This is a genomic window from Burkholderia sp. AW49-1 (assembly GCF_053427845.1).
In genome coordinates, this window is sequence record NZ_JBSAXF010000011.1 from 1 (window position 1) to 57,671 (window position 57,671).

The window sequence follows — 57,671 nt, forward strand, 5'->3', positions numbered from 1 at the left end:
ACCCTTTGCGGGGCGCCGCGCTTTTTCTTTGGATGCCGTGTTGCCGAAGGTCAGCGGTGCCGGTTCTTCCGGTACGCGGCCCAGTCGTCCCACTTCATTTCAATACCGCATCGAGCGCACCGCGCAGTGCATTGGTCAGCAGCAGCGCCTCGGCGCGCGCCAGATCGTCGAGCGTGACGACGCGTTCCTCGGCGCCGAACGTGCGTTCGTCGAGCAGCACGCCGCGCATCACGCCCGGCAGCACACCGCTCGACAGCGGCGGGGTCACCCACCGGCCGTCGAGCTTCACGAACAGGTTCGAGCGCCCGCCTTCCGTCACCTCGCCGCGCTCGTTGACGAACAACATGTCGAAGCCGCCAAGCGCCTCCGCCGCCTGCCAAGCGCGGTCGTATTCGGCACGGCGCGTCGTCTTGTGCAGCAGCAGCGCGTCGTACGTGCGGGTCGGTGCGAAGCCGTGCGCGGACGCGAGCATCACGCCGACCGGCCCGGCGGGCAGCGATTTCAACGTCGCGGCCGTGATGTCGACCGTGCCATCCTTCGCGAGCGCGAGCTTCATCCGGTACGGACCGTCGCCGTCGAGCGCCGCGCAGCGCGCGTCGATCTCGCGGCGCAACGCATCGGCGTCGAGGCGAAAGCCGAATGCATCCGCGCTGCGCCGCAGCCGTGCTAGATGGCGCTCGAGATGCCGGATGCCGTCCGCACGCGTCGCGGCGGTGGTTTCGAATAACTGGAAGCCGGGATCGGCGTCGGTCAGGAATCGCGCTTTCAATTCGCACTCCGCATATTCGTCGGCGGCGACGCTGTCGAGCACGATGCCCGCACCGACACCCATCGTGCCGCGCCGCCTGCCGGCTGCGGCCGTTGCCGCGTCACGCGTGTCGATCGTTGCGGCGGCATCGACATCGACTGCCTCGAGCGTCAGCGTCCGGATCGCGACCGACAGGCAGAAATCGCCGCAGCCGGCCGCATCGTCGGGCGACGCATCGCCTGCCGATGCGCGTTCCGGCGGTGCGTCGAGCCAGCCGATCGCGCCCGTATAGAGCCCGCGCGGCGTCGACTCGATCGCGTCGATCAGTTCCATCGTCTTGTGCTTCGGCGCACCGGTGATCGATCCGCACGGAAACAGCGCGCGCAGCATCTGCGCGAACGTGGTGCCGTCACGCCAGCCGGCCTCGACCGTCGACGTCATCTGCCATACAGACGCGTACGGCTCGACCGAGAACAGCGCCGGCACCCTGACCGTGCCCGTGCGCGCGATCCGCGACACGTCGTTGCGCAGCAGGTCGACGATCATCACGTTTTCCGCACGGTTCTTCGGATCGTTCGCGAGGAACGCGGCGGCCGCCGCGTCGTCGCGCGGATCGGCCGAGCGCGGCGCGGTGCCTTTCATCGGCCGCGCGCGCAGCACATCGCCGTGCTTCTCGACGAACAGCTCCGGCGAGCACGACACGACCGACGCACCGTCGGGCAGCGCGATCAGCGCGCCATAACGCACCGGCTGACGCGCGCGCAGCCGCCGGTACAGCGCGAGCGGCGTGCCGAACATGTCGAAATTCAGCCGGTACGTGTAGTTGATCTGGTACGAATCGCCCGCGCGCAGCGCGTCGTGGACTGCGGCGATCGCCGCGTCGAACGCGTCGCGCGACACGCTCTTCGCGACATGCGCGACGCCCGCGATCGACGGCGGGCCGCCGCCGTCCTGCTGCGCGAGCCACGCGTCGACTTCGTCGCGCGACAGGCGCTCGCAGCGCGCATACAGCAAAAAGCGCAGCGGGGCATGGCCCGGCTGCGCTCTTTCAAGATTGCGTCCGAATTCGTAATCGCCGACGACGACCGCATGCAGCCCGTCGCGCAGATCCTGCGCCACCGCCGCATCGAGCTCGTCGAGCCGTGCCGGATCCGTGCACACGCGTTCGCGCACGAAACCGGAATACAAACGACTCGACCGCGCGGACGCGGTCGAGTCGCAATCGTCCAAGAGCGCGAACGACGCGCTCTCGTTGCCTTCAGTCATGCCGTTACTCGAAGAAGCTCTTCACCCGGTCGAACCAGCTCTTGCTCTGCGGGCTGTGACGTGCACCGCCCTCAGCCAGCGACTTCTCGAACTGCTTGAGCAGGTCGCGCTGCTGGTCGGTCAGCTTCACGGGCGTCTCGACCTGCACGTGTACGTACAGATCGCCCGCGATGCTCGAACGCAGACCCTTGATCCCCTTGCCGCGCAGGCGGAACGTCTTGCCCGACTGCGTGCCTTCCGGCACCGGGAACGTCGCACGGCCGGCCAGCGTCGGCACCTCGATCTCGCCGCCGAGCGCGGCGGTCGTGAACGGAATCGGCATCTGGCAGTGGAGATCGTCGCCGTCGCGCTCGAACACCGAGTGCGGCTTGATGTGGATCTCGACGTACAGGTCGCCCGGCGGCCCGCCGTTGATGCCCGGCTCGCCGTTGCCGGCCGAGCGGATCCGCATCCCGTCGTCGATGCCGGCCGGGATCTTCACTTCGAGCGTCTTGGTTTCCTTCACCTTGCCCGACCCGTGGCAGTGCGCGCACGGTTCGGGAATGTAGGTGCCGGTGCCGTGACACTTCGGGCAGGTCTGCTGGATGCTGAAGAAGCCCTGCGACATGCGCACCGTGCCCTGGCCGTGGCAAGTCGGGCAGGTTTCCGGCTTCGTGCCGGGCTTCGCGCCCGAACCGTGACAGACTTCGCACGACACCCAGCTCGGCACGCGGATCTGCGTGTCGTAGCCGTGCGCGGCCTGCTCGAGCGTGATTTCCATGCTGTAGCGCAGGTCGGCACCGCGATACACCTGCGGACCGCCACGGCCGCCACGCGCGGCACCGCCCGCGGCCTGACCGAAGATGTCGCCGAAGATGTCGCCGAACGCATCCGCGAAGCCGCCGAAACCCTGTCCGCCCGCACCGCCCATGTTCGGATCGACGCCCGCGTGGCCGTACTGGTCGTACGCCGCGCGCTTCTGGTCGTCCGACAGCATTTCATAGGCTTCCTTCGCTTCCTTGAAATGCTCTTCCGCATCCTTGCTGTCCGGATTGCGGTCAGGGTGATACTTCATCGCAAGCTTGCGATACGCCTTCTTGATTTCGTCGTCGCTCGCATTCTTCGCGACGCCCAGAACCTCGTAGTAATCCCGTTTCGCCATATCGATTCGCTGTGCCGACGCGCGTCACGCACGCGGCGGCTCCTTTCGCCCGCAGTAAAGTCTCTCGACTCGTCTGGCGCTGCGCCGTCCGCGGACGGCTCGCGCAGCACCCGCCAAAAAACAAATGTGCCCGGAGGGCCGCGAAGCCCGCCAGGCGTGGAGTCGATCCGGCCATCCGGAAGGAAAGACAGACCGCTGTTCAGCCGCGCCGCGCGCGTGTCGCGCGCGGCGTGCGGTGCCATGGCAACCCGGCTTAGTCCTTCTTCACTTCCTTGAACTCGGCGTCGACGACGTCGTCCGCAGCCTGCTGCGCACCGCCCGCGTGGGCCGCGCCTTCTGCTGCACCCGCCGCGCCGGCCGCACCGGCCTGCTGCGCCTGCATGTCGGCGTACATCTTTTCGCCGAGCTTCTGCGAAGCCTGACCGAGTTCCTCGACCTTCGCGTCGATCCCCGCCTTGTCGGCCGACGTATCCTTCAGCACGTCCTCGAGCGACTTCAGCGCCGCTTCGATCTTTTCCTTCTCGCCCGCGTCCAGCTTGTCGCCGTACTCGGTGAGCGCCTTCTTCGTGCTGTGGACCAGCGCGTCGCCCTGGTTGCGCGAATCGGCCAGCTCGCGCAGCTTGTGGTCTTCCGCTGCGTTCGCTTCCGCGTCCTTGATCATCTGGTCGATTTCAGCGTCGGACAAGCCCGAGTTCGCCTTGATCGTGATCTTGTTTTCCTTGCCGGTCGCCTTGTCCTTCGCGCCGACGTGCAGGATGCCGTTCGCGTCGATGTCGAAGGTCACTTCGATCTGCGGCACGCCGCGCGGCGACGGCGGGATGCCTTCGAGGTTGAACTCGCCGAGCAGCTTGTTGCCTGCCGCCATCTCGCGTTCGCCCTGGAACACCTTGATCGTCACGGCCGACTGGTTGTCGTCCGCCGTCGAATACACCTGTGCGTGCTTCGTCGGGATCGTCGTGTTCTTGTTGATCATCTTCGTCATCACGCCGCCGAGCGTCTCGATGCCGAGCGACAGCGGGGTCACGTCGAGCAGCAGGACGTCCTTGCGGTCGCCCGACAGGACCTGGCCCTGGATCGCCGCGCCGACTGCGACGGCTTCGTCCGGGTTCACGTCACGGCGCGGATCCTTGCCAAAGAACTCCTTCACCTTCTCCTGCACCTTCGGCATGCGGGTCTGGCCGCCGACCAGGATCACGTCGTCGATGTCCGACACCTTGACACCGGCGTCCTTGATCGCGATGCGGCACGGTTCGATCGTGCGCTCGACCAGATCCTCGACCAGCGCTTCCAGCTTCGCGCGGGTGATCTTCAGGTTCAAGTGCTTCGGACCCGATGCGTCGGCCGTGATGTACGGCAGGTTGATTTCGGTCTGCTGGCTCGACGACAACTCGATCTTCGCCTTTTCAGCGGCTTCCTTCAGGCGCTGCAGCGCGAGCACGTCCTTCGACAGGTCGACGCCCTGCTCCTTCTTGAACTCGCCGATGATGTAATCGATGATGCGCTGGTCGAAGTCTTCGCCACCGAGGAACGTGTCGCCGTTGGTCGACAGCACTTCGAACTGCATTTCGCCGTCGACGTCCGCGATCTCGATGATCGACACGTCGAACGTGCCGCCGCCGAGGTCATACACGGCGATCTTGCGGTCACCCTTCTCGGCCTTGTCGAGGCCGAACGCGAGCGCGGCCGCGGTCGGCTCGTTGATGATCCGCTTGACTTCGAGGCCCGCGATGCGGCCGGCGTCCTTGGTTGCCTGACGCTGGCTGTCGTTGAAGTACGCCGGCACCGTGATCACGGCTTCCGTGACCGGCTCGCCGAGGTAGTCTTCGGCCGTCTTCTTCATCTTGCGCAGCACTTCCGCCGAAACCTGCGGCGGCGCCAGCTTCTCGCCGTGCGCTTCGACCCATGCGTCGCCGTTGTCGGCCTTGATGATCGCGTACGGCATCAGGCCGATGTCCTTCTGGACTTCCTTCTCTTCGAAGCGGCGGCCGATCAGGCGCTTCACCGCGAACAGCGTGTTCTTCGGGTTGGTCACGGACTGACGCTTGGCCGGGGCGCCGACGAGCACTTCGTTATCGTCCATGTAGGCGATGATCGACGGCGTCGTGCGCGTGCCTTCCGAGTTCTCGATGACCTTGACCTGGTTGCCTTCCATGATGGCGACGCACGAGTTCGTGGTGCCGAGGTCAATACCGATGATCTTTCCCATTTTTCCTAATCTCCAGAAATGCCTGTTTGCTGCGCGAAACCCCGCTTTTTTGGGCAGTTTCGCGCGCCAGAATTCAACTCTGTTCCCGAAATGCGTCCGGCCGATCCGTTTTCAAGACCCGCCAGGCGATGCGGATATTAAATTTTTTCAATCGCCGCCGGTAGCCGGATCGTGCGGACCGTCGTCGCGGTCCGACGGCGCCCCTGCCGCCGCGGCGATCTTCGCGCGCGCCGCCGACACCGCCGCCTGGAACTGCGCAAGGCCATGCCAACCGGTCGCGCGGCCGAGCCGCTTGCCGCGGTGGAAAAAGAACCACGTCGGCACGCCGTGCAGGCCGAAGCGGCGCCCCAGCTCATGATGTTCGTACACGTTGCAATGGAACCACTTCAGGTCCAGCGCGCGGATCGCGTCCGGCTGGGCGAGCATCGCCTTCTTCGCGATCTCGCAGTTGAAGCAGTCGACGCCCCAGAAGAACACCACGGCGAGCGCGTCGCCGACGCCGGCGATCCCGGCGTCGAACGTGTCGGCCGCCAGCGCCTGCATGTCGAACGCTTCGAACGCGGCCGGATCGACGCCGGTGGGGGCCATCGCGGCCGCCTTACTTCGGCTGGGCGACCGTGACGAGCGCCGGGCGCAGCACGCGGTCCGCGATCGTGTAGCCTTTTTGGAGGACGGTCACGACGGTATTCGGCTCCTGATCGGCCGGCACCATCGAAATCGCCTGGTGCTGGTGCGGATCGAACTTCTCGCCGACCGGGTTGATCGCGACGACGCGGCCCTTCTCGAGCGCGCTCGTCAGCTGGCGCAGCGTCAACTCGACACCTTCGCGCACCTTCGTGATGTCGCCGGACGTGTCGCTGACGGCGGCCTCGAGGCTGTCCAGCACGGGCAGCAGGTGCTCAGCGAAGCCCTCGATCGCAAACTTGTGCGCCTTCGAGACGTCTTCCTGCGCACGGCGGCGGACGTTCTCGGTCTCGGCCTTCGCCCGGAGGAAGCTCTCCTGCAGCTCGGCGACCTTGGCTTGAGCCTCCGCGAGCGCCGCGTCGGCTGCTTCGGCGGCGGGAGCAGCGCCTTGCGCCGCCTGCTTCTCGCTGCCGATGTCTTCGGCCGATTGGGTAGCCGGGTTCTCTTGCGTGTTTTCCATGTCGCTGAAAGTCGATTAGAGGTTGAAGCCAAATCGGCAACCGCCGGACCGTATGCCGGCGGCACCGCACATTGTTGGTGCAAATAAGGGCGAAAACTGCGATTTCAAGAGGGTTATTCGCCGGCATTCGCCAATACCGCGAAACAACCGCGCTGCGCGTCGCCCGATTGCGCGCATTTGTCGCCAGATTGGACGAAACGGCCTGTAACAACGCTTACCAGGCAAGTACTAGCTCGCCACAGGGGGCTGCACTACACTCCACTCAAGCGTCGAGAAAGCGCGTTTACCCTAGCTTACCGTCGCCTGACATCCACCTGGCGCTGCATTCACCGTCCCATCGAGGCGAGTACCGTGAAACTGACCTTTGCCATATCGGTGGTCGCGCTGGTACTGATTGCCGGCACCACCACCATCTGCCTGTCCGGGGCCGTGACCGACCGCACGACCGAATACGGAAGCGCGCGGGCGACGTTCGATCAGATGTTCAGCTCCCACCAGAAAATCTGTCGATGATGCGCCGGTCGCGCTTGGTCGGCCGGCCGTGCAGTTCCGCCGCCGGCTCGCGATACGTGCGGCGCCGCTCCAGTTCGGCGAGCCGCGCGACGCGCCCCGCTTCCGTTTCCTCGTAAAGCGTTTGCGCGATGCTCGCGGGCCCGCGCACGTCGCAAATACCCAGCACGGCAATGTGCCAGACGACACCGTCGATCGCAATCTCGACCTCGTCGCCGACGCGCACGTCCTTCGCCGGCTTGACCGCCGCGCCACCGATCTTCACGTGGCCCTTGTCGACCGCGTCGGACGCGAGCGAGCGCGTCTTGAAGAAGCGCGCTGCCCACAGCCATTTGTCGATGCGCAGCTTCGCGCTGGGTTCCGTCGAAATCTTGTAATTCATCGCGTTCAACTCACCGTTTCGGGCTGTGCGGCCTTCACCGGCCAGCCCTGCAGATTCTCGGCGACGATTTCGCCCACCGCGCCGATCCACGCGGGCGCGCCGTTCAGGCACGGAATCCGGTGGAAGGCCTGGCCGCCGCCCGCGATGAACTCGTCACGCACCTCCATCCCGATCTCCTCGATCGTCTCCAGACAATCGGCCGTAAAACCAGGACAGAACACGTCGGCCCGCCGCACGCCGGCCTCACCGAGTTCGCGCAGCGTCGGCGCCGTATACGGCTGCAGCCACTCCGCCTTGCCGAAGCGCGACTGGAACGTCACGCGGCACTCGAGTGTCGACAGCCCGAGCGCGGCCATCAGCAGCGCGCCCGTCTGCTGGCACTGGTCATGATAGGGGTCGCCCAGGTCGAGCGTGCGTTTCGGCACCCCGTGAAAGCTCAGCACGAGCTTGTCGCCGGCCGCGAAGTCGGGCCGGCCGTGCTGCGCCCAGTATTGGCGCACCTGCTCGGCAAGCGCGTGGATGTAGGCCGGGTGGTCGGCATATTGCCGCACCGTGCGCACTTCCGGCTGGTTACGCATCCGCGCGAGCGCGGCGAACGCGGCATCGAACGCGGTCGCGGTGGTGGACGCCGAATATTGCGGATACATGGGCATCAGGAGCACTCGCTCGACGCCCGCGCGCTTGAACTGCGCGAGTGCCTGCGCAATGCCCGGACTGCCGTAGCGCATCGCGTAGTCGACCGTCACCTGGTAGTCGTTCGATGCGAGCAGGTGGCGCACGCCTTCGGTCTGGCGCTCGGTGTACACGCGCAGCGGCGAGCCCTCGGGCATCCAGACGGCCGCGTATTTCTTCGCGGACGCGCGGCCGCGCAGCGGCAGGATCAGCGTGCGCAGCAGCACCTGCCAGACGACCTGCGGGATTTCGACGACGCGGGGATCCGACAGGAATTCGGCCAGATAGCGCCGCACCGCGCGTGGCGTCGGGGCGTCGGGCGTGCCGAGATTGATCAGCAGCACGCCGATGCGATGGGCGGCCGCAATGCTCGAAGGCGGCTCAAGATCGAAACGCATGGGCAGGAACGTGCTCGGGGCACGCAGTCGAACGGCCTTCAATTATAGCGGGCCGCCTCGCTCCGGTCGGCTGGCCGTTCGGCCGACTGGCGACGCACGGAGCGTCGCGGCACGATGGCGGAACGGTAACAGCTCGGGTTACTGCTGGCTCAGCGTGAGCGACAGCAGCCGCGCGGTGATGTCGACGATCGGGATCACGCGGTTGTACGCCATGCGGGTCGGGCCGATCACGCCGAGCGTGCCGACGATCTGGCCGTTCACCTCGTAGGGCGCGGTCACGACGCTCATTTCCTCGATCGGCACCAGCGTCGATTCGCCGCCGATGAAGATCTGCACGCCCTGGGCGTGGCTCGACACGTCGAGCAATTGCAGGAGGCCCGTTTTTTGATCGAACACGTCGAACAGCTTGCGCAGCCGCGCCATGTCGGACGACAGATCCGCCACTTCGAGCAGGTTGCGCTCGCCGGAAATGAGCACGGTGTCCTCGGTGTCGGGCACCTCGGTGCTGGCCGTCACGGCCGCATGCATCAGCGTGGTCATGTCGCCGCGCAGCTGGTCGATCTCGTCACGCAGGCGGCGGCGCACCTCGTCGAACGACAGCCCGGCGAAATGCGCATTGATGTAGTTGGACGCCTCGGTGAGCTGCGACGGCGAATAGTCGCGCGGCGTCGCGAGCATCCGGTTCTGCACGTCGCCCTCGGGCGTGACGATGATCAGCAGGATGCGCTTGTCCGACAGCCGCATGAACTCGATCTGCTTGAACACGTGGCTGCGGCGCGGCGTCAGCACGACACCCGCGAACTGCGACAGGTTGGACAGCACGCTCGCCGCGGCGGCCACCACCCGCTGCTGCGGTTCGCCGGCCTGCAGCGTGTTCTGCACCTGGCGCGCGACGGCCTCGGCATCGATCGGCGCCTCGACCGTCAGCATCGTGTCGACGAACAGGCGATAGCCGCGCGGCGTCGGCACGCGGCCGGCCGACGTGTGCGGGCTCGACACGAGGCCGAGCTCCTCCAGGTCGGACATCACGTTGCGGATCGTTGCCGGGCTCAGCTCGAGCCCCGAGTAACGGGACAACGTGCGCGAGCCGACCGGCTGACCGTCGGCGATATACCGTTCGATCAGGGTTTTCAGGAGGGTTCGTGCGCGAGGATCTAGCATGGTGGAAAATTTTAGCGCAACCGCGCGAGCACGGCGAGTGGCCGCGGCCACTGTCGCGCGGGCTGACCGATCCGGCCCCGTCTTCACACAGCCGGTTCTTTTCGTCAACGAGCTATGGTGTAATGCCGGCATGAAAACCGGTAATCAGTTCAATACTGTCGCGCTCGTGGGCCGGAGCAACACGCCCGGCATCGCCGAGCCGCTCGCCACGCTGGCTGGCTGCATCGCGAAGCTCGGCTTCGAGGTCGTGTTCGAAGCCGAAACCGCGCGCGAGATCGGCATCTCCGGATATCCGGCGCTCACCCCGGCGGAAATCGGCGCGCGCGCGGACGTGGCAGTCGTGCTCGGCGGCGACGGCACGATGCTCGGCATCGGCCGCCAGCTCGCGCCGTACAAGACACCGCTGATCGGGATCAACCACGGGCGGCTCGGCTTCATCACGGACATCGCGGCGGCCGACATGCAGGCGCGCGTCCCGGTGATCCTGTCGGGCAAGTTCGAGCGCGAAGAGCGCTCGCTGCTCGAGGCCCGGATCGTGCGCGACGGCGAACCGATCTACCATGCACTCGCGTTCAACGACGTCGTCGTGAACCGCAGCGGCTTTTCCGGGATGGTAGAGCTGCGCGCGTCGGTCGACGGCCGGTACATGTACAACCAGCGTTCGGACGGCCTGATCGTCGCCACGCCGACCGGCTCGACCGCGTACGCGCTGTCGTCGGCCGGGCCGATCCTGCACCCGCAACTCCAGGGCATCGTGCTCGTGCCGATCGCGCCGCATGCGCTGTCGAACCGGCCGATCGTGCTGCCCGACGATTCGAAGATCGCGATCCAGATCGTCGGCGGCCGCGACGTCAACGTGAACTTCGACATGCAGTCGTTTACCGCGCTGGAGCTGAACGACACGATCGAGGTGCGCCGCTCGAAGCACACGGTGCCGTTCCTGCATCCGGTCGGCTACAGCTATTACGCGACGCTGCGCAAGAAGCTGCACTGGAACGAACACGCATCGAACGAAGACGACAAGGCGTCCTGACGCACCCGAGCCCGACACCATGCTTCGCCACCTCTCGATTCGCGACTTCGTCATCGTCGCCGCGCTCGATCTCGAATTCGACAGCGGCTTCACCGTCTTTTCCGGCGAAACCGGCGCCGGCAAATCGATCCTGATCGACGCCCTCGCCCTCGCGCTCGGCGAACGCGCCGACGCGAGCGTCGTGCGCGCCGGCTGCGGCCGCGCCGACATCACCGCCGAATTCACGCCGCACGACCGCGTCGCGCGCTGGCTCGACGAACACGCGTTCGACGCCGAGGACACCGTGATGCTGCGCCGCGTGATCGACGCGAACGGCCGCTCGCGCGCGTTCATCAACGGCACCAGCGCGACGCTCGCGCAGCTGCGCGAGCTCGGCGAGATGCTGGTCGACATCCACGGCCAGCACGCGCACCAGTTGCTGATGCGTCCCGATGCGCAGCGCGAGCTGTTCGACACGCACGCGGGGCTCGTCGCCGATGCCGCGAACGTCGCACGCGCGTGGCGCGTCTGGCGCGACGCGACGCAGGCGATCGACGCCGCGAAGGCGCACGAGCGCGAACTGCAGCTCGAACGCGAGAAGCTCGCATGGCAGCTCGCCGAGCTCGACAAGCTCGCACCGCAACCGGGCGAATGGGACGAAGTCGGCAGCGAGCACAAGCGCCTGTCGCATTCGGCGAACCTGATCGCCGGCGTGCAGGGTGCGCTCAACGCGTTGTCCGAGGCCGACGACGCGATGCTCCCGCAGCTCGGCGCGATCGTGTCGAAGCTGCGCAGCCTGGCCGACTACGACACGGGGCTCGGCGACGCGCTCGCATCGCTCGAACCTGCCGAGATCCAGCTGCAGGAAGCCGTCTATTCGCTGTCGCACTACGCGCAGCGCCTCGATCTCGACCCGGCCCGGCTCGCGCAGGTCGAAACGCGCCTGGACGCGCTGCACTCGACCGCCCGCAAGTTCCGGCTACCGCCCGACACGCTGCACGAGGAACATGCGGCACGCCGCGCGCAGCTCGCCGCGCTTGACGCAGCCGCCGATCTCGGCGCGCTCGAAGCCGCGCAGGCCAAGGCATGGGAAGCCTATCTCACCGACGCGAAACACCTGTCGAAGGCGCGCGCGCAGGCAGCGAAGGCGCTCGGCACGGCCGTCACGGCCGGCATGCAGGAACTGTCGATGGCGGGCGGCAGCTTCGAAGTCGCGCTCGTGCCGCTCGCCGACGGCGGCCCGCACGGGCTCGAGCAGGTCGAATTCCGGGTCGCGGGACACCCCGGCGTGCCGCTGCGGCCGCTCGCGAAAGTCGCGTCGGGCGGCGAACTCGCACGGATCAGCCTTGCGCTCGCTGTGATCGCGAGCGCCGCCAGCCCGACACCGACGCTGATTTTCGACGAAGTCGACACGGGCATCGGCGGCGGCGTCGCCGAGGTGGTCGGCCGCCTGCTGCATCAGCTCGGGCGTGACCGCCAGGTACTGTGCGTGACGCACCTGCCGCAGGTCGCCGCGCGCGGCGACCATCACTTCCAGGTCGCGAAGGGTGCCGACGACCGCGGCGGCACCGTCTCGTCGGTCGTCCCGCTCGACAAGGCGAGCCGGGTCGAGGAAGTCGCCCGCATGCTCGGTGGGCTCGAGATCACCGCGACGACGCGCAAGCACGCTAAGGAAATGCTGGCGGCTTGACGCGGGCACCCGCCCCCGAACGCGAAAAGACCGGCGCATGCGCCGGTCTTGTTTCATCGGCAGCAGCGGCGGCCCGATCACGCCCGCCCTGCCCGGTGATTCGAACGCTCGATTCGAACGCCCGACTCAAACACCCGTTTCGACCGCGCCGAACACCCGCTCCCACAACGCCGTCACGGCCGCCCGCTCGTCGGCCACCAGCGCCGGATCAACCCGCGCCTTTTCCATCCCGTCGAGCCGCAGCTTGTGCTGCAGCTTCCGGTACTTGCGGTACGCGGCGCCGACACGTTCGGCTTCGTCCTCGCCCATCAGCCCGAACCGGGCGACTTCGCGCAGCAGTGCGATATTGCCGGTGTTGCGGATCAGCTCGGCATCGCTCGACGCATGCAGCAGCACCCAGTACTGGACGATGAACTCGATATCGACCATCCCGCCGCGATCGTGCTTCAGGTCGAACAGCTCGGTCTGGTTCGGGTGGCCGGCGAACACCTTGCCGCGCATGTCGACGATCTCCTTCGCGAGCACCGCCCCGTCACGCGGCGTCGTCAGCACCTGCCGGCGGATCGTCTCGAAGTCCGCGCCGATCTGCGCGTCGCCCGCGCTATAGCGGGCACGCGTCAGCGCCTGATGCTCCCACACCCACGCGGTGTTCGCGGCGTCGCCCTCGCGCAACTGGTAGCGGCGGAACGCGTCGAGATCGGTCACGAGCAGTCCGGCCTCGCCGTTCGGCCGCAGCCGCAGGTCGATGTCGAACAGCGCGCCCGCGCCGGTCGCGGTCGTGAGCCACGTGATCAGCCGGCGCGTAAACGTCGTGTAGACGTCCGCCGAGCGCTCGTCGGGGTCGTCGTACAGGAAGATCAGGTCGAGATCCGATGCGTAGCCGAGCTCCTTGCCGCCGAGCTTGCCGTACGCGATCACCGCGAACTTCGGCACGTCGCGGTGGCGCTTCGCGAGTTGCGACCAGACCACCTCGATCGTCACGTCGAGCACCGCGTCGGCGAGTTCCGACAGACGATCGCTCACGTGCTCGACCGACAGCTGGCCCGCCAGATCGATCAGCAGGATGCGGAACACCTCCGCGTGCTGCGCATGCCGCAGCAGGTCCATCTGCTGCTCGGGGCCGTCGGCGGCTGCCAGGCGCGCACGCAATGCGTCCTTGAACGCGGGCCAGTCGAACGGGCTCGCGATCGCTTCGTCGTCGAGCAGTTCGTCGAGCAGTTGTGGGTGGCGGATCAGGTAGCCGCCGCCCCAGCGCGTCGCGCCGAGCACCGACAGCACGCGATCGAGCGCGGCCGGATACTCGGTCAGCAGCGCGAGATAGACGCCGCGCCGGCTGACCGTCTCGAGCAGGTCGAACAGCCGCACGATGGTGTCGTCGCGGCGCGCGGCGTCGATCCGCGGCGCGGCCTCGAGCGCGCGTTGCGCGACGCTGTCGAAGCGTTGCCGGCTCTTTTCCGGCAGGCCCGCGTAGCGCGACGACTGCCAGATCGCGCGCAGCCGCGCGAGCACGGTCGCCGGATCGCTGAAGCCGAGGCCGTCGAGGCGCGCGCGCAGCGCGTCGTCTTCGCCGTCGTCGGCGAGCGCCCCGCTCCAGATCCACGACACGGTGGTGTCCTCGCCCGCCGCGCAGGGGCCTCCGTTCGCCTTGTCGGCAAAGATCTGGTCGAACTGCGCCTCGACGAAGGTGCGGTGGCCGTCGAGCACCGTCATCAGCGCCGCGTAATCGGCAAAGCCGAGCGACGCGGCCAGCACCGCGCGCTCGCCTGGATCGACAGGCATCGCGTGCGTCTGAGCGTCGTCACGGTACTGCAGCCGATGCTCGAGCGTGCGCAGGAAGTTGTAGGCTTCGGTCAGGCGCTCGCGCACGTCCTCGCCGATCAGCCCGCGCGCCTGCGCATGGCGCAGCACCGCGAGCGTCGGCCGCACGCGGAATTCCGCATCCTGGCCGCCGCGGATCAGCTGGAACACCTGCGCGCTGAATTCGATCTCGCGGATCCCGCCGCGCCCGAGCTTGATGTCGTCGGCCTTGTCGGGCCGCATCGACGCGCGGCGCGCGGCTTCCTGGCGAATCTGCTGGTGCAGCGAACGGATCGCGCCGATCACGCCGAAGTCGAGATAGCGGCGGTACACGAACGGCTTGACGATCGATTCGAGCTGCGACTCGAGCCGCCGCGCCGCGTCGCTGTCGCCTTCCGACACGAGCCGCCCCTTGATCCACGCGTAGCGCTCCCATTCGCGCCCCTGCACGTAGAAATATTCCTCGAGCATCCCGAGGCTGCACACGAGCGGCCCCGAATCGCCGTTCGGGCGCAGCCGCATGTCGACGCGAAACACGTAGCCGTCGGCCGTGACTTCGGACAGCACGCCGATCAGGCGCCGGCCGAGCCGCGTGAAATATTCCTGGGTGGACAGCGGCGAGCGCGTGCCGCCGGCCGTCTCGCCGTCGTCCTCGTAGACGAAGATCAGGTCGATGTCGGACGACACGTTCAGCTCGCGGCCGCCGAGCTTGCCCATCCCGACCACGCCCAGCACGACGCGCTGGCCGTCGGCGCCGCGCGGCTCGCCGTACATCGCCTCGAGTTCGACCGACAGCAGCGCGAGCGAGCGCTGCACGGCCACCTCGGCGAGATCGGTCATCGCGGACGTCACCTCGGCGACGTCCGCGACGCCGCGCAGGTCGCGCTCCGCGACCGCGCCGAACACCTCGACACGCAACTGCCGCAGCGCGCGCTTCAGTTGCTCGTCGCCCGGCGCGGCCGCGCCGGCCGGCGATGCGAGCAGTTCGGTCAGGCGCGCGTCGAGCTGCGCGCGAGCGAGCGGCGCGGCGGCCCACGCGGCGATCTGGTCGGACAGCGCGGGACGCGCGGCCACCGCGCGGGCGATATAGCGGGAGTAGGACGGGCTGATCAGGGCGGAAGCGTCGGTCATCGAAAAGCGGGCCTGGCGGTAAGGCCCGCCGCCGCGGGAGAACGCTTGCGCGCCCCGCCGCCGACAGGCCCCGTGGACTCGGCGCAGTGTCGCGACGCGGATGCGCCGCCGCGAAAACCGCGCGCCGGAAAGCCCGTGCCACGCTGCCGCAACGGCCGCCGGCACGAACCCCTGTGATACATTTCAACGTCAGTCTGCAAAACTACCATATCGCCGCCCTTCCGCCGCATGTCCGACCGTCAGGAATCCGCCTTAGCTGAGCCCGAAGCGGGACCTCCGAAGCACGATCATCCAGTCCTGCGTCGCGTGTTCAGGGTGACGCTGGCGGTCGGGATCGGCACGTACTTCGTCGCGGCCGGCGCGTTCCTCGGGCTGCGCTACGTGGTATTGCCGCGCATCGACGAATTTCGCCCGCGCATCGAGCGCGCGGTGTCCGACAAGCTCCACGCGCAGCTTTCGATCGGCAAACTGTCCCCCCACTGGTCCGGCATGCAGCCGGGCGTCGAAGTCGCCAACCTCACCATTCGCGGCCGTGACGGCCAGATCGCGTTGTCGGTCCCGCACGCGACGGCCGCGCTGTCGTGGATGTCGCTGCTGCGGCTGTCGCCCGCGCTGTCGAGCCTGATCGTCGACCATCCGGACCTCGTCGTCGCGCGCGCGGCCGACGGCTCGCTGAGCATCGCGGGCGTCGGCGTCGCGACCACCCATGGCGGCAACGACACGTTCAGCACCTGGCTGCTGAAGCAGGAAGCGATCGTGCTGCGCAACGGCACGCTGCGCTGGCGCGACGCGCAGCACGACGCACCGGAGCTCGCGCTGTCCGGCATCCGCCTCGCGGTGCTCAACCACGGCCGCGAGCACAAGGCCGCGCTGCAGGCGCCCGCGAACGGCACCCTGCTGCTCGGGCCGCTCGATTTCCGCGCGCGCTTCCGGCACAAGCCGCTCGCACCGATCGGCAAGCCGACGAACTGGACCGGCGACGCGTATCTGTCGACCGGCCCCGTCGACTTGCAGACGCTCGGCCGCTATCTCGACATCCCGCTCACGATCCACGCGGGCCGGATCGACAACGCGATCTGGGCGGCCTTCGAGAACGGCCACCTGCGCTCCGCCGGCGGCGACCTGCAGGGCGCCGACGTCGTGTTACGCGTGCGGCCGACCCAGCCGCGCCTCGACGTGCCGACGGTCGGCTTCGGCTGGGACATGGCGCTCGACACCGGCCGCGACTACACGCTGCACCTGACGCGCTTCAACGCGGAGCTCGGCCAGCCGCCGCTGCCGGACGGCACGCCGCTCGCCCGCTCGCTCGCGCTGTCGACGCTGACCGCCCGCTACCGCGTGCCGGCCGCCGACCAGGGGCAGTTGCTGAGCGTCGTCGGCGACCGCGTCGATCTCGGCATCCTCAGCGAGTTCATCCGCGGGCTGCCGCTGCCGGCGCGGCTGCGCAACGAACTGATCAAGCTCGACCCGCGCGGGATGGTGTCGAACTATCACATCGAGGTCGAACGCGCGAAGCCGGCGCGGGCCGAGCTCGCCGACGAAGAGCGCCGCACCGGCGCCGCACCGATCGTCCGCTACCGCTTCCTCGGCGACCTGCAGGGCATCAGCTTCGCCGCGCAGGAGCCGCCTCCCGGCCTCTCGCCGCGCGGCCATCCGCGCGCCGGCTGGCCGGGCGTCGAGAACCTGTGGGGCCGCGTCGACGCGAACGAGACGGGCGGCGCCGCGCACTTCGATACCGTCAACGCGGCGGTCACGGTGCCGGGCGAATTCGATGAGCCGCGCCTCACCTTCGACCGGCTGCGCGGCAACGCGAAATGGGTGATCACGCCGGCGCCGGGCGAGAAGCACGCGCGCGTCGACGTGACGTTGCCGGACCTGTTCGTCGCGAACCCGGATGCGGAAATCGCGGTGTCGGGCTCGTATACGAACCCCGGCCACGGCCGCGGCTCGCTCGACCTGCGCGCGGATTTCGCGCGCGCGTCGGTGGCGCGCATTCCGCGCTACCTGCCGACCGGGATGTCCGAGCACCTGCGCGACTATCTCGGCCATGCGCTGCAGGACGGCCAGGTGACCAAGGGCGCGTCGATCGTCGCCCGCGGCCCGCTCGAGAAATTCCCGTTCGAACACGAGCCGGACGCCGGCGTGTTCCATATCGTCGCGCCGTTCACCGGCGGGCGCTTCGAGCCGACGCCGTACCCGCCGCGCAAGCTCGCGAACGGCACGCCGAGCGTCTGGCCTGCACTCGACGGGATCGACGGCGTGTTCGAGCTCGCGCAGAACAAGCTGCGTTTCGACATCGCGCGCGCGCACTACAAACGCGTCGCGCTGACGAAGGTTGCCGGCCGGATCGACGATCTCGGCAACCCGTCGAAGTCGCCGCTCGTCATCGACGGCCATGCGCAAGGCCCGCTCGCGGACCTGATCGACTACGCGGACAACAGCTCGCTCGGCGCGATGAGCGGGCACATCGGCCGGCGGATCGATGCGCAGGGGCCCGCGGCGCTCGCGCTCAAGATCACGATTCCGCAACACGTTCCGCATCCGCATACCCACGTCGAAGGCGCACTCGCGTTCGGCGGCAACACGCTGTCGACCGACGGCGTGCCGCCGCTGTCCGCGCTGCGCGGCAGCGTCCGCTTCTCCGAGACTGGCGCGTCGCTGCACGACCTGTCGGGGCGCTTCCTCGGCGGCCCGGTGCGCGCGAACGGCAACTTCCAGTCGCACGGCCCGTACGCGGTGGACGTCGACGGCAAGCTCGCGCTCGACGCCGCGCGCGGCCTGAACCTGCGCGGCACGGCCGCGGCGCTGCTCGAGCACGCGGTCGGCGACGCGCCGTACCAGCTCGCCGTGCGCGGCGCGCCGGGCCGTCTGCCGGAGGTCACCGCGCGCTCCGACCTGACGGGCGTCGCGCTCAACTTCCCTGCGCCGTTCGCGAAACCGGCCGGCACGCCGATGCCGTTCCGCTTCACGCTGCAGCCGGCCGCCCAGGCGGGCGGCAAGCGCCTCGAGCATGCCGACCTGACGCTCGGCCCCGTGGCCGCGACCTACCTGCTCGACGCGACGCCCGGCCAGCCGCTGCGCGCGGTGCGCGGCGCGATGGGCATCCACCGGATGCCCGACCTGCCGCAGGACGGCGTGAGCGCCGCCGTCGACGTCGACGAACTCGATGCCGACGCCTGGCTCGCGCTGGCCCGCACGCTGCAGCACGACGCGACGCGCGCGCCGGAACCGCAAGCCGCGCCGCGCATCGACGTCGCGAGCTTCACGCCGAAGCGTTTCGCGCTCCACTTCGGCACGTTGAAGCTGCTCAAGCGCAACTGGGAAAACGTGATCATCGGCGCGTCGCACATCGACGAGCTGTGGCAGGCGAACATCGCGTCGAACCAGGTCTCCGGCTACCTGTCGTGGGCGCCGGGCGGCGGCCACAACGGCGCGGGCGTGCTGAACGCGCGGCTCGCGAAGCTCGTGATTCCGCAGAGCGCGCAGCACGACCTCGTCGGCCGCGCGATGAACCTGCCGACGCCGACCGACCGGCCGATGCCGTCGGTCGACCTGATCGTCGACCAGGTCGTTGCACGCGATCACGACATCGGCCGGCTCGTCGTCAATGCGCGCAACATCGAGGAAGATGGCGCGCCGGTGTGGCAGCTCGACAAGCTCGAGCTGGCGAACCCGGCCGCGAAGCTGACGGCGACCGGCAACTGGCGCACGTCGCGCCGCGCGCTGGCCCGCGGCGTCGACGAGAACGATGCACCGCGCCGCAGCGTGTTCGACTTCAAGCTCGACGTCGGCAACGCGGGCGCGCTGCTCGACCTCGTCGGCCTGCCGCGCACGCTGGCGGACGGCCACGGCACGGTGACCGGCAAGGTCGGCTGGCGCGGCGGCCCGACCGCGGTCGATCTGCCGTCGCTCGGCGGCCAGATCGCGCTCGACCTTGAGCACGGCCAGATCCTGAAGGTCGATCCGGGCGCCGCGAAACTGCTCGGCGTGCTGAGCCTGCAGAGTCTCGCGCGCTTCCTGACGCTGAATTTCCGCGACGTGATCGGCAAGGGGCTGCCGTTCGACAAGATCACGGGCACCAGCCGGATCTCGAACGGGATCGCACGCACCGACGACTTCTCGATGAAGGCTGCGCCGGCGAACGTGACCGTGCGCGGCGCGGTCGACCTCGGCACCGAGACGCAGGACCTGCACGCACACGTCGCGCCGAAGATCGGCGCCGGCACGGCGGCGATCGCGGCCGCGATCATCAATCCGCTGCTCGGCGTCGGCGTGCTGGCGGCGAACTACGCGCTGTCGGAAACGCTGTCGCATGCGTTCGCGCTCGACTACGCGATCACCGGTTCGTGGGCGCATCCGCACATCGAGCGGGTGCGGGGCGATCAGGGTAAGATGAATCACGGTCCGGCCGATGCGGCGAGCTACTGACGCGCGCAAGGTGCCGGGCCGCACCCCATTTATGACGCAACCGATCCAGCGATGACCGATCACACCCGTTCCGCCACGCCCTTTCGGGTCGCCGCGCTGCAGATGGTGAGCACGCCGGAGGTCGCGCGCAATCTCGCCGAAGCCAGACGCCTGATCGCGGAAGCGGCCGGCGACGGCGCGCAGCTCGTGCTGCTGCCCGAGTATTTCTGCTTCATGGGCCATCGCGACACCGACAAGCTCGCGCTCGCCGAACCCTACCGCGACGGTCCGATTCAGCGCTTCCTTTCGGAGGCGGCGCACCGTCACGGCGTCTGGGTGATCGGCGGCACGCTGCCGCTGAAGGCGCCCGAACCCGATCGCGTGCTGAACACGACGCTCGTGTTCGACCCGACCGGCCACGAAGCGGCCCGCTACGACAAGATCCACCTGTTCAACTTCGAGAAAGGCGACGAATCGTTCGACGAGGCGCGCACGATCCGCGCGGGCGACACGGTCGTCGCGTTCGACGCGCCGTTCGGGCGGGTCGGCCTGTCGGTCTGTTACGATCTGCGCTTTCCGGAGCTGTATCGCAGGATGGGCGACTGCGCGCTGATCGTCGTGCCGTCGGCGTTTACGTATACGACGGGCCGCGCGCACTGGGAAATGCTGCTGCGCGCGCGGGCCGTCGAGAACCAGTGCTACGTGCTCGCGGCCGCGCAAGGCGGCAAGCACGAGAACGGCCGGCGCACCTGGGGCCACAGCATGCTGATCGACCCGTGGGGCGAAATCGTCGCGGTCCGCGACGAAGGTGCGAGCGTCGTGACCGGCGCGCTCGATCCGCAGCGCATCGCCGACGTGCGCCAGAGCCTGCCCGCGTGGCGGCATCGCGTGCTGGCCTGAACATCCGATCCGCCCTGGCGCTTGAAACGCCGCCCGGCCAACCCATCTGCCCAGCACGCACCCGACAACTTTTTGAGAACCCTCGATACCCGCATGAACATCATCGAACCCGGCATCCGCAATCTTGCGCTGGCGAAGGACATCCTCCTCACGCCGTACGGCCTCGACGAGAGCCTGCTCACGCGCACGATCGCCGACATCTTCACGCATCGCGTCGACTACGCGGACCTGTACTTCCAGGCGACCCGCAGCGAAGCGTGGAGCCTCGAGGAAGGCATCGTGAAGTCGGGCAGCTTCAGCATCGACCAGGGCGTCGGCGTGCGCGCGGTCGCGGGCGACCGCACCGCGTTCGCCTACTCGGACGATCTGTCGCCGGAAGCCATCGCCCAGGCGGCAGCGGCCACCAAGGCGATCGCGGCGGCCGGCGGCGGCCGCCAGAAGATCAAGGCGGCGACGTCGCTGAAGGGCATCTCGGGCCGCGACCTGTACCTGCCGTCCGATCCGCTCGCGTCGCTCGACGCGACGGCCAAGGTCAAGCTGCTCGAGCGCATCGAGCAGATGGCGCGCGGTCGCGACCCGCGCGTCACGCAGGTGATGGCGGGGCTCGCCGGCGAATACGACGTCGTGCTGGTCGCGCGCAGCGACGGCGCGCTCGCCGCCGACATCCGCCCGCTCGTGCGCGTGTCGGTCACGGTGATCGCCGAACAGAACGGCCGCCGCGAAATCGGCTCCGGCGGCGGCGGTGGCCGCTTCGACTACGGCTACTTCACCGACGAAGTGCTGTCGCGCTACGTCGACGACGCCGTGCACGCGGCGCTCGTGAACCTCGACGCGCGCCCCGCCCCGGCCGGCGCGATGACGGTCGTGCTCGGGCCGGGCTGGCCGGGCGTGCTGCTGCACGAGGCGATCGGCCACGGCCTCGAGGGCGACTTCAACCGCAAGGGTTCGTCGGCGTTCGCCGGCCGGATCGGCGAGCAGGTCGCCGCGAAGGGCGTGACGGTGGTCGACGACGGCACGCTGCCGAATCGCCGCGGCTCGCTGAACATCGACGACGAAGGCAACCCGACGCAGTGCACGACGCTGATCGAGGACGGCATCCTGAAGGGCTACATCCAGGACACGCTGAACGCGCGCCTGATGAAGATGCCCGTCACCGGCAACGCGCGGCGCGAGTCGTATGCGGCGCTGCCGATGCCGCGCATGACCAACACGTACATGCTGAACGGCGACAAGGATCCGCAGGAAATCATCGCGTCGGTGAAGAACGGCCTGTACGCGGTGAACTTCGGCGGGGGCCAGGTCGACATCACGAACGGCAAGTTCGTGTTCTCGGCGTCCGAGGCGTACATGATCGAGAACGGCAAGATCACCTACCCGGTGAAGGGCGCGACGCTGATCGGCAGCGGTCCGGAATCGCTGAAGTACGTGAGCATGATCGGCAACGACATGTCGCTCGACTCGGGCGTCGGCGTGTGCGGCAAGGAAGGCCAGAGCGTGCCGGTCGGCGTCGGCCAGCCGACCCTGCGGATCGACAAGATGACGGTCGGCGGTACGGCATAACCGCATCGCGGCGCAGACAATCCGCGCATTTTGACGAAAGCGCGCGGATTGTCCGCATTTTCGAGCGTCCCCGGTTGCCAGCAGCCCGGCGACCGGGTATAAATTCCGAATCAACTTTTTTGACGAACCGAATCTCCGTCATGTCCGCCAAGTTTTATTTTTACTTTTTTTGGCATCTCAGACCGCTGGCGGATCGAGAGGGTTGATGGCGCGTAAAGCGCAACCGAAATTCCCGAAAAAACCGCCGGCGAACCCGGCGGTTTTTTTTCGCCCTTCGCCCACCCGGTCGCCGCCGCAGCGCATCCCGCGGCCCCGACCGAAATCACTGAATTGCTTGAATTGATGAATCTGCCGCACGCGCACTGACCGAACGGCGCCCGCAAAATGAGGAGAAACAGCATGCCCCCGCACAACACCGACGACGTCCGCATTCGCGAGCTCAAGGAACTGACGCCGCCCGCCCACCTGATCCGCGAATTCGCGTGCTCCGAGGCCGCGTCCGAGCTGATCTACAACTCGCGCCAGTCGATGCACCGCATCCTGCACGGGATGGACGACCGGCTGATCGTCGTGATCGGGCCGTGTTCGATCCACGATACGAAGGCGGCGATCGAGTACGCGGGGCGGCTCGTGAAGGAGCGCGAGCGCTTCAAGGGCGAGCTGGAAATCGTGATGCGGGTGTACTTCGAGAAGCCGCGCACGACGGTCGGCTGGAAGGGGCTCATCAACGATCCGCACCTCGACAACAGCTTCAAGATCAATGAAGGGCTGCGCACCGCGCGCGAACTGCTGCTGCAGATCAACGAGATGGGGCTGCCGGCCGCGACCGAATACCTCGACATGATCAGCCCGCAGTACATCGCCGACCTGATCTCGTGGGGCGCGATCGGCGCGCGCACGACCGAGTCGCAGGTGCACCGCGAGCTCGCGTCGGGGCTGTCGTGCCCGGTCGGTTTCAAGAACGGCACCGACGGCAACGTGAAGATCGCGGTCGACGCGATCAAGGCCGCATCGCAGCCGCACCATTTCCTGTCTGTGACCAAGGGCGGCCACTCGGCGATCGTGTCGACGGCCGGCAACGAGGACTGCCACGTGATCCTGCGCGGCGGCAAGACGCCGAACTACGACGCGGACAGCGTGAACGCCGCGTGCGCGGACATCGGCAAGGCCGGCCTCGCCGCACGCCTGATGATCGACGCGAGCCACGCGAACAGCTCGAAGAAGCACGAGAACCAGATCCCCGTGTGCGCGGACATCGGCCGCCAGGTGGCGGCCGGCGACGAGCGCATCGTCGGCGTGATGATCGAGTCGCACCTCGTCGAGGGGCGCCAGGACCTGAAGGAAGGCTGCCCGCTGACCTACGGCCAGAGCATCACCGACGCGTGCATCGCGTGGGACGACAGCGTGAAGGTGCTCGAAGGTCTCGCGGAATCGGTGAAGGCACGGCGCGTCGCGCGCGGCAGCGGCAACTGATCGCCGGCAGGCCCGAGGCGGCGCGTGCCGCCCGCGGCCTACCGCCTGCTCCGCACGAAAAAAGCCCGGCTCGCGCCGGGCTTCTTTCGTTGGCGGGCCGCCGCCGTCAGGATCTCACTCGAGCGCGCCCGAGCCGAAGATCTCGGTATTGATGCGCTCCGGCGCGACGCCGAGCGCGACCAGCGCGTCGCGCTGTGCCTTCATGAACGCGATCGGGCCGCAGACGTAGTAGTCGGCATCCGGCACCAGCGCGTATTGCTTCACGCGTTCCGGCGTCAGGCGCCCTTCGAGGTCGTGATCGATGCCGCCCCGGTCGTTCGGGCCGACCAGTTCGTACAGCACCGTGCGCTTCACGTTCGCGTGTTCGCGCACCGTATCGTTCAGCCAGTCGCGGAACGCATGCACCGCACCCGAACGGCATGCGTGGACGAACCGCACCTCGCGCGTGCTGCCTTCGCCGACCAGCGTCGATGCCATCGACACCATCGGCGTCAGGCCGACGCCACCGGAGATCAGCACGACCGGCGTATCGACGCCGCGCTTCAGCGAGAATTCGCCCATCGGCGCGGTCACTTCGACGACCGCGCCCTCCTCCACGCCGTCATGCATCAGCGTCGACACCTTGCCGGCCGGAATCGCTTCCGGCTGGCCGGCCTCGCGCTTCACCGAGATGCGCAGCCATTTGCCGTGCGGCGCGTCGGACAGGCTGTACTGGCGCGGCTGGTCGACGCCGAGGTCGCCGACGAAACGCTTTACCGTGACGTACTGGCCCGGCGCGAAGGTCGGCGCCTCGCCGCCGTCGGCGGGCGTCAGGTAGAACGACGTGATCTCGTCGCTTTCACGCACCTTGCGGGCGACCTTGAACGGACGGAAGCCGCTCCACGCGGCGCCCGCGTAGAGGTCTGCCTCGGCGCCGATCAGGATCTGCGCGAGCTGGCCGTACGCGACACGCCATGCCTCGAGCGTCTGGGCATCGACCGCGTCGCCGAGCACTTCGACGATCGACGCGAGCAGGTTCTCACCGACGATCGGGTAATGCTCGGGACGGATGTTCAGGCTCGCGTGCTTGTGCGCGATGTGCGACACCGCTCCGCCGAGCGCGCCGAGGTTGTCGATGTTCGCCGCATACGCATAGACCGCCTTCGCGAGCGTCTCCGGCTGGCTGCCGGTCTTCTGGTGCGTCTGGTTGAACAGGTTCTTCAGTTCCGGATGGCGCGCGAACATGCGCTGGTAGAAGTGCTTCGTGATCGTCGCGCCGTGAACGGCGAGGACAGGGGCAGTGGCCTTCACACGAGCCATCTGGTCAGCGGTGATGTGGGTCATGTTCGTTTTCTCCGTTAAACATGCACATACGATACATCTTTAAGAATCGACGCCCCTCGGGCAAATTGTCGCAGCGCGCAAAAACGCTGCTGCGCGTCAGCGGACGCGCCCGCGCTCCCACAGCACGTCCGAGCCGCCATCCGCGCGGTTCAGCACGCGCGCCAGCACGAACAGCAGGTCCGACAGCCGGTTCACGTAACGCCGCGGCGCATCATTGAGCGTCTCGGTGCGCCCGAGCCCGACGATCGAGCGCTCCGCGCGCCGGCACACCGTCCGGCAAACGTGCGCGAGCGACGCCGCGCGCGAGCCGGCCGGCAGGATGAATTCCTTCAGCGGCGGCAGCGTCGCGTTGTAGTCGGCCAGCCACCGGTCGAGGCGCGCGAGGTGCGTGTCATCGAGCACCGCGTGGCCGGGAATGCACAGCTCGCCGCCGAGATCGAACAGGTCGTGCTGGATCGTGACGAGCGCAGTGCGCACGTCGTCCGGCAGCGGCTCGGCGAGCAGCACGCCGAGGTTCGAGTTCAGCTCGTCGACGTCGCCGATCGCGGCGATCCGCGCATCGTCCTTGCCGATGCGCCGTCCGTCGCCGAGGCCCGTGGTGCCGTCGTCGCCCGTGCGCGTCGCGATCTTGCTCAAGCGGTTGCCCATGCGAATGTCCTCTCGTGCGCGGCCGCCATGCGGCCCGGTTGCCCAGGAACGCGATTATCGCAGCCTGCGGCGGCGGGCGCAGCGGGCGTTACAGCGTAGAATGGGCCGAAAGTTTGACAAGCAGTCGTCAGGAGACATTCGTGAATCACCCTGCCCCGCCGGCCGCCGCGCGCCGCCCGCTGCCCCTCGCCATGCTCGATGCGCTGCGCGCCGCCTTCGGCGAGCGCGTGTCGACCGCCGACGCCGTCCGCGCCCATCACGGCCGTGACGAATCGCCGTTCGATCCGCAACTGCCCGACGCCGTCGTATTCGCCCACAACGCCGATGAAGTTCGCGAAGTCGTGTCGCTGTGCGCGCTCTACGGCGTGCCGCTGATCCCGTACGGCGCCGGCTCGTCGCTCGAAGGCCACCTGCTCGCCGTGCGCGGCGGCGTCTCGCTCGACCTGTCGGAAATGAACCGCGTGCTGTCGATCAACGCGGAAGACCTGACCGTCACGGTCGAGCCGGGCATCACGCGCAAGGCGCTCAACGAAGCGCTGCGCGACACCGGCCTGTTCTTCCCGATCGATCCGGGCGCCGACGCCAGCATCGGCGGCATGACCGCGACCCGCGCATCGGGCACCAACGCGGTGCGCTATGGAACCATGCGCGAGAACGTGCTCGGCCTGACCGCCGTGCTCGCCGACGGCCGTGTCGTGAAAACGGGCTCGCGCGCGCGCAAGTCGTCGGCCGGCTACGACCTCACGCGCCTGTTCGTCGGCTCCGAAGGCACGCTCGGCGTGATCACCGAGATCACGCTGCGCCTGCATCCGCTGCCCGAAGCCGTGTCGGCCGCGATCTGCACGTTCCCGTCGATGGGCGACGCGGTGCGCACCGTGATCGAGACGATCCAGATCGGCGTGCCGATCGCGCGCGTCGAGTTCGTCGACTCGCTCGCCGTGCGCTCGATCAACCGCCACTCGAACCTGACGCTTGCCGAAGCGCCGACGCTGTTCTTCGAATTCCACGGCACGGAAGCCGGCGTGAAGGAACAGGCCGAGCTCGTGCAGACGCTCGCGGGCCAGAACAACGGCCAGGGCTTCGAATGGGCGACCCGCCCCGAGGATCGCACGCGGCTCTGGGCCGCGCGCCACAACGCATATTTCGCGATGCTGCAGCTGAAACCCGGCTGCCGCGCGGTGACGACCGACGTGTGCGTGCCGATCTCGCAACTCGCCGCGTGCGTCGAGGAAACCGAAGTCGACCTGCGCGCGTCGTCGCTGCCCTGCCCGATCGTCGGCCACGTCGGCGACGGCAATTTCCACGTCGCGATCCTGATCGATCCCGACAAGCCCGAGGAAATCGACGAAGCCGAACGCATCAACGACCGGATCGTCGAACGCGCGCTGCGCCTCGGCGGCACCTGCACCGGCGAGCATGGCGTCGGCCTGCACAAGATGCGCTTCCTGCCGAAAGAACACGGCGACAACGCGATCGACGCGATGCGCGCGATCAAGCTCGCGCTCGATCCGCGCAACCTGATGAATCCCGGCAAGATCTTCACGTGCTGACACGGCGGCGCGCCGCCGCGCCGCCCGCAGGAGACCCGATGAACGCTTCCGTCGAACTGTCGAGCGCGACCCGCGCGCAGCGCCAGCGCGAAGTCGTGCAGGCGCTGATGGCCGTGCTGCCGACGCATTGCCTGCTGTTCCGCGACGAAGACACCGCGCCGTACGAATGCGACGGCCTGTCGGCGTACCGCCGGCTGCCGCTCGCGGTCGCGCTGCCCGAAACCGAATCGCAGGTGCAGCGGATCGTGCAGATCTGCCGCCGCATGGAAGTGCCGATCGTGCCGCGCGGCGCGGGCACGAGCCTGTCCGGCGGCGCGCTGCCGATCGCGAACGGCGTCGTGCTGTCGCTCGCGCGCTTCACGCGCATCGTCGAGGTCGATCCGTACGCGCGCACGGCCACCGTGCAGCCCGGCGTGCGAAACCTCGCGATTTCGGAAGCCGCCGCGCCGTACGGGCTGTACTACGCGCCCGATCCTTCGTCGCAGATCGCCTGCACGATCGGCGGCAACGTGGCGGAGAATTCCGGCGGCGTCCACTGCCTGAAATACGGGCTGACGGTGCACAACGTGATGCGCGTGCGCGCGGTCACGATCGACGGCGAGATCGTCGAATTCGGCTCGCTGGGCCTCGACACGCCGGGCCTCGACCTGCTCGCGGTGATGATCGGCAGCGAAGGGATGTTCGCGATCGTCACCGAGATCACGGTGAAGCTGATCCCGAAACCGCAGACCGCGCAGCTCGTGATGGCGAGCTTCGACGATGTCGTGAAGGGCGGCGAGGCGGTTGCCGCGATCATCGCGTCGGGCATCATCCCGGCCGGGCTGGAGATGATGGACAAGCCGGCCACCCAGGCCGTCGAGGCGTTCACGCACGCGGGCTACGACCTCGACGCGAAGGCGATCCTGCTGTGCGAATCGGACGGCACGCCCGAGGAAGTCGCGGAGGAAATCGTCCGCATGACGGCCGTGCTGCGCGAGCATGGCGCGACGCGGATCCAGGTATCGCGCAACGAAAGCGAGCGGCTACGCTTCTGGTCCGGCCGCAAGAACGCGTTTCCGGCCGCCGGGCGCATTTCCGCCGACTATTACTGCATGGACGGCACCGTGCCGCGCCGCGCGATCGGCCCCTTGCTCGCGCGCATCGAGCAACTCGAGACGCGCTACGGGCTGCGCTGCATCAACGTGTTCCACGCCGGCGACGGCAACATGCATCCGCTGATCCTCTACAACGCGAACAATCCGGACGAGCTGCATCGCGCCGAACAGTTCGGTGCGGAAATCCTCGAATGCTGCGTGGAATTCGGCGGCAGCGTGACGGGCGAGCACGGCGTCGGCATCGAAAAGCTCAATTCGATGTGCGTACAGTTCTCGCCGCAGGAGCGCGATGCGTTCTTCGCGGTCAAGCGCGCGTTCGATCCGGCCGGGCTGCTCAATCCCGACAAGGGCATCCCGACCCGCGCGCGTTGCGCCGAGTACGGCCGCCAGCACGTGCGCGGGGGGCTGCTGCCGCACCCCGACCTGCCGCGCTTCTGAGCGCCGCGCAGTCGCGCGGCCCGTGCCGGCCGCGCGCGTGGCGGCTGCATGCCCTCGTCATACGGGGCTTAGGGATAGTCGCGATGTGGATTCGCGCCACCCCGGTACAATCGACCGGACAACAACGAGGCAGCAACAGAACATGGAAGAGGACGACATCGTCGCCGGATGGGCCGAGCGCATCCGTGCCGCCAGTGCCGACGGCCGGCCGCTGCGGATTCGCGGCGGCGGCACCAAGGACTGGTACGGCCAGGCGCTGGACGGCGAAATACTCGACACGCGCTCGTTTCAGGGCATCGTGTCGTACGACCCGGCCGAGCTCGTCGTCACGGTCCGCGCGGGCACGCCGCTCGCGCAGCTTGAAACCGCCCTCGCCGAGTGCGGCCAGATGCTGCCGTTCGAGCCGCCGCATTTCGGCCGCGCGGCCACCGTCGGCGGCTGCATCGCGGCGGGCCTCGCGGGCCCGCGCCGCGCGACCTGCGGCGCGCCGCGCGATTTCGTGCTCGGCGTCACGCTGATGAACGGGCGCGGCGAAGTGCTGCGCTTCGGCGGGCAGGTCGTGAAGAACGTCGCCGGCTACGACGTGTCGCGGCTGATGGCCGGCTCGCTCGGCACGCTCGGGCTGATGCTCGACCTGTCGATCAAGGTGCTGCCGGTGCCGGTCGCCGAAGTCACGCTGAAGTTCGAGATGACCGCGACCGACGCGGTGCGCAAGCTCAACGAATGGGGCGGCCATCCGCTGCCGGTCAGCGCGAGCGCGTGGCGCAACGGCACGCTGGTGCTGCGGCTGTCGGGCGCCGAGGCCGCCGTGAAATCGGCGAAGACGCTGCTCGGCGGCGAAGTCGTCGACGCGGTCGAGGCCGAGCGCTTCTGGGCCGGCCTGCGCGAGCACACCGATCCGTTCTTCAACGGCATTCCGCCCGGCTATGCGCTGTGGCGCCTCGCGCTGCCGTCGATCACCGAACCGATGCACCTGCCCGGCACCCAGCTGATGGAATGGGGCGGTGCGCAGCGCTGGTGGATCACCGACGCCGACGCGCAGACGGTGCGCATGAGCGCGAAGCAGGCCGGCGGCCATGCGACGCTGTTCCGCGCGGGCGAATCCTACGACCGCAGCGCGGGCGTGTTCACGCCGCTGCCCGCGCCGCTGATGAAGATTCACCGCGGGCTGAAGACGGCGTTCGATCCGGCGCGCATCTTCAACCGCGGCCGGCTCTACCCCGATCTCTGAGGGCTCGATGCAAACGAACCTCGCCGATTTCATCCGCAATACGCCCGACGGCGACGAGGCCGACGCGATCCTGCGCAAGTGCGTGCATTGCGGCTTCTGCACCGCGACGTGCCCGACCTACCAGCTGCTCGGCGACGAACTCGACGGCCCGCGCGGCCGCATCTACCTGATCAAGCAGATGGTCGAAGGCGCGCCCGTCACGCGCAGCACGCAGCAGCACCTCGACCGCTGCCTCACCTGCCGCAGCTGCGAGACGACCTGCCCGTCGGGTGTCCAGTACGGCCGGCTCGTCGAGATCGGCCGCAAGCACGTGGAGGCGCAAGTGCAGCGCCCCGTGCAGCAGCGGCTCGTGCGCCGCGTGCTCGCGAGCCTCGTGCCGAACGAGGCGCTGTTCTCGCCGATCATGCGGCTCGGCCAGCACGTGCGGCCGCTCTTGCCGAAACGGCTGCGCGACAAGGTGCCGCCGCGCACGCGGCTGCTCGAATGGCCGCAGCGCACGCATCCGCGCAAGATGCTGATGCTCGCCGGCTGCGTGCAGCCGTCGATGCTGCCGAACATCAACATCGCGACTGCGCGCGTGCTCGATGCGCTCGGCGTCGAGACGATCGTTGCGCCCAACGCGGGCTGCTGCGGCGCGATCCGCCTGCACCTGAACTATCACGACGAAGCGCTCGACGACGCGCGCCGCAACATCGACGCATGGTGGCCATACGTCGAGCAAGGCGTCGAGGCGATCGTGATGAACGCATCGGGCTGCGGCGCGACGGTGCTCGAATATGCGCACCTGCTGCGCGACGATCCGGTGTATGCGGAGAAAGCGCAGCGCATCGTCGCGCTGACGCGCGACATCTCCGACGTGCTGCTCGCGTTCGAGGCCGAGCTCTCGACGCTCGCGCGGCGCCGCGCGATCCATACCGTCGCGTATCACCCGCCGTGCACGCTGCAGCACGGCCAGCAGTCGCGCGGCAAGGTCGAGCGCCTGCTCGAGACGCTCGGCATCGACGTGCGGCTGCCGGCCGACAGCCATCTGTGCTGCGGGTCGGCCGGCACCTATTCGCTGACGCAGCCGTCGCTGTCGTACCGGCTGCGCAAGCAGAAGCTGCTGAAGCTGCAGGCACTCGAGCCGCAGATGATCGTGTCCGGCAACGTCGGCTGCATCGCGCACCTGCAAAGCGGCACGCAGATTCCGGTCACGCACTGGATTCAGCTCGTCGAGCATCTGCTGTACGGCTAGCGCGGCACCTGCGGCGGCGTCCGTATAATGGGCGAATCGAAGCGGCGCGTGCCGTGCCGCATTCGTCACCGTACTCGCCGCCGTAATCGCTTCCCCGTGCCTGCTTCCGTGCCCGTCATGTCCGACTTCGCCGCCCGTCTCGATTCCGTTCACCGCCGCATCGCCGACGCCGCCCGCGCGGCCGGCCGCGATCCCGCCACCGTCTCGCTGCTCGCCGTGTCGAAGACGTTTCCCGCCGACGACGTGCGCGCCGCGCATGCGGCCGGACAACGCGCGTTCGGCGAGAACTACGTGCAGGAATCGATCGACAAGATCGACGCGCTCGCCGATCTACGCGCGGACCTCGAATGGCATTTCATCGGGCCGCTGCAGTCGAACAAGACGCGCCCGGTCGCCGAACGGTTCGACTGGGTCCATTCGGTCGACCGGCTGAAGATCGCGCAGCGCCTCGCCGAACAGCGCCCCGCGCACCTGCCGCCGCTCAACGTGTGCGTGCAGGTGAACATCAGCGGCGAGGCGTCGAAGAGCGGCGTCGCGCCGGCCGACGTGGCCGAAGTCGCGCGCGCGGTCGCAGCGCTGCCGGCGCTGCGGCTACGCGGCCTGATGGCGATTCCCGAACCGGCCGGCGATACCGACGCGCAACGCGTGCCGCATCGCGCACTGCGCGCGCTGTTCGACGCCTTGCGCGCCGAGGGCCTGCCGCTCGACACGTTGTCGATGGGCATGTCCGCCGATCTCGAAGCCGCGGTGCTCGAAGGCGCGACGATCGTGCGCGTCGGCACCGCCATCTTCGGCGCGCGCGACTATTCGCACTGAGCGCTGCCCTTTTCCGCCTTTCCGTTCACTCACCTGCTCAATCGGACATCATGAAAATCGCATTCATCGGCGGCGGCAACATGGCCGCGGCCCTCATCGGCGGCCTGATCAAGCGCGGCGTCGCCGCTGACGGCCTGTATGCCATCGACGTCAACGAGGACGCCCGCGCGCGCACGGCGCAGCAGTTCGGCATCCGCACCGGCGCTGCCATCGACGCGACGCTCGCGGACTACGACGCGATCGTGCTCGCGGTGAAACCGCAGGTGCTGAAGGACGTCGGGCAAGCGCTCGCGCCGCATTTGAAATCGCAGCTCGTGATCAGCATTGCGGCGGGCATCCGCGGCACCGACCTCGCCCGCTGGCTCGGCGACTACGCGTGCGTCGTGCGCACGATGCCGAACACGCCCGCGCTGGTCGGCATGGGCGTGACGGGTCTCGCCGCGCTGCCGGGCGTCGACGCGGCCGGTCGCGAGCTCGCGTCCAACGTGCTCGGCGCGGTCGGCGAGATCGTGTGGTTCGACGACGAAGCGCAGCTCGATGCCGTCACGGCGATCTCGGGCAGCGGCCCGGCCTACGTGTTCTATTTCATCGAAGCGCTGCAGGAAGCCGCGCGCCGCCTCGGCATGAACGACGAACAGGGCCGCGCGCTCGCGGTCGCGACGTTCACGGGCGCCGCGCAACTCGCCGCGCAATCGGGCGAGCCGGCAAGCGTGCTGCGCGAGCGCGTGACGTCGAAGGGCGGCACGACGGCCGCCGCGCTCGCGTCGTTCGACGCGCAGGGCGTGAAGGAAGCGATCGTGCGCGGCGCGCTCGCAGCCGAGGCACGCGCGAAGGAGATGGGCGACGAGCTCGGCCGCGCGTAAGCGCAGCGACTTCACCGGGCTGACGGCACCGGCAACAAAAAAGCGGCCTCGGCCGCTTTTTTGCTGGCATCGCGCATCGGCGCGCAGTCGCGTCAGTTGCCGGCCGCACCCGCCAGCAGGTAATGCGCGGCGATTCCCGCGAACAGCACGCCACCGAGCCAGTTGTTGTGCCGGAACGCCGCGAAGCACGGCATCCGCTCGCGCCCCTTGATCAGCGTGTAGTGATACAGCGCGCAGCCGACCGCCGCCGCCCAGCCGGCCCAGTACGCGAGGCCGAAGCCGAGCGTCACGCCGATCCATACGTAGATGCCGAGCGTCACCGCATAGCATGCCATCACGGCCGCGACGTCGAAGCGGCCGAACGTCAGCGCGGACGTGCGAATCCCGATCTTGATGTCGTCGTCGCGGTCGACCATCGCGTATTCGGTGTCGTACGCGACCGACCAGAAGATGTTCGCGATCAGCATCACCCACGCGAGCATCGGCACCGTGTCCTGCACGGCCGCGAACGCCATCGGGATGCCGAAGCCGAACGCGATGCCGAGATATGCCTGCGGAATCGCGAAAAATCGCTTCATGAACGGATACGAACCGGCGACGAACAATGCGACGACCGACAACTCCTTCGTCAGCGTATTGAGCGGCAGGATGAGCAGGAACGCGATGAACGACAGCACCACCGCGATCGCGACGGCTTCCCATGCGCGGATCTTGCCCGACGTCAGCGGCCGGTCGGCCGTGCGCTTCACGTGACGATCGAAATCACGGTCGGCATAGTCGTTCATCGCGCAGCCGGCCGAGCGCATCAGCAGCGTGCCGAGCGCGAAGATCACGAGCAGCGGCCAGCGCGGATGGCCGTCCGATGCGATCCACAGTGCGTTGAGCGTCGGCCAGAGCAGCAGCAGGCTGCCGATCGGCTTGTCCATCCGGACGAGCCGCAGATACAGGGGAAAGCGGGCAAGCATGGCGAAGCACCGGGAAGATAATCCCGGCATTTTAGAGCCGAGGCGCGGTTCGCGTCATGTCGGGATGGCCCGCGACCGCGTGCCGCGGCACGTGCATCGGCCGCTCGGGCCCGCTGCAAGCGGTCGGGGCGGCCCCGCCCGCCAATCAAGGGGCAGATGTGCTGCGAACTGGCACCGGCGTCCGAGGCAGGATTCGATCGATGCAGGCAGCCCGGGCCCGGTTTGCGGCCGGACTGCCCGCCGATGCCGGCCGCCTGGCGGGCGACCGGCCGCATCGAACTACGCGAGCAGCGACCGCAGCATCCACGCGGTCTTTTCATGCGTCTGCAGGCGTTGCGTCAGCAGGTCGGCGGTCGGCTCGTCGCTCGCCGCATCGGCGATCGGGAAGATTTCGCGCGCTGTGCGCACGACCGTCTCGTGCCCTTCCACGAGCTGACGGATCATCTCTTCGGCTGCCGGCACGCCGTTCGCTTCCGGCACCGACGACAGCTTCGCGAAATCCGCGAAGGTACCCGGCGCGACGACGCCGAGCGTGCGAATGCGCTCGGCGACCGAGTCGACCGCGAGCCACAGTTCGTTGTACTGCTCTTCGAACATCAGGTGCAGCGTGTTGAACATCGGGCCCGTGACGTTCCAGTGGAAGTTGTGGGTCTTCAGGTACAGCGAGAACGTATCGGCAAGCAGGCGCGAGAGGCCGTCCGCGATCTTCCTGCGGTCCTTGTCGCTGATGCCGATGTTGATCTGCGTGGCGTTGCCTTTCCTGGTCATCTTCGGAACTCCTCATTCGAAATGTTGAACCGGAAAAAATGCGTCGAGCAATCCGCATGCCGCGTCGCGTGCGGCGAGCGATTCGCGCGCTCAGCCGCCGGCGCTCGACACGAGCGGCGCGAGCGCGTGCAGCGCCTGCGCGACCAGCTCGGCCGCACCGCCGACGACGATCGCGAAACCGACGATACGCCGCGCCCACTCGGCCGGCGTGAACGCGGTGCGCATGTTCAGCATCATTTGCGTCATGATCGTCACTCCTTCGACACGATCCCGGAAGAAAAAACGGCCGGTCGTGCGACCGGCCGTTTCACGTTACAGCGAAACTGCGTTACCGCATCGCGACACTCACGCGAGATCGAAGCGGTCGAGGTTCATCACCTTGTTCCAGGCCGCGACGAAATCCCGCACGAACTTCTCGTTCGCGTCCGCGCTGCCGTACACCTCGGCCAGCGCACGCAACTGCGAGTGCGAACCGAAGATCAGGTCGACACGCGTACCCGTCCACTTGACCTGGCCCGATGCACGATCGCGCCCTTCGAACACGTCGTTCGCGGCCGACACCGGCTTCCACTCCGTGCCCATGTCGAGCAGGTTCACGAAGAAGTCGTTGGTCAGCGAGCCCGGACGATCGGTGAACACGCCGTGCCTTGCGTCACCGACGTTCGCGCCGAGCACCCGCAGGCCGCCGACGAGCACCGTCAACTCCGGCCCGCTCAACGTCAGCAACTGGGCCTTGTCGACCAGCAGCGCCTCGGCCGGCGTCTTGTACGCGCTCTTCAGGTAGTTGCGGAAACCGTCCGCAACCGGCTCGAGCACGGCCATCGCTTCGATATCGGTCTGCTCCTGCGACGCGTCCATCCGGCCCGGTGCGAACGGCACCGTCACCGCGACACCCGCGTTCTTCGCGGCCTGTTCGACGCCGGCCGCACCGGCCAGCACGATCAGGTCGGCGAGCGACACCTTCTTGCCGCCCGTCTGCGCATCGTTGAACGCCTTTTGCACGCCTTCCAGCGTCTCGAGCACCGTCGCAAGCGCGGCCGGCTGGTTCACTTCCCAGTCCTTCTGCGGCGCCAGGCGGATGCGCGCACCGTTCGCGCCGCCGCGCTTGTCCGAACCGCGGAACGTCGAGGCCGACGCCCATGCGGTCGACACGAGCTGCGCGACCGACAGGCCCGATGCCAGCACCTTCGCCTTCAGCGCCGCGACGTCGGCCTCATCGATCAGCTCGTGATCGACAGCCGGGATCGGGTCCTGCCACAGCAGTTGCTCGGCCGGCACTTCCGGGCCGAGATAGCGGGCGCGCGGGCCCATGTCGCGGTGCGTGAGCTTGAACCAGGCGCGCGCGAATGCGTCGGCGAACTCGGCCGGGTTCTCGTAGAAGCGGCGCGAGATCTTCTCGTAGGCCGGGTCGAAACGCAGCGACAGGTCGGTCGTCAGCATCGTCGGGCGATGCTTCTTCGCCGGATCGAACGCATCCGGAATCACCGCGTCGGCGCCCTTCGCGACCCACTGATGCGCGCCGGCCGGGCTCTTCGTCAGTTCCCATTCGTAGCTGAACAGGTGCTTGAAGAAGTCGTTGCTCCACTTCGTCGGGGTCGACGTCCACGTGACTTCGAGGCCGCTCGTGATCGCGTCGCGGCCCTTGCCCGATGCGTACGTGCTCTTCCAGCCGAGCCCCTGCTGCTCGATGCCGGCCGCTTCCGGTTCCGGGCCGACGTTCGATGCGGGGCCCGCGCCGTGCGTCTTGCCGAACGTGTGGCCGCCGGCGATCAGCGCGACCGTCTCTTCGTCGTTCATCGCCATCCGCGCGAACGTCTCGCGGATATCGCGTGCCGCCGCGAGCGGGTCGGGGTTGCCGTCCGGGCCTTCCGGGTTCACGTAGATGAGACCCATCTGCACGGCCGCGAGCGGATTCTCGAGGTCACGGTCGCCCGAGTAACGGCTGTTCGGGCCGCCGCTCAGTTCCAGCCAGATCTTTTCCGAACCCCAGTAGACGTCGTCCGGTTCCCACGTGTCGACGCGGCCGCCGGCGAAGCCGAAAGTCTTGAAGCCCATCGACTCGAGCGCGACGTTGCCGGTCAGGATCAGCAGGTCGGCCCACGAGATGTTGCGGCCGTATTTCTGCTTGATCGGCCACAGCAGCCGGCGCGCCTTGTCCAGGTTGCCGTTGTCCGGCCAACTGTTCAGCGGGGCGAAGCGCTGTTGCCCGCCGCCCGCGCCGCCACGGCCGTCGGCGGTCCGGTACGTGCCGGCGCTGTGCCAGGCCATCCGGATGAACAGGCCGCCGTAGTGGCCGAAGTCGGCCGGCCACCAGTCCTGCGACGTCGTCATCAGCGCCTGCAGGTCGCGCTTCACCGCCGCGAGGTCGAGCTTCTTGAACGCTTCCGCGTAGTCGAAATCCTTGTCCATCGGATCGGACAGCGCCGAGTGCCGATGCAGGATGTTGAGATTGAGCTGGTTCGGCCACCAGTCCTTGTTCGACGTGCCGCCGGCCGCCGTATGGTTGAACGGACATTTCGATTCGGTCGACATGCTTTTTTCTCCTTTACTTGCTCGTAAGCCCCCACTTGCCGGGCGCGGTTCGTGGAGCATTGCGGGGGGATGAAACGGAACAGGCGGGCCCTGTCGTGCTACGGGGTGTCAGGCGGCGTGGCCTTCGATGCGGGCTGCGGGACTTCGGACATGCAATGCTCCCTCATGGCTGAACGGCAGTGAGTCGGGGAACACGGAACCGGCATGCCGTGGCACTCATCCGCCATACACACGGTCCGCAAGATACGCGAACGCAATCGGGCGCAGGCTCCGGGCCGCGGCCCTCGCGCGATTTACGACCTCGTCGCGCGACGGGATGTTCCGCTGCGCGTGCTGCAATACCGACCGCATCATGACATCCTCCTTTGACACCTGCATTCAGCGTGCAAATCGGACCGCCGATCGAGTGCGATCCATGGAAAGGATTCTATGTATTTCTATTGATGATTAGAATTTGATAAATTTAATCTATGCAATAGGCAAAAATAAACGGGGTCACTAGACCCCGTCCACTTGCCTGCTTCAGATGCACCGCACCCCGCTCAATTCATCGTCGCCGGCATGTCGAGCTTCGCGACACCCGGCAGTTCGCACGCGGCGATTGCCTCGCTGATCGCGTCGATCGCCGGCATCCGCGTGAAGCTCTTGCGCCACACCAGCACGACGCGACGATCCGGCACCGGTTCGTTGAACGGCACGTACGACAGCAACTCGGCGTCGGGACCGTTCGCGCGCGGGCCGATCTCGGCGACCGACATCCGCGGCAGCACCGTGATGCCGACACCGCTCGCGACCATATGGCGAATCGTTTCGAGCGACGAGCCTTCGAAAGTCTTCTGGATACCGTCGGCCGTCTGCGAAAAGCGCATCAGCTCCGGGCACACGCCGAGCACGTGGTCGCGGAAGCAGTGACCGTTGCCGAGCAGCAGCATGGTTTCCTGCTTCAGGTCCTCGGCGTCGATCTCGTCGCGCTTCTCCCACGGATGGCCGGCCGGCAGCGCGACGACGAACGGCTCGTCGTACAGCGGCCGCACCATCAGGCCGGTTTCGGGGAACGGCAGCGCCATGATGGCGGCGTCGATTTCGCCCTGCTTCAGCAGTTCGAGCAGCTTCAGCGTGTAATTCTCCTGCAGCATCAGCGGCATCTGCGGCACGCGCTGGATCATCTGCTTGACGAGCGTCGGCAGCAGGTACGGCCCGATCGTGTAGATCACGCCGAGCCGGAACGGGCCGACGAGCGGGTCCTTGCCCTGCTTCGCGATCTCCTTGATCGCGAAGGTCTGCTCGAGCACGCGCTGCGCCTGCGTGACGATCTGGTCGCCGATCGGGGTCACGCTCACTTCGCTCGCGCCGCGCTCGAAAATCTGCACGTTGAGCTCGTCTTCCAGCTTCTTGATCGCCACCGACAGCGTCGGCTGGCTCACGAAGCATGCTTCGGCCGCGCGACCGAAATGCCGCTCGCGCGCGACCGCGACGATGTACTTCAATTCAGTCAGGGTCATTGTGGGTCAATCAGGGATATACAGGCGATAGGTTTAATTTATACACCCGTTGGCACCGATTCGCCAAGTTTCTCTGCATCGCGATACGCCGAATCGCCGCCGAATGGCGGTTTTAAATCCGTCCCCGAATGCGCGATTCAGGCCTTCAAATACTGCTCCCGCGCGCCGAGCCAGCGTGCGAGATGCTGCGTGACCACGTCGGGATACGCGGCGATCAGCCGCGCCGCCGCGTCCCGGGCCGGGTCGATCAGCCAGCCGTCGGTCTCGAGGTTCGCGAAGCGCAGCATCGCGGCGCCGGACTGGCGCGCGCCGAGAAATTCGCCGGGGCCGCGGATTTCGAGATCGCGCCGGGCGATCTCGAAGCCGTCGGTCGTCTCGCGCATCGTCTTCAGCCGCTCGCGGCCGGTCAGCGACAGCGGGCCCGTGTACAGCAGCACGCAGACCGACGCCGCGGTGCCGCGCCCGACGCGGCCGCGCAACTGATGCAACTGCGCGAGGCCGAAGCGCTCCGCGTGCTCGATCACCATCAGCGACGCGTTCGGCACGTCGACGCCGACCTCGATCACGGTCGTCGCGACGAGCAACTGCACGTCGTTGCGCGTGAAGGCTTCCATCACGGCCGCCTTGTCGGCCGGCGACAGCCGCCCGTGCACGAGCCCGACCTTCAGCTCGGGCAATGCCTCGGCCAGCGTCTCGTAAGTCTCGACGGCCGTCTGCAACTGCAGCGTCTCGCTCTCCTCGATCAGCGGACACACCCAGTACACCTGGCGGCCGGTCAGCGCAGCCTCGCGCACGCGGGCAATCACCTCTTCGCGCCGCGCATCGCCGACGAGGCGCGTCAACACCGGCGTGCGGCCCGGCGGCAGCTCGTCGATGGTCGACACCTCGAGATCCGCGTAATACGTCATCGCGAGCGTGCGCGGAATCGGCGTGGCCGACATCATCAGCTGGTGCGGCTGGAAATCGCGCGCGCCGTTGGCTGCGTTCGCGGCCTTCGCGCGTAGCGCCAGACGCTGCTCGACGCCGAAGCGGTGCTGCTCGTCGACGATCACGAGGCCGAGCCGCGCGAATTCGACCGTGTCCTGGATGATCGCGTGCGTACCGATCACGAGCTGCGCGGTGCCGAGCGCCGCGGCTTCGATCGCCGCGCGCTTTTCCTTCGCCTTCAGGCTGCCCGCGAGCCATGCGACCGATACGCCGAGGGGTTCGAGCCACGCGCGCAGCTTGCGCGCGTGCTGCTCCGCGAGGATTTCGGTCGGCGCCATCAGTGCGGCCTGGTAGCCGGCGTCGATCGCCTGCGTGGCCGCCAGCGCCGCGACGACCGTCTTGCCGCTGCCGACGTCGCCCTGCAGCAGCCGCTGCATCGGATGCGCGAGCGTGAGGTCGTGCGCGATCTCGTCGACGACGCGCGACTGTGCGCCCGTCAGCGTGAACGGCAGCGCCGCGTAGAGACGCGTCGTCAGCGCGTCGGCATCGGCCGCGGTGCGGCGCGGCATCGCGGGCGCCGCGCGCGTGCGGCGCTCCTCGTGCGCACGCTTGAGTGACAGCTGCTGCGCGAGCAGCTCCTCGAACTTGATGCGTGTCCACGCCGGATGCGAGCCGTCCATCAGCGCGGCTTCATCGGAATCGACGCCCGGGTGGTGCAGGATCCGCACGGCCTGCGCGAGCGTCGGCACGCCGAGCGGCTTCAGGTAGTCGCGTTCGATCTCGGGCGGCAGCAGCTCGGGCAGCGGCGTGCGCTCGACCGCGTTCTCGATCGCCTTGCGCAGATACGCCTGCGACACGCCGGCCGTGCTCGGATAGACGGGCGTGAGCACCTGCGGCAGCGGCGCGTCGGCTTCGACGACGCGCACGGCCGGATGCACCATCTCCATTCCGAAGAAGCCGCCGCGTACATCTCCGCGCACGCGCAGCCGCTGGCCGACGGCCATCTGCTTGACCTGCGAGCCGTAGAAATTGAGGAAGCGCAGCACGAGCTGCTCGCCGTCGTCGTCCTGGATCTTCACGACGAGCTGGCGCCGCGGCCGATAGGCGACTTCGTTGTCGAACACCACGCCCTCGGTCTGCGCGATGCCGCCCGGCAGCAGTTCGCCGATCGGCGTGAGGGTGGTTTCGTCCTCGTAGCGCATCGGCAGATGCAGCACGAGATCGATCGAGCGCGTGAGGCCGAGCTTCGCGAGCTTGTCGGCGGTCTTCACGGGTTTGTCGGCGGCCGGCTTCTTCTTGCGCTTCGCGCCGGACGTGCCGGCTGCCCCCGCTTCGTCGCCGTCCGCGCCCGGTTCGGCGTCGGGCGCGGCGGCGGCCGGCTGCGCGAGCCGCCCGTCGGCGCCGCGCTTCGGGCCCGCGCGGCGCGGCGCGGCACCGCCCGGCTCCGCGCTTTGCGCGGGTAACGCGGCATCGTCCGCGTCGAACGGATCGGCGGAATCGGCAACGGCGGCGGAGGAACGGCGTGGTGACACAGGCATCGGATCGTCTGGGTGCTTCGCAAGGCAAGTACAATAGCGGCTTTCACGTCGTCCGAACGAACGACGCCGGCCAGGCCGCGCATCCCGCCATCATAGCGGCTCGCGCGCCCCATTCACGCGTTTCCGCCCTGTCGGCGGCGCCCGCCGGCCGTTTCGAACCAGCCCGCATGTTCACGCTTTCCGATTTCGATTTCAATCTGCCCCCCGAGCTGATTGCGCAAACCGCACTGCCCGACCGCACCGCGAGCCGCCTGCTCGAGGTCGATGGCACCGTCGAGCCCGCGCGCCTCGTCGACCGCCGCTTCGCCGAGCTGCTGTCGTGCATCGTGCCCGGCGACCTGCTCGTGTTCAACGATACCAAGGTGCTGAAGGCGCGTTTCTTCGGCCAGAAGGCCAGCGGCGGCAAGATCGAGGTGCTGATCGAACGCGTGACCGGCACGCACACCGCGCTCGCGCAGATTCGCGCGAGCAAGTCGCCGGGCGCCGGCACGACGCTGCGTCTCGCCGACGCGTTCGACGTGACGGTCGGCGAGCGCGTCGAGCCGTTCTTCACGCTGCATTTCCCGGAGCCGTGCCTCACGCTGATCGAACAGCACGGCCGCCTGCCGCTGCCGCCGTACATCGAGCACGACGCCGACGCGAACGACGAGACGCGCTACCAGACCGTCTATGCGAGCAACCCGGGCGCGGTCGCGGCGCCCACGGCCGGGCTCCATTTCGACCAGCCGCTGCTCGAGAAGCTCGACGCGATGGGCGTCGAGCGCGCGACGCTGACGCTGCACGTGGGCGCCGGCACGTTCCAGCCGGTGCGCGTCGAGAACATCGCCGAGCACCGGATGCACAGCGAGTGGTACGACCTGCCGCAATCGCTCGTCGACAAGATCGCCGCGACCCGCGCGCGCGGCAACAACGTGATCGCGGTCGGCACGACGTCGATGCGCGCGCTCGAAGCCGCGGCGCGCAGCGCCGACGAAGCGGGCCGCCCGCTCGCGGCGACGCAGGCCGAGACCGACATCTTCATCACGCCGGGCTACCGTTTTCGCGTCGTCGACCGGCTGGTGACGAACTTCCACCTGCCGAAGTCGACGCTGCTGATGCTGGTGTCGGCGTTCGCGGGCGTCGAGACGATCCGCGCCGCGTACCGGCACGCGATCGACGAACGCTACCGCTTCTTCAGCTACGGCGATGCGATGCTGCTCACGCGGCGCGACACGCCGGAGACGCCGCGCGCGTGAGCGCGGCAGGTGCGAAGACGTACCGGCCCGCGACCGCGCAGCCGCCGTTGCACCGTTGTCCCGCTGCGCGCGCTCCGATGGCGCGCGCCCCGCTTTTCCCAGCCGCCGGCTTGCCGGCGGCGTTTCCAACATGCGCCGGACTTGCGATCCGGAGTCAGCGCTTCAGCGCATACTCCGGTCCCATGCAAGGCTTCTTCGGTGGCAAGGAGAATGACGCGATGACCGAAGGTTCATCCCACGATACGCACGCTCCCGTGCAGGACCGCCCGGCCAACGGGCTCGAATTCGAACTGCTGACGACCGACGGCCATGCGCGCCGCGGCCGCGTGAAGCTCAACCACGGCGTGGTCGAGACGCCGATCTTCATGCCGGTCGGCACGTACGGCACCGTGAAGGCGATCCAGCCGCGCGAGCTGCACGAGATCAACGCGCAGATCATCCTCGGCAACACGTTCCACCTGTGGCTGCGCCCCGGCCTCGAGACGATCGACGCGCACGGCGGCCTGCACGGCTTCATGGGCTGGAACAAGCCGATCCTGACCGACTCGGGCGGCTTCCAGGTGTTCTCGCTCGGCGACCTGCGCAAGATCACCGAGGACGGCGTGACGTTCGCATCGCCGATCAACGGCGACAAGCTGTTCCTGTCGCCGGAAGTGTCGATGCAGATCCAGAAGGTGCTGAACTCCGACATCGTGATGCAGTTCGACGAATGCACGCCGTACGCGACCAACGGCGTGCCGACCACGCACAAGGAAGCGGCCGACTCGATGCGCATGTCGCTGCGCTGGGCGAAACGCTCGCTCGACGAGTTCGACCGGCTCGGCAACCCGAACGCGCTGTTCGGGATCGTCCAGGGCGGGATGTTCGAGGACCTGCGGGACGAGTCGCTGGCGGGCCTGTCGGAGCTCGGCTTCCATGGCCTCGCGATCGGCGGGCTATCGGTCGGCGAGCCGAAGGAAGACATGATGCGCGTGCTGCGGCACGTCGGCCCGAAGCTGCCGGCCAACAAGCCGCACTATCTGATGGGCGTCGGCACGCCGGAGGATCTGGTCGAGGGCGTCGCGAACGGCGTCGACATGTTCGACTGCGTGATGCCGACCCGCAACGCACGCAACGGCTGGCTCTTCACGCGCTTCGGCGACGTGAAGATCCGCAATGCGACGCACAAGAATTCGCTGAAGCCGCTCGACGCGAGCTGCACGTGCTACACGTGCCAGAACTTCTCGCGCGGCTACCTGCACCACCTGCACCGCGTCGGCGAAATCCTCGGCGCGCAGCTCAACACGATCCACAACCTGCACTACTACCTGCAGCTGATGAGCGAGATCCGCGACGCGATCGAGACCCATACGTTCGACGCGTTCCGCCAGCGCTTCGCGGAGGATCGCGCGAGAGGGGTCGACTGACCGGGCGGCGGCCCGCGTGGCTGCACACTGCTGCCCGCACCGCTGCCTGCACCGCGCCACGTCACATAAGACATGTACTAAATATCGCGTCCCGACGGACGGCCGTGGCCGCCGAATATTACAATCACCTTTCCAAACGAGTCGCAACGGTGCCGTTTCGTGCTTTAACAGCTTGATCCGAAAGCGCATTTGCTGCGCCGTTTGCACATGGGGCCGGTGGTAGAATAACCGGCTTATTTTTCGATCTTCCCCTACGGAGAGACCAACGTGCCGTTCATTTCCAATGCCTTCGCGCAAGGTGCCGGTGGCGCCGAATCGAGCCTGATGAGCTTCCTGCCGCTCATCCTGATGTTCGCGGTGCTGTACTTCATCATGATCCGTCCGCAGATGAAGCGCCAGAAGGAACACCGCAACATGCTCGCGGCCATGGCGAAGGGCGACGAAGTCGTCACGAGCGGCGGCCTCGTCGGCAAGGTGACGAAGGTCACCGAAGGCTACATCGGCGTCGAAATCGCCGAAGGCACCGAAATCACCGTGCAGAAGGCTGCCGTCACGACCATTCTGCCGAAGGGCACGATCAAGTCGCTGTAAGGCTTTTACCGAGCGTCCGGCTCCCCGCGTCGTGCCCGCCTGAGAGAGCAGGCCGCCGCGGCGCCGGACGCGACGCTTTCACGCCAACCACCCGTTCGGCCCCCTCATGAATCGTTACCCACTCTGGAAATATGTCGTGATGGTCGTGGCGCTCGCCATCGGCCTTCTGTACACATTGCCCAACTTCTTCGGCGAAGCGCCGGCGGTGCAGGTGTCGAGCGGCAAGGCCACGGTCAAGCTCGACTCGACCACGCTGACCCAGGTCGAATCCGCGCTCGCCTCCGCGCAGATCACGCCGGACGACGTCACCTTCGAGAACACGGCGTCCAACGCGAATATCCGCGTGCGCCTGAAGGACACCGATACGCAGCTGCGCGTCAAGGACCTGCTGCAAAAGTCGCTGAACGCCGATCCGAACGATCCGCAGTACGTCGTCGCACTGAACCTGCAAAGCGCGTCGCCGCGCTGGCTGACCGCGCTGCACGCACTGCCGATGTATCTCGGCCTCGACCTGCGCGGCGGTGTCCACTTCCTGCTCCAGGTCGACATGACGGGCGCGCTCACGAAGAAGCTCGACTCCGACGCGTCCGACGCGCGCACGCTGCTGCGCGACAAGAACATCCGCGACGGCGGCGTGAGCCGCGTCGACCAGTCCGTCGTCGTCAACTTCAGCGACGCGCAGACAGCGGAAGACGCCCGCAAGGTGCTCGCCGCGTCGGTCACCGAACTGCAATGGGCGACCCAGCCCGGCGGCGGCGGCACGCAAGTCGTCGGCACGTTCACGCCGGCCGTGCAGAAAGCCGTCGAGGACGCCGCGCTCAAGCAGAACCTGACCACGCTCCACAACCGCGTGAACGAACTCGGCGTGTCCGAGCCGATCCTGCAACAGCAAGGCAGCGACCGCATCGTCGTCGAACTGCCGGGCGTGCAGGACACCGCGAAGGCGAAGGACATCATCGGCCGCACCGCGACGCTCGAGGCGCGCCTCGCCGATCCGATCAACACGCACCCGAACCCGAACGACCCCGTGCCGCCGGGCGAGGAGCTGTTCACGCAGGGCAACCAGGCGCCCGTGCTGCTGAAGAAGGACGTGATCTTCACCGGCGACCGCATCATCGATGCGTCGGCCGGCTTCGACGAACACCAGCGTCCGTCGGTCAACATCCGCCTCGACTCGGCGGGCGGCCGCTCGGTGCGCGCGGTGTCGCGCGAGAACATCGGCAAGCCGATGGCGATGGTGCTGTTCGAGAAGGGCAAGGGCGAGGTGCTGACGGTCGCGACGATCCAGTCCGAACTCGGCGACCGCTTCCAGATCACGGGCCAGCCGACGCCGCAGGCCGCGGCCGATCTCGCGCTGCTGCTGCGCGCCGGTTCGCTCGCCGCACCGATGGACATCATCGAGGAACGCACGATCGGCCCGAGCCTCGGCGCGGACAACATCAAGATGGGCGTCCACTCGGTGATTTGGGGCTTCTGCGCGATCGCCGTGTTCATGATCGCGTACTACATGCTGTTCGGCGTGATCTCGGTGATCGGCCTGTCGGTGAACCTGCTGCTGCTCGTCGCGGTGCTGTCGCTGATGCAGGCGACGCTGACGCTGCCGGGTATCGCGGCAATCGCGCTCGCGCTCGGCATGGCGATCGACTCGAACGTGCTGATCAACGAGCGCGTGCGTGAAGAACTGCGCGCCGGCCAGCCGCCGCAGACCGCGATCCAGGCCGGCTACGCGCACGCATGGGCGACGATTCTCGACTCGAACGTCACGACGCTGATCGCCGGCCTCGCGCTGCTCGCATTCGGCTCGGGCCCGGTTCGCGCGTTCGCGATCGTGCACTGCCTCGGCATCCTGACGTCGATGTTCTCCGCGGTGTTCTTCTCGCGCGGGATCGTCAACCTCTGGTACGGCGGCCGCAAGAAGCTGAAGTCGCTCGCGATCGGCCAGGTGTGGAAGCCGGAAGGCGCCACGGCCGGCGCCGCGTTCGCCGCGGCCGACGAATCGACCGACACCGCGCGCGCCGCGAAGCTCGCCGCACCCGCGAAGGGCAACGCACCGCGTGCCGGCAAGCCGCAGTTGCGCAACCGCGCGCAGCAAGGCGTGTCGCCGAAGAAACCGGGCTCGACCCAATAAGGCCCCGGAGACGAAGCCATGGAATTTTTCCGCATCCGTAAAGACATTCCGTTCATGCGGCACGCGCTGGTGTTCAACGTGATCTCGCTGGTCACGTTCCTCGCCGCCGTGTTCTTCCTGTTCCACCGCGGACTGCACCTGTCCGTCGAATTCACCGGCGGCACAGTGATCGAGGTGCAGTACCAGCAGGCCGCGCAGCTCGAACCCGTGCGCGACACGCTCGGCAAGCTCGGCTACGCCGACGCGCAGGTGCAGAACTTCGGCACGTCGCGCAACGTGCTGATCCGCCTGCAGCTGAAGGAAGGCCTCACGTCCGCGCAGCAGAGCGACCAGGTGATGACCGCGCTGAAGGCGCAGAGCCCCGACGTGACGCTGCAGCGCGTCGAGTTCGTCGGCCCGCAGGTCGGCCGCGAGCTCGCGACCGACGGTCTCCTCGCGCTCGCGTGCGTGGTGATCGGCATCGTGATCTACCTGTCGATCCGCTTCGAATGGAAGTACGCGGTCGCCGGCATCATCGCGAACCTGCACGACGTCGTGATCATTCTCGGCTTCTTCGCGTTCTTCCAGTGGGAGTTCTCGCTGGCGGTGCTCGCGGCGATCCTCGCGGTGCTCGGCTACTCGGTCAACGAGTCGGTCGTCATCTTCGACCGGATCCGCGAAACGTTCCGCCGCGAACGCAAGATGAGCGTGTCGGAGGTGATCAACCATGCGATCACGACCACGATGTCGCGGACGATCATCACGCACACGTCGACGGAAATGATGGTGTTGTCGATGTTCTTCTTCGGCGGCCCGACGCTGCACTACTTCGCGCTCGCGCTGACGGTCGGCATCATGTTCGGCATCTACTCGTCGGTGTTCGTCGCGGGCTCGCTCGCGATGTGGCTCGGCATCAAGCGCGAAGACCTGATCAAGGAAAAGAAGACGGCGCACGATCCGGACGATCCGAACGCGGGCGCGCAGGTTTAAGCGCCGCGTCGTTTCGGCGGATACCAGAAGGCCGGTCCTGTTGGACCGGCCTTTTTTCATGCGCGAGACGCGTCTGCTTCCTCCGGCGCGGCCACACGGACCGTCGGCTACAATCGCTTCACCATCCCGCCCCGCCACCCGTCGAAGCCGCGGTCCTCATGATGCCTGCCTCGCATGTCGTTCATCGCATCGTCGCCTGGAGCACCGGTGCCGCCGCCGCGGCTGCGTTCGTTGCATGCGCATCGGCGGCCCATGCGCAATCCGCGTCCGCCCCGCACGCCGCCGCTGTTGCTGCGGCGGCGTCACGACCGTCGCCCTGCCCGCCCGACTGGGAACCGCAACTCTGCGAACTGAAGGCCGCGGTCGAAGTGCTGAAGAAGCAGCACCTGACCGACGTCGACATCGGCGCGTTGCTCGACGCCACCGTGCACGACGGAATCAAGACGCTGCCGTACGCGCGCTTCTTCAACGCAAAGGAAGAGCAGGAACGGCGCGACGACGAGCGCCGCGCACGCGACGGCACACCGGGCATCGGCATCGTGTTCGAGACGCGGCCCGATGGGCTGCACATCATCGACGTGATCCCGGACGCGCCCGCCGAACAGGCCGGCGTGCGGCCCGACGATCTCGTCGTCGCGATGAACGACCGGAGCGTCGTCGGCATCGACAGCAGCGAGGTCGTGAAACTCGCGAAGGGCGACGCGGGCGTGCCACTGAAGCTCACGGTCCGGCGCGGTCCGAACCCTGCGACGCTGACCTTCGCGCCGGTCCGCGCGATCGTCCGGCCACACCCGGCGACCGCAAGGCGGCTCGCCGGCGACATCCTGTACACGCGGCTGTCGAGCTTCCCGGAGCCGGCAGTCGGCAACTATATCGACGCGGTGCAGGCCGCGCGCCGCGCGGGGCCGCCGGTGAAAGGCGTGATCCTCGACCTGCGCATCAACGGCGGCGGCGCATTGAATGCGGCGATCGGCATCGCCGCGCTGTTCGCCGGGCGCGACCGCACCGCGATGATGACGCTCGAGCGCGACGGCACGAAGCGCCGCCGCTTCACGACCAACTGGCCCGACTACGAACTGCCGGTCATGCACGGCCAGGATCCGCTCGCGCCGCTGCAGGCAGACGACTGGTGGCGCACCGTGCCGCTCGTCGTGCTCGTCGACGGACAGAGCGCGTCGGCCGCCGAAGCAACCGCGGCTGCACTGAAGGATCTCGGCCGCGCGCGGCTGCTCGGGATGCCGACTTACGGAAAGGGGCTCGCGCAGACCGGCGTCGACCTGATCGACGGCACGCGCATCAATTTCACGTTCGCGCGCAACCTGCGGCCGAACGGCTGCCCGATGGACGGCTACGGCGTCGTGCCGGACTGGCTCGTGCCGCCGCGCCGCGACTCGGACGTCGACGGCGTGCTGCTGTGGTATCGCGAAGTCGATCTCGCCCGCGCGCCGTATGCCGACCGGCTGGCGCCCGATCCGTTCGCGCAGGTACGCAAGGCACGGCAGAAACTGCGCGAAGCGCGCATGCGCGAGAAAATTGATACGTCGAAGAGCGCGGCGCTGCCGCAGAGGGAATTCGGCGCGGATGCCGACTGGCAGCTCCGGCAGGCGCTTGACGCGCTCGCTGGCCGGCCGGTGCGGACCGTCGCCGCGCCCGCGCAACTGATGCCGGCGCAACCGGTATGCGAGCGCGGCAGCGACTGACGCGCCGCCGCGCGCCCCGCGTCACCGGAACCCGAACCGCCGGCGCAGCACGATCAGCGCCGCGAGGCTCAGCACGGCCGCGAACATCAGGTAGAAGCTCGGCGCCGTCTTCATCCCGGTCGCGCGGATCAGCCACGCGATGATGAACGGCCCGAAGCCGCCGAAGATCGTCACCGCGACGTTATATGCAAGCGACATCCCCGTCGTGCGCGTCTGCACCGGAAACACTTCGGACAGCAGCCCCGGCAGCGCCGCGAAATAGCCAGTCATCAGGAACGCGAGCAGCACCTGCAGTGCGATCAGCGTGCCGAAGCCCGGATGCGCGACCAGATACGCGAACGCCGGATAGATCAGCACGAGGATGCCGACGGCCGGCGCGAGCATCACGCGCACGCGTCCGTACCGATCCGACCAGTGGCCGACGAGCGGCGCGAACGCCATCTGGATCATGCCGACGACGAGGATCGCGGCGAACGCGGCCGACGGCGCAAGCCCGAGCTGCTTCACGCCGTAGGTCGGCATGAACAGCACGAGATAGGTCGCGACCGTGCCGAGCACCACCACACCCATCGCGGCGACGAGCCGTGCCTTGTGCGACGCGAACGTGTCGCGCAGCGGGCTCGCGGTGCTTTCGGCGGCGAGGAATTCGGGCGTCTCGTCGACCTTCGAGCGGATGTAGTACGCGACGGGCCCGAGCAGCAGCCCGAAGAAAAACGGGATGCGCCAGCCCCACGCGGCCATCTGGTCGGCCGTGAGCTGTGCGTTCAGCGCGGTGCCGAACCCGGCGGCGAGCAGCGTCGTGAGCCCCTGGCTCGCGACCTGCCAGCTTGCGAAGAAGCCGCGCCGGCCCGGCACGTGCTCGGCCAGGAACGCGGTCGCGCTGCCGAATTCGCCGCCGGCCGAGAAACCCTGCATCAGCCGCGCGGCGACGAGGATCAGCGGCGCGGCAACGCCGATCGTCTGGTAGGTCGGCAGCACCGCGATCACCAGCGTGCCGGCCATCATCAACAGGATCGACAGCGTGAGCGCGGCCTTGCGGCCCGCGCGGTCGGCGTACGCGCCGAGCACGATCGCGCCGAGCGGGCGCATGAAGAACGACACGCCGAACGTGCCGAGCGTGAGCAGCAGCGACACGGTGTCGTTGCCGGCCGGGAAGAACAGCTTCGAGATCGTCACCGCGAAGAAGCCGTAGACGACGAGGTCGAACCACTCGAGCGCGTTGCCGATCGACGCGGCGACCACCGCGCGCCACACGCGCGGCGACGAGGCAATGGAGCTGGACTGCGTGACGGCGTGCATCGGCGATCTCCTTGTCGTTGTACGTTGTATCCGGCGCGCCGGTTCTCGCGCCGCGAGCTGCGCCGACGATTATAGGCGCGCAAAAAAAACCGCCGCGCCCCCTGCAAACGGGAGCGCGGCGGCTGGCTCGCGACGGGCTGGCAGCGCGACGCGCCGGCCGGCCCGGTCGGGCGCGTTACTGCTGCTTGACGGCTTCGGCCGTGATCAGCAGCTTCGTCTTCATCTTGAAGCCGTACTGCTTGCCGTAGTCGAGGCCGAAATCGTCGCGGCTGAATTCGCCGACCGCGTCGACGCCGCACACTTCGCGCTTGAGCATCGGATGCGGCATGCACTTGAACGAATCGATCTTCAGCGTGACCGGCTTCGTGACGCCGTGCAGCGTCAGGTTACCGACCACCGACACCGGCTTGTCGCCGTCGAACTTGATGGCACCCTTGTAGTTCGCCTGCGGGAACTTGGAGACGTCGAAGAACTCCGCCGTCTGCAGGTGCTCGTCGAGCTTCGCGCTGCCCGTGTGGATCGACGCGATGTCGGTCGTCACGTCGACCGTACCGGTCTTCGCCGCGCGGTCGAGCGTCACGGTGCCGCTCGACTTGTCGAACTTGCCGCGCCAGACCGACAGGCCGCCGAAGTGGTCGGCCTCGAAGCTCGGGTACGTATGGCTCGGGTCGAACTGGTACGTCGCGCTGTCGGCGAATGCCGAGAACGACAACGAAGCGGCCAGCGCGCCCGCGGCGATGATCAGATGCTTTTTCAAACGCTTTCTCCTTGGAACAGCGCCGCGCCCTCGCGCGGCATTCGGGGTGATGCGACAGCCCGCCGCTTACTTCGTGGCGACGAGATGGAACTTGATCTGCACTTCGTCGGCGACGATCGACGTGTCCTTCCACTCGCCGGTGCCGACGTTGAACGCCGAACGCTTGATCGGCAGCACGCCGTCGAAGGTCTGCGTCGCGCCGCTCTGCGTGACCGTGACGGGCACCGTGACGATCTCGGACTTGCCCTTGATCGTCAGCTTGCCGGTCACGTTGTACTTGTTGCCGCCCGCCGGCGCGATCGCCGACGACGCGAAGGTCGCCTGCGGATACGCCTTCGCGTCGAACCAGTCCTTGCCCGCGACCTGGTCGTTGTACATCTTGTCGCCGAGGTCGAAGCTCGCGATGTCGATCGTCATTTGCGCGCTGCCCTGAGTGGCCTTGGCCGGGTCGAACTTCACCTGCGCGGAGAACTTCCTGAATGCGCCTTCGGTCGGCACGTTCATCTGCTTCGACACGGCGGACACCTTGCTCTTCGAGAGATCGACGTCGGCATGCGCCGCGGCCGACGCGACGAGTGACACCGCGGCGAACGCGGTCAGCATGGAGCGGGAGAAAGACACTTTCATGGGATCCTTCATTTGGCGGAGGGAAGCATCCGCGACAGCAGGCCGTCGCGGTCCAACAACTGGTGCTTGAACGCCGCGAGCACGTGCATGGCGACGAGCGCAAGCAGAATGTAATTCAAAGACACGTGCAGCGTCTTGAAGGTTTCCTTCAGCGCGGGATCCGGATCGATCAGGCGCGGCAGCGGCACGATGCCGAGATAGACGACCGGGATGTTCGACGCGGAGCTGTACAGGTAGCCCGTCAGCGGAATCACGATCATCAGCACGTACAGCAGCATGTGCACGCCATGCGACACCGCACGCTGCCACGCCGGCGTGCCGCCCGGCAGCGGCGGCGGCAGGTGCGTCGCGCGCCACAGCACGCGCACGACGGCCAGCGCGAACACCGTCACGCCGATCCACTTGTGCCACGAGAAGTACTTGAGCTTCGTCGGCGTGAAGCCGGGGATGTCGGTCATCACCCAGCCGAGTGCGAAGCCGCAGACGATCAGCAGCGCGATCAGCCAGTGCAGCGCGATCGCGGTGTGCGCGTAGCGTGCCGGCGCGGCCGGCGGCGATTTCGATGTCATCATGGATTCCTCAGTTGAGCGAACGGCTGCGCCGGTAAATTCGTCCGACGCTTGTCAAGGCCGCCATGCTACCGCAACCTTTTGTCACGCGCGGACTCTGAGGACAGGCGCGCCAGCCCGCTGCCAGGTTTGCGCCATGTTACCGCCCGGTCACCCGGCAACCGGGCGTTGACACGCCGAAAAAGCCGTTTTGGTAAGATTGGCGCGGGTTCCGGCCCCGTCGACGCGTTCCCCCGCCCGTCGCACAACCGCCTTTTCCATGCAACGACACGACCTGATTGCCTGCCACGAATGCGACGCACTGTTGCATAAACCGCGCCTGAGCGGTCGCGAAATCGCGCGCTGCCCGCGCTGCGACGCGCTGCTCTATCGCAACAGCACCACGCAGATCGAGCGCATCAGCGCGCTTGCGGTCGCGGCGCTCGTCACGTTCGTCATCGCGCAGGCGTTCCCGATCCTCGAAATGGACCTCAACGGCACCCGCGTGCAGACGACGCTGATCGGCGCGATCGACGCGCTGTGGCATCAGGGCATGGAGGTCGTCGGCGTGATGGTGTTCTGCTCGACCGTGCTGTTCCCGCTCGTCGAGATGGCCGCGCTGCTTTACGTGCTGCTGCCGATCCGGCGTGGCGTCGTGCCACCGGGCCTCAATTTCGTGCTGCGCACGATCCAGCTCGTGCGGCCGTGGGGAATGATCGAGGTGTTCATGCTCGGGATCGTCGTGACGATCGTGAAGATGGTGAGCCTCGCGCGCGTCGTGCCCGACGCCGCGCTGTTCGCGTTCGGCGCGCTCACACTGATGACCGCCGTCGTGCTGATGTTCGATCCACGCACGCTGTGGGACATCGCCGACGACCTGCGCGCCGGGCGCGCGCCCGCCTCGCCCGACGGCACCACTCCGCCGCCGCAAGCGCCCCGCCAATGACGATGCCGACCGCCGCCCGCGAGGGCTACGCCAGCTGCCACGCATGCGGGCTCGTGCAGACGATCGACCATCCGCACGCGCATTGCGCGCGCTGCGGCAGCACGCTTCACTTCCGCACGCCGAACAGCGTCATGCGCACGTGGGCGCTGCTGATCGCGGCCGCGATCCTCTATATCCCGGCGAACCTGCTGCCGATCATGCGCACGTCGTCGATCGTCGGCTCGCAGGAGGACACGATCATGAGCGGCGTCATCTATTTCTGGACGTCCGGCGACTGGCCGCTCGCGGTCGTCGTGTTCGTCGCCAGCATCCTCGTGCCGATGCTCAAGCTCGGCGTGCTGACGATCCTCGTCGGCACCGCGCAGCGGCGCACCGTGTGGCGGCCGCTGCAGCGCACGCGCCTGTACCGGATCGTCGAGCGGATCGGCCGCTGGTCGATGCTCGACATCTTCGTCGTGACGCTCACCGTCGCGCTCGTCCATTTCCGTTCGCTCGCCGTCATCACGGCCGGCCCCGGCGCGCTCGCGTTCGGCTCGGTCGTGATCCTGACGATGCTCGCGTCGATGCAGTTCGATCCCCGCCTGATCTGGGATCCAGTCGAAACCTCAGGGAAACACCATGAATAGTCCGCAAGGCCCGCAGGAAGACGCGTCCCGGCCGCCCGATCCGGCGATCTCGACGAAAAGCGGCTGGCTGCCGTCGCTCGTCTGGCTCGTGCCGCTGATCGCCGCGCTGATCGGTATCGGCCTCGTGATCAAGTCCGTGCGCGAGCGCGGCCCGGAAGTCACGATCAGCTTCCACAGTGCGGAAGGACTCGAGCCGGGCAAGACGCAGGTCAAGTACAAGGACGTCGAAATCGGCATGGTCAAGACGATCAAGCTGTCGAAGGACCTGTCGCGCGTGCTCGTCCAGGTGCAGTTGAAGAAGGAGGCCGAGGACTTCGCGGTCAAGGGCTCGCGCTTCTGGATCGTGCGTCCGCGCGTCGGTGCGACCGGTGTGTCGGGGCTCGGCACGCTGCTGTCGGGCGCGTACATCGGCGTCGATGCCGGCCACGGGCAGGACACGCAGACCGACTTCACCGGCCTCGAGACGCCGCCGGCGGTGACCGGCGACCAGAAGGGCACGCAGTACGTGCTGCGCGGCGATTCGCTCGGCTCGGTCGACATTGGCTCGCCCGTCTACTACCGCCGCGTGCAGGTCGGCCAGGTGGTCGGCTTCTCGCTCGACAAGGACGGCACGGGCGTCACGTTCAACGTGTTCGTCAACGCGCCGTACGACCAGTACGTCGGCGTGAACTCGCGCTGGTGGCAGGCGAGCGGCGTCGACCTGCGGCTCGATTCGAGCGGCCTGAAGCTGAACACGCAGTCGCTCGCGACGGTGATCCTCGGCGGCATCGCGTTCCAGACGCCGCCGAACCAGGACAGCGGCGCGACGGCGCCGAACAACACGACCTTCCGCCTCGGCTCCGACGAAACGGACGCGATGCGCGATCCGGACGGCCAGCCGCTGCAGGTCGTGATGAACTTCAACCAGTCGCTGCGCGGGCTCGCGGTAGGCGCGCCGGTCGACTTCCGCGGCATCGTGCTCGGCGAAGTGACGAACATCGGCATCGACTTCGATCCGAAGACCAAGAACTTCCTGATGCCGGTGACGATGAACGTGTATCCGGAGCGGCTCGGCCCGCGCTTCCGCGAAACGATCGAGAGCAAGGGCGAAGCGGGCCGCCGCGAGATCGTCGAGCGCCTCGTCAGGCACGGGCTGCGCGGCCAGCTGCGCACCGGCAACCTGCTGACGAGCCAGTTGTACGTCGCGCTCGACTTCTTCCCGAAGGCGCCGGTCGTGAAGATCGACGCGGCACGCCAGCCGCTCGAGCTGCCCACCGTGCCGAACACGCTCGACGAACTGCAACTGCAGGTCGCCGATATCGCGAAGAAGCTCGACAAGGTGCCGTTCGACCAGATCGGCGCGAACCTGAACAGCGCTCTGTCGAACGCCGACAAGCTGTTCAAGCAGCTCGACACGCAGGTCGCGCCGGAAGCGCGCGACACGCTGTCGGCCGCGAAGCAGACCTTCTCGACCGCAGAGGCCACGCTGCAGCAGGATTCGCCGCTGCAGTCCGACGTGCGCGGCGCGCTGAAGGAACTCACGCGCACGCTGCAATCGCTGAACGCGCTCGCCGACTATCTGGAGCGCCATCCCGAATCGCTGCTCAAGGGCAAGCCAGGAGATCGATAATGACGACGACACGCGTGAACATCCTCGCGAGCGGCGCGGCGGCAGTCTTCGCCGCGCTCGCGCTCGCCGCGTGCAGCTCGCCGCCCGCGCGGTTCTATACGCTGAGCCCGGCCGACGCCGCCGCGCCCGTGCGCACCGCGCCCGCCAACCCGTCGTTCCTGATCGAGGTGCCGTCCGTCGGCGTGCCTGAGCAGGTCGCGAAGAACCAGCTCGTCGTGCAGAAGAACGCCGCGCAGGTCGACGTGCTCGAGCAGGAGCGCTGGGCCGCGCCGCCCGCCGACGAAATCCGCCGCGCGTTGTCCGACGACCTCGCCGCGCAGCTCGGCACGATCGACGTCGCGAATTCCGCGTATCCGGCCGGCGTGCCCGTCTATCGGATCAGCGTGAACGTGCAGCGCTTCGAGTCGTGGCCCGGCAAACGCGCGGCGATCGATGCGGTGTGGAGCGTGCGCGCGCTCGGCACGCAGGCCGTGATGACGTGTCGCACGAGCGTCGCGGAACCGGTCGCCGACGGCTATGACGCGCTCGTCGCGGGCCACCGGCGCGCGCTCGACGTGATCGCATCGCAGGCCGCGTCCGGCGTGCGCGCGATGGCCGCGCGGCACGGCGCCGCGGCTGCGTCGACCACCTCGACGACCGCATCCGGCAAGGCAACGGCCGCCGCGCCCGCCGTGCCCTGCCCGACCGGTCCGACACCCGGCGACGACGCGGGCGCGACCGGCAAGTCCGGCAAGTCCGGCGCGTAAGCGCAACGCGCGGGCCGGCGTCCGACGCATGTGCGCGATGCGGCTGCACTCGGCACACACCGCCCGATAGTCGTCGTCGGCATCGATCCGCGTGCGCGTGCGACCGCGCACGCGAACCTGCCGCTCTTGCCACCCTCGGCGCTTCGGCCGATGCTGCTCTACCTCCATCGGCCGGAAGGCCGCTTTGCATTGTTTGTCAAAATCCGCCGGAACCGGCTCCACGCAACACGGTCGGCTTGCGTTTTCGTGCCCGATTGACGATCCTACGCACTTTCCGGCTCGCGCCGCTCGTCGCACGCCCGCCGGCGGCGATCCGCCCGTCATGTCGGGTCCGAGCGCCACGTCTCCCGGAGCGCGCATGCGTGTCCGCGTGCACCGCACCGGGGCAGCCGCATCGCGGGTCGCCGCGCATCGTCCGGCCATCCGACCAGTCTCACCGTTCTCCCCGGCGCCGCGCCGTGTTCCGGCCGGCATCCCGAACCCGCCCGTCCCGGGCTTTCGCTATTCCGTTTATGTTTCGTTCCCTGACGACCCTGATCAAGAAGTGGCGCGCGTCGCGCAATGCCGGCCACCAGCTCGATGCGCTGCTCGCGCATGCCGACGCGGACGCGCCGTACGCCGAGCGCAGCGAATGGCTGATCGAGCTCGCGCACTGGCTGCGCCGCAACGGCGCGATGCAGGTCGCGCACGACGCACCGGCCGAACGCGACGCCGGCGCGCGCGCGTACCGGGCGCACGCGCGGTTGCGCTACCTGTTCCACGTGCTCGACCGCAATCCCGCATGGAAATCGCATGCCGCGCGTATCCTGCGCGGGATCCTGCGCGAATGCGATGGCATCTCGCTGCTGTGCGACGCGGGGATGCCCGTGCATTCCGGTTTCTTCGGCGCGCTGTTCGAGCGCATCGATACGTCGCTGATCCCGCCCGCGCCGAACCGCCGCGAACTGACGGCGCTGTTCACGCTGATGTTCCCGACGCCCGAAGACGCGCAATGGATCGACGCGCTGCCCGACGACCTGCTCGCCCGCCTCGCCGAGCTGATCTCGTTCGACGTCACCGACGAAGAGCGCCACGAGCCCGGCTCGTTCTCGCGCGACCTGCTCGCCGCCCTGCACAACCTGACCTGCCAGATCAGCTCGACCGGCCTGTCGCAGACGGTGCGCAGCCGCCTGTCCGACGACGACGCGCGCAAGCCGCTCGAAACGCAGCCGTTCTATCGGCTCACGCGCGCGATGCTCGCGGTCGAGACCGCGCACGCGGCCGTCGAGGACGGCGGCGACCCGAGCAAGCTGCTGCACGAGGTGAACTACCTGCGCGTGCTGCTCGACGAATGCCGGATCGCCGTCGACGACGTGTTCGCGCACCTGTACCGCAACGGCGTGTCGGTCGACATCGTGTTCCAGGTCGAACGCATGCGCATGCGCATCCTGCGCGCGGAAATGCTGCTCAACGCGTGG

46 protein-coding genes (1 of these 46 running past the window's edge) are annotated in these 57,671 nt (G+C 67.9%); 24 read left to right on the forward strand and 22 right to left on the reverse strand.

Translation table 11 applies throughout. The features are described from left to right. Nucleotides 1-94: 94 nt before the first annotated feature. The 5 genes from ACV22W_RS18085 to grpE all read right to left on the reverse strand — a co-directional run bounded on the left by ACV22W_RS18085 (nucleotide 95) and on the right by grpE (nucleotide 6,505). Nucleotides 95-2,014: a chorismate-binding protein gene (locus ACV22W_RS18085; RefSeq protein WP_448020833.1), complete on the reverse strand. Its 1,920-nt coding sequence runs from the start codon at nucleotides 2,012-2,014 to the stop codon at nucleotides 95-97. A 4-nt stretch (nucleotides 2,015-2,018) separates the two neighbouring features. Then, nucleotides 2,019-3,155 (reverse strand): molecular chaperone DnaJ, encoded by a 1,137-nt coding sequence (gene dnaJ / locus ACV22W_RS18090; RefSeq protein WP_059535417.1) that lies wholly within the window; start codon nucleotides 3,153-3,155, stop codon nucleotides 2,019-2,021. 253 nt (nucleotides 3,156-3,408) lie between these two features. Continuing rightward, the gene (gene dnaK / locus ACV22W_RS18095; RefSeq protein ID WP_448020835.1) at nucleotides 3,409-5,361 is read right to left on the reverse strand and encodes a molecular chaperone DnaK; all 1,953 of its coding nucleotides are present in this window, start codon (nucleotides 5,359-5,361) and stop codon (nucleotides 3,409-3,411) included. Between the two features lie 147 nt (nucleotides 5,362-5,508). Beyond that, nucleotides 5,509-5,949, reverse strand: a complete 441-nt coding sequence (locus ACV22W_RS18100) for a thioredoxin family protein (protein ID WP_448020837.1) — start codon at nucleotides 5,947-5,949, stop codon at nucleotides 5,509-5,511. A 10-nt stretch (nucleotides 5,950-5,959) separates the two neighbouring features. Further along, nucleotides 5,960-6,505, reverse strand: coding sequence for a nucleotide exchange factor GrpE (gene grpE, locus ACV22W_RS18105; protein ID WP_059465453.1), 546 nt, complete (start codon nucleotides 6,503-6,505; stop codon nucleotides 5,960-5,962). 351 nt (nucleotides 6,506-6,856) lie between these two features. Here grpE and ACV22W_RS18110 point away from each other — a divergent pair, with 351 nt between their 5' ends. Next, a complete protein-coding gene (locus ACV22W_RS18110; RefSeq protein WP_006476841.1) occupies nucleotides 6,857-7,018 on the forward strand; it encodes a hypothetical protein in 162 nt (53 codons plus the stop codon). On the opposite strand, the gene ACV22W_RS18115 is transcribed toward ACV22W_RS18110, so the two are convergent. From ACV22W_RS18115 to hrcA, 3 genes are all read right to left on the reverse strand, one after another. Continuing rightward, nucleotides 6,990-7,397: an RNA-binding S4 domain-containing protein gene (locus tag ACV22W_RS18115; protein ID WP_448020840.1), complete on the reverse strand. Its 408-nt coding sequence runs from the start codon at nucleotides 7,395-7,397 to the stop codon at nucleotides 6,990-6,992. The two genes, ACV22W_RS18110 and ACV22W_RS18115, sit on opposite strands and share 29 nt — an antisense overlap. Before the next feature lie 5 nt (nucleotides 7,398-7,402). Next, the gene (gene hemH, locus ACV22W_RS18120) at nucleotides 7,403-8,467 is read right to left on the reverse strand and encodes a ferrochelatase (protein ID WP_448020841.1); all 1,065 of its coding nucleotides are present in this window, start codon (nucleotides 8,465-8,467) and stop codon (nucleotides 7,403-7,405) included. A gap of 138 nt (nucleotides 8,468-8,605) precedes the next feature. Continuing rightward, nucleotides 8,606-9,628, reverse strand: a complete 1,023-nt coding sequence (hrcA, locus tag ACV22W_RS18125) for a heat-inducible transcriptional repressor HrcA (protein WP_011544637.1) — start codon at nucleotides 9,626-9,628, stop codon at nucleotides 8,606-8,608. A gap of 130 nt (nucleotides 9,629-9,758) precedes the next feature. On the opposite strand from hrcA, the gene ACV22W_RS18130 reads away from it, so the two are divergent. Further along, nucleotides 9,759-10,661, forward strand: a complete 903-nt coding sequence (locus tag ACV22W_RS18130; RefSeq protein WP_059535408.1) for an NAD kinase — start codon at nucleotides 9,759-9,761, stop codon at nucleotides 10,659-10,661. A gap of 19 nt (nucleotides 10,662-10,680) precedes the next feature. After that, nucleotides 10,681-12,330 carry a DNA repair protein RecN gene (gene recN / locus ACV22W_RS18135; protein ID WP_448020843.1) on the forward strand — a complete coding sequence of 550 codons (1,650 nt, stop codon included), beginning with the start codon at nucleotides 10,681-10,683 and terminating at the stop codon, nucleotides 12,328-12,330. Nucleotides 12,331-12,456: 126 nt separating this feature from the next. Here recN and glnE read toward each other — a convergent pair whose 3' ends face one another. Continuing rightward, nucleotides 12,457-15,258: a bifunctional [glutamate--ammonia ligase]-adenylyl-L-tyrosine phosphorylase/[glutamate--ammonia-ligase] adenylyltransferase gene (gene glnE / locus ACV22W_RS18140; protein ID WP_448020845.1), complete on the reverse strand. Its 2,802-nt coding sequence runs from the start codon at nucleotides 15,256-15,258 to the stop codon at nucleotides 12,457-12,459. A gap of 228 nt (nucleotides 15,259-15,486) precedes the next feature. On the opposite strand from glnE, the gene ACV22W_RS18145 reads away from it, so the two are divergent. From ACV22W_RS18145 to tldD, 3 genes are all read left to right on the forward strand, one after another. Continuing rightward, nucleotides 15,487-19,686 (forward strand): YhdP family protein, encoded by a 4,200-nt coding sequence (locus ACV22W_RS18145; protein ID WP_448020846.1) that lies wholly within the window; start codon nucleotides 15,487-15,489, stop codon nucleotides 19,684-19,686. Nucleotides 19,687-19,737: 51 nt separating this feature from the next. After that, nucleotides 19,738-20,565 (forward strand): carbon-nitrogen hydrolase family protein, encoded by an 828-nt coding sequence (locus ACV22W_RS18150; protein WP_448020847.1) that lies wholly within the window; start codon nucleotides 19,738-19,740, stop codon nucleotides 20,563-20,565. Between the two features lie 93 nt (nucleotides 20,566-20,658). After that, the gene (gene tldD / locus ACV22W_RS18155; RefSeq protein ID WP_059451318.1) at nucleotides 20,659-22,125 is read left to right on the forward strand and encodes a metalloprotease TldD; all 1,467 of its coding nucleotides are present in this window, start codon (nucleotides 20,659-20,661) and stop codon (nucleotides 22,123-22,125) included. A gap of 110 nt (nucleotides 22,126-22,235) precedes the next feature. Here the strand turns inward: tldD and ACV22W_RS18160 are convergent, their stop codons facing one another. Beyond that, nucleotides 22,236-22,526 (reverse strand): hypothetical protein, encoded by a 291-nt coding sequence (locus ACV22W_RS18160; protein WP_448020848.1) that lies wholly within the window; start codon nucleotides 22,524-22,526, stop codon nucleotides 22,236-22,238. On the opposite strand from ACV22W_RS18160, the gene aroG reads away from it, so the two are divergent. Next, a complete protein-coding gene (aroG, locus tag ACV22W_RS18165) occupies nucleotides 22,525-23,598 on the forward strand; it encodes a 3-deoxy-7-phosphoheptulonate synthase AroG (protein ID WP_059465445.1) in 1,074 nt (357 codons plus the stop codon). The two genes, ACV22W_RS18160 and aroG, sit on opposite strands and share 2 nt — an antisense overlap. Before the next feature lie 114 nt (nucleotides 23,599-23,712). Here the strand turns inward: aroG and hmpA are convergent, their stop codons facing one another. Next, complete coding sequence (gene hmpA, locus ACV22W_RS18170; protein WP_448021018.1) at nucleotides 23,713-24,954, reverse strand: NO-inducible flavohemoprotein; 1,242 nt, start codon at nucleotides 24,952-24,954, stop codon at nucleotides 23,713-23,715. A 63-nt stretch (nucleotides 24,955-25,017) separates the two neighbouring features. Continuing rightward, entirely contained in the window at nucleotides 25,018-25,569 is a 552-nt protein-coding gene (locus tag ACV22W_RS18175; RefSeq protein ID WP_448020850.1) for a cob(I)yrinic acid a,c-diamide adenosyltransferase, read from the reverse strand. A 140-nt stretch (nucleotides 25,570-25,709) separates the two neighbouring features. Between ACV22W_RS18175 and ACV22W_RS18180 the strand changes: the two genes are divergently transcribed. From ACV22W_RS18180 to proC, 6 genes are all read left to right on the forward strand, one after another. Continuing rightward, the gene (locus ACV22W_RS18180) at nucleotides 25,710-27,119 is read left to right on the forward strand and encodes an FAD-binding oxidoreductase (protein WP_448020852.1); all 1,410 of its coding nucleotides are present in this window, start codon (nucleotides 25,710-25,712) and stop codon (nucleotides 27,117-27,119) included. 38 nt (nucleotides 27,120-27,157) lie between these two features. Beyond that, complete coding sequence (locus ACV22W_RS18185) at nucleotides 27,158-28,651, forward strand: FAD-linked oxidase C-terminal domain-containing protein (RefSeq protein WP_448020854.1); 1,494 nt, start codon at nucleotides 27,158-27,160, stop codon at nucleotides 28,649-28,651. 142 nt (nucleotides 28,652-28,793) lie between these two features. Then, entirely contained in the window at nucleotides 28,794-29,882 is a 1,089-nt protein-coding gene (gene glcE / locus ACV22W_RS18190; RefSeq protein WP_448020856.1) for a glycolate oxidase subunit GlcE, read from the forward strand. Nucleotides 29,883-29,889: 7 nt separating this feature from the next. Beyond that, the gene (gene glcF / locus ACV22W_RS18195) at nucleotides 29,890-31,116 is read left to right on the forward strand and encodes a glycolate oxidase subunit GlcF (RefSeq protein WP_448020857.1); all 1,227 of its coding nucleotides are present in this window, start codon (nucleotides 29,890-29,892) and stop codon (nucleotides 31,114-31,116) included. A 117-nt stretch (nucleotides 31,117-31,233) separates the two neighbouring features. After that, nucleotides 31,234-31,932 carry a YggS family pyridoxal phosphate-dependent enzyme gene (locus ACV22W_RS18200; protein WP_448020859.1) on the forward strand — a complete coding sequence of 233 codons (699 nt, stop codon included), beginning with the start codon at nucleotides 31,234-31,236 and terminating at the stop codon, nucleotides 31,930-31,932. Between the two features lie 50 nt (nucleotides 31,933-31,982). Further along, complete coding sequence (proC, locus tag ACV22W_RS18205; RefSeq protein WP_448020861.1) at nucleotides 31,983-32,795, forward strand: pyrroline-5-carboxylate reductase; 813 nt, start codon at nucleotides 31,983-31,985, stop codon at nucleotides 32,793-32,795. A 92-nt stretch (nucleotides 32,796-32,887) separates the two neighbouring features. On the opposite strand, the gene ubiA is transcribed toward proC, so the two are convergent. The 6 genes from ubiA to recG all read right to left on the reverse strand — a co-directional run bounded on the left by ubiA (nucleotide 32,888) and on the right by recG (nucleotide 41,027). Continuing rightward, nucleotides 32,888-33,760 (reverse strand): 4-hydroxybenzoate octaprenyltransferase, encoded by an 873-nt coding sequence (ubiA, locus tag ACV22W_RS18210; protein ID WP_059535384.1) that lies wholly within the window; start codon nucleotides 33,758-33,760, stop codon nucleotides 32,888-32,890. Nucleotides 33,761-34,039: 279 nt separating this feature from the next. After that, the gene (gene dpsA / locus ACV22W_RS18215) at nucleotides 34,040-34,528 is read right to left on the reverse strand and encodes a non-specific DNA-binding protein DpsA (RefSeq protein ID WP_448020863.1); all 489 of its coding nucleotides are present in this window, start codon (nucleotides 34,526-34,528) and stop codon (nucleotides 34,040-34,042) included. Nucleotides 34,529-34,618: 90 nt separating this feature from the next. Continuing rightward, nucleotides 34,619-34,774 (reverse strand): hypothetical protein, encoded by a 156-nt coding sequence (locus ACV22W_RS18220; RefSeq protein WP_448020864.1) that lies wholly within the window; start codon nucleotides 34,772-34,774, stop codon nucleotides 34,619-34,621. 99 nt (nucleotides 34,775-34,873) lie between these two features. Continuing rightward, nucleotides 34,874-37,060 (reverse strand): catalase/peroxidase HPI, encoded by a 2,187-nt coding sequence (katG, locus tag ACV22W_RS18225; RefSeq protein WP_448020866.1) that lies wholly within the window; start codon nucleotides 37,058-37,060, stop codon nucleotides 34,874-34,876. A 542-nt stretch (nucleotides 37,061-37,602) separates the two neighbouring features. Next, nucleotides 37,603-38,562, reverse strand: a complete 960-nt coding sequence (locus tag ACV22W_RS18230) for a hydrogen peroxide-inducible genes activator (protein WP_059465434.1) — start codon at nucleotides 38,560-38,562, stop codon at nucleotides 37,603-37,605. Nucleotides 38,563-38,699: 137 nt separating this feature from the next. Beyond that, complete coding sequence (recG, locus tag ACV22W_RS18235; protein ID WP_448020868.1) at nucleotides 38,700-41,027, reverse strand: ATP-dependent DNA helicase RecG; 2,328 nt, start codon at nucleotides 41,025-41,027, stop codon at nucleotides 38,700-38,702. A gap of 167 nt (nucleotides 41,028-41,194) precedes the next feature. Between recG and queA the strand changes: the two genes are divergently transcribed. From queA to ACV22W_RS18265, 6 genes are all read left to right on the forward strand, one after another. Further along, entirely contained in the window at nucleotides 41,195-42,262 is a 1,068-nt protein-coding gene (gene queA, locus ACV22W_RS18240) for a tRNA preQ1(34) S-adenosylmethionine ribosyltransferase-isomerase QueA (RefSeq protein WP_448020869.1), read from the forward strand. Between the two features lie 218 nt (nucleotides 42,263-42,480). Further along, nucleotides 42,481-43,668, forward strand: a complete 1,188-nt coding sequence (gene tgt, locus ACV22W_RS18245; protein WP_124624906.1) for a tRNA guanosine(34) transglycosylase Tgt — start codon at nucleotides 42,481-42,483, stop codon at nucleotides 43,666-43,668. Nucleotides 43,669-43,935: 267 nt separating this feature from the next. Next, on the forward strand, nucleotides 43,936-44,259 hold the full coding sequence (yajC, locus tag ACV22W_RS18250; RefSeq protein ID WP_006476868.1) for a preprotein translocase subunit YajC: 324 nt from the start codon (nucleotides 43,936-43,938) through the stop codon (nucleotides 44,257-44,259). A gap of 106 nt (nucleotides 44,260-44,365) precedes the next feature. Then, nucleotides 44,366-46,387, forward strand: coding sequence for a protein translocase subunit SecD (gene secD / locus ACV22W_RS18255; RefSeq protein WP_448020870.1), 2,022 nt, complete (start codon nucleotides 44,366-44,368; stop codon nucleotides 46,385-46,387). A gap of 18 nt (nucleotides 46,388-46,405) precedes the next feature. Then, nucleotides 46,406-47,356 (forward strand): protein translocase subunit SecF, encoded by a 951-nt coding sequence (gene secF, locus ACV22W_RS18260; protein ID WP_059465429.1) that lies wholly within the window; start codon nucleotides 46,406-46,408, stop codon nucleotides 47,354-47,356. Nucleotides 47,357-47,514: 158 nt separating this feature from the next. Next, nucleotides 47,515-49,056 carry a S41 family peptidase gene (locus ACV22W_RS18265; protein ID WP_448020871.1) on the forward strand — a complete coding sequence of 514 codons (1,542 nt, stop codon included), beginning with the start codon at nucleotides 47,515-47,517 and terminating at the stop codon, nucleotides 49,054-49,056. 21 nt (nucleotides 49,057-49,077) lie between these two features. Here the strand turns inward: ACV22W_RS18265 and ACV22W_RS18270 are convergent, their stop codons facing one another. From ACV22W_RS18270 to ACV22W_RS18285, 4 genes are all read right to left on the reverse strand, one after another. Beyond that, the gene (locus ACV22W_RS18270; RefSeq protein ID WP_448020872.1) at nucleotides 49,078-50,355 is read right to left on the reverse strand and encodes an MFS transporter; all 1,278 of its coding nucleotides are present in this window, start codon (nucleotides 50,353-50,355) and stop codon (nucleotides 49,078-49,080) included. A 175-nt stretch (nucleotides 50,356-50,530) separates the two neighbouring features. Then, nucleotides 50,531-51,112, reverse strand: a complete 582-nt coding sequence (locus ACV22W_RS18275) for a YceI family protein (protein WP_059535372.1) — start codon at nucleotides 51,110-51,112, stop codon at nucleotides 50,531-50,533. A gap of 66 nt (nucleotides 51,113-51,178) precedes the next feature. Next, entirely contained in the window at nucleotides 51,179-51,739 is a 561-nt protein-coding gene (locus tag ACV22W_RS18280; protein WP_448020873.1) for a YceI family protein, read from the reverse strand. An 8-nt stretch (nucleotides 51,740-51,747) separates the two neighbouring features. Continuing rightward, nucleotides 51,748-52,308 (reverse strand): cytochrome b, encoded by a 561-nt coding sequence (locus ACV22W_RS18285; RefSeq protein WP_448021021.1) that lies wholly within the window; start codon nucleotides 52,306-52,308, stop codon nucleotides 51,748-51,750. Nucleotides 52,309-52,567: 259 nt separating this feature from the next. Between ACV22W_RS18285 and ACV22W_RS18290 the strand changes: the two genes are divergently transcribed. The 5 genes from ACV22W_RS18290 to ACV22W_RS18310 form a co-directional block, all read left to right on the forward strand. Beyond that, nucleotides 52,568-53,233, forward strand: a complete 666-nt coding sequence (locus ACV22W_RS18290) for a paraquat-inducible protein A (RefSeq protein WP_448020874.1) — start codon at nucleotides 52,568-52,570, stop codon at nucleotides 53,231-53,233. Then, the gene (locus ACV22W_RS18295; RefSeq protein ID WP_448020875.1) at nucleotides 53,230-53,859 is read left to right on the forward strand and encodes a paraquat-inducible protein A; all 630 of its coding nucleotides are present in this window, start codon (nucleotides 53,230-53,232) and stop codon (nucleotides 53,857-53,859) included. Before ACV22W_RS18290 ends, ACV22W_RS18295 begins: the two co-directional genes overlap by 4 nt. Then, a complete protein-coding gene (locus tag ACV22W_RS18300) occupies nucleotides 53,852-55,468 on the forward strand; it encodes a PqiB family protein (protein ID WP_448020877.1) in 1,617 nt (538 codons plus the stop codon). Before ACV22W_RS18295 ends, ACV22W_RS18300 begins: the two co-directional genes overlap by 8 nt. Further along, nucleotides 55,468-56,214, forward strand: coding sequence for a PqiC family protein (locus tag ACV22W_RS18305; RefSeq protein WP_448020879.1), 747 nt, complete (start codon nucleotides 55,468-55,470; stop codon nucleotides 56,212-56,214). Before ACV22W_RS18300 ends, ACV22W_RS18305 begins: the two co-directional genes overlap by 1 nt. 512 nt (nucleotides 56,215-56,726) lie before the next feature. Continuing rightward, nucleotides 56,727-57,671: the 5' portion of a site-specific recombinase gene (locus tag ACV22W_RS18310; protein ID WP_448020880.1), read on the forward strand. 1,179 nt of this gene lie beyond the right edge of the window; only the first 945 of its 2,124 coding nucleotides appear in the window; the start codon lies at nucleotides 56,727-56,729; the stop codon falls past the right edge of the window.

Bases quoted from the DNA above. Each gene is read 5' to 3' on its own strand.
- ACV22W_RS18085 (WP_448020833.1), bottom strand. From the start codon at position 2,014: ATGACTGAAGGCAACGAGAGCGCGTCGTTCGCGCTCTTGGACGATTGC.
- dnaJ (WP_059535417.1), bottom strand. From the start codon at position 3,155: ATGGCGAAACGGGATTACTACGAGGTTCTGGGCGTCGCGAAGAATGCG.
- dnaK (WP_448020835.1), bottom strand. From the start codon at position 5,361: ATGGGAAAGATCATCGGTATTGACCTCGGCACCACGAACTCGTGCGTC.
- ACV22W_RS18100 (WP_448020837.1), bottom strand. From the start codon at position 5,949: ATGGCCCCCACCGGCGTCGATCCGGCCGCGTTCGAAGCGTTCGACATG.
- grpE (WP_059465453.1), bottom strand. From the start codon at position 6,505: ATGGAAAACACGCAAGAGAACCCGGCTACCCAATCGGCCGAAGACATC.
- ACV22W_RS18115 (WP_448020840.1), bottom strand. From the start codon at position 7,397: ATGAATTACAAGATTTCGACGGAACCCAGCGCGAAGCTGCGCATCGAC.
- hemH (WP_448020841.1), bottom strand. From the start codon at position 8,467: ATGCGTTTCGATCTTGAGCCGCCTTCGAGCATTGCGGCCGCCCATCGC.
- hrcA (WP_011544637.1), bottom strand. From the start codon at position 9,628: ATGCTAGATCCTCGCGCACGAACCCTCCTGAAAACCCTGATCGAACGG.
- ACV22W_RS18130 (WP_059535408.1), top strand. From the start codon at position 9,759: ATGAAAACCGGTAATCAGTTCAATACTGTCGCGCTCGTGGGCCGGAGC.
- recN (WP_448020843.1), top strand. From the start codon at position 10,681: ATGCTTCGCCACCTCTCGATTCGCGACTTCGTCATCGTCGCCGCGCTC.
- glnE (WP_448020845.1), bottom strand. From the start codon at position 15,258: ATGACCGACGCTTCCGCCCTGATCAGCCCGTCCTACTCCCGCTATATC.
- ACV22W_RS18145 (WP_448020846.1), top strand. From the start codon at position 15,487: ATGTCCGACCGTCAGGAATCCGCCTTAGCTGAGCCCGAAGCGGGACCT.
- ACV22W_RS18150 (WP_448020847.1), top strand. From the start codon at position 19,738: ATGACCGATCACACCCGTTCCGCCACGCCCTTTCGGGTCGCCGCGCTG.
- tldD (WP_059451318.1), top strand. From the start codon at position 20,659: ATGAACATCATCGAACCCGGCATCCGCAATCTTGCGCTGGCGAAGGAC.
- aroG (WP_059465445.1), top strand. From the start codon at position 22,525: ATGCCCCCGCACAACACCGACGACGTCCGCATTCGCGAGCTCAAGGAA.
- ACV22W_RS18160 (WP_448020848.1), bottom strand. From the start codon at position 22,526: ATGCTGTTTCTCCTCATTTTGCGGGCGCCGTTCGGTCAGTGCGCGTGC.
- ACV22W_RS18175 (WP_448020850.1), bottom strand. From the start codon at position 25,569: ATGGGCAACCGCTTGAGCAAGATCGCGACGCGCACGGGCGACGACGGC.
- ACV22W_RS18185 (WP_448020854.1), top strand. From the start codon at position 27,158: ATGAACGCTTCCGTCGAACTGTCGAGCGCGACCCGCGCGCAGCGCCAG.
- glcE (WP_448020856.1), top strand. From the start codon at position 28,794: ATGGAAGAGGACGACATCGTCGCCGGATGGGCCGAGCGCATCCGTGCC.
- glcF (WP_448020857.1), top strand. From the start codon at position 29,890: ATGCAAACGAACCTCGCCGATTTCATCCGCAATACGCCCGACGGCGAC.
- ACV22W_RS18200 (WP_448020859.1), top strand. From the start codon at position 31,234: ATGTCCGACTTCGCCGCCCGTCTCGATTCCGTTCACCGCCGCATCGCC.
- proC (WP_448020861.1), top strand. From the start codon at position 31,983: ATGAAAATCGCATTCATCGGCGGCGGCAACATGGCCGCGGCCCTCATC.
- ubiA (WP_059535384.1), bottom strand. From the start codon at position 33,760: ATGCTTGCCCGCTTTCCCCTGTATCTGCGGCTCGTCCGGATGGACAAG.
- dpsA (WP_448020863.1), bottom strand. From the start codon at position 34,528: ATGACCAGGAAAGGCAACGCCACGCAGATCAACATCGGCATCAGCGAC.
- ACV22W_RS18220 (WP_448020864.1), bottom strand. From the start codon at position 34,774: ATGACGCAAATGATGCTGAACATGCGCACCGCGTTCACGCCGGCCGAG.
- katG (WP_448020866.1), bottom strand. From the start codon at position 37,060: ATGTCGACCGAATCGAAATGTCCGTTCAACCATACGGCGGCCGGCGGC.
- ACV22W_RS18230 (WP_059465434.1), bottom strand. From the start codon at position 38,562: ATGACCCTGACTGAATTGAAGTACATCGTCGCGGTCGCGCGCGAGCGG.
- recG (WP_448020868.1), bottom strand. From the start codon at position 41,027: ATGCCTGTGTCACCACGCCGTTCCTCCGCCGCCGTTGCCGATTCCGCC.
- queA (WP_448020869.1), top strand. From the start codon at position 41,195: ATGTTCACGCTTTCCGATTTCGATTTCAATCTGCCCCCCGAGCTGATT.
- tgt (WP_124624906.1), top strand. From the start codon at position 42,481: ATGACCGAAGGTTCATCCCACGATACGCACGCTCCCGTGCAGGACCGC.
- secD (WP_448020870.1), top strand. From the start codon at position 44,366: ATGAATCGTTACCCACTCTGGAAATATGTCGTGATGGTCGTGGCGCTC.
- secF (WP_059465429.1), top strand. From the start codon at position 46,406: ATGGAATTTTTCCGCATCCGTAAAGACATTCCGTTCATGCGGCACGCG.
- ACV22W_RS18265 (WP_448020871.1), top strand. From the start codon at position 47,515: ATGATGCCTGCCTCGCATGTCGTTCATCGCATCGTCGCCTGGAGCACC.
- ACV22W_RS18270 (WP_448020872.1), bottom strand. From the start codon at position 50,355: ATGCACGCCGTCACGCAGTCCAGCTCCATTGCCTCGTCGCCGCGCGTG.
- ACV22W_RS18280 (WP_448020873.1), bottom strand. From the start codon at position 51,739: ATGAAAGTGTCTTTCTCCCGCTCCATGCTGACCGCGTTCGCCGCGGTG.
- ACV22W_RS18285 (WP_448021021.1), bottom strand. From the start codon at position 52,308: ATGACATCGAAATCGCCGCCGGCCGCGCCGGCACGCTACGCGCACACC.
- ACV22W_RS18290 (WP_448020874.1), top strand. From the start codon at position 52,568: ATGCAACGACACGACCTGATTGCCTGCCACGAATGCGACGCACTGTTG.
- ACV22W_RS18295 (WP_448020875.1), top strand. From the start codon at position 53,230: ATGACGATGCCGACCGCCGCCCGCGAGGGCTACGCCAGCTGCCACGCA.
- ACV22W_RS18300 (WP_448020877.1), top strand. From the start codon at position 53,852: ATGAATAGTCCGCAAGGCCCGCAGGAAGACGCGTCCCGGCCGCCCGAT.
- ACV22W_RS18305 (WP_448020879.1), top strand. From the start codon at position 55,468: ATGACGACGACACGCGTGAACATCCTCGCGAGCGGCGCGGCGGCAGTC.